This window comes from Micromonospora sp. NPDC023633 (genome assembly GCF_040640035.1).
GTDB lineage: Bacteria > Actinomycetota > Actinomycetes > Mycobacteriales > Micromonosporaceae > Micromonospora.
Genome location: NZ_JBFABB010000006.1, coordinates 54,150 through 108,388, shown reverse-complemented (window position 1 = coordinate 108,388; position 54,239 = coordinate 54,150). Strand labels below are relative to the sequence as shown.

General features: G+C 74.3%; 56 protein-coding genes (1 of these 56 only partly in view). 33 read left to right on the top strand and 23 right to left on the bottom strand.

The features are described 5' to 3' along the window. Positions 1-170: 170 nt before the first annotated feature. A complete protein-coding gene (locus AB0G13_RS03585) occupies positions 171-1,103 on the bottom strand; it encodes an AAA family ATPase (protein ID WP_357868310.1) in 933 nt (310 codons plus the stop codon). A gap of 221 nt (positions 1,104-1,324) precedes the next feature. Here AB0G13_RS03585 and AB0G13_RS03580 point away from each other — a divergent pair, with 221 nt between their 5' ends. The 5 genes from AB0G13_RS03580 to AB0G13_RS03560 are packed head-to-tail and all read left to right on the top strand — an operon-like array spanning position 1,325 to position 5,307. Continuing rightward, positions 1,325-2,968: an AAA family ATPase gene (locus tag AB0G13_RS03580; RefSeq protein WP_357868308.1), complete on the top strand. Its 1,644-nt coding sequence runs from the start codon at positions 1,325-1,327 to the stop codon at positions 2,966-2,968. 31 nt (positions 2,969-2,999) lie between these two features. Further along, the gene (locus tag AB0G13_RS03575) at positions 3,000-3,452 is read left to right on the top strand and encodes a hypothetical protein (RefSeq protein WP_357868305.1); all 453 of its coding nucleotides are present in this window, start codon (positions 3,000-3,002) and stop codon (positions 3,450-3,452) included. Next, complete coding sequence (locus AB0G13_RS03570; protein ID WP_357868302.1) at positions 3,452-3,664, top strand: DUF2997 domain-containing protein; 213 nt, start codon at positions 3,452-3,454, stop codon at positions 3,662-3,664. Before AB0G13_RS03575 ends, AB0G13_RS03570 begins: the two co-directional genes overlap by 1 nt. Further along, a complete protein-coding gene (locus tag AB0G13_RS03565; RefSeq protein WP_357868300.1) occupies positions 3,645-4,631 on the top strand; it encodes a helix-hairpin-helix domain-containing protein in 987 nt (328 codons plus the stop codon). Before AB0G13_RS03570 ends, AB0G13_RS03565 begins: the two co-directional genes overlap by 20 nt. Next, positions 4,624-5,307 (top strand): 4Fe-4S single cluster domain-containing protein, encoded by a 684-nt coding sequence (locus tag AB0G13_RS03560; RefSeq protein WP_357868297.1) that lies wholly within the window; start codon positions 4,624-4,626, stop codon positions 5,305-5,307. Before AB0G13_RS03565 ends, AB0G13_RS03560 begins: the two co-directional genes overlap by 8 nt. Before the next feature lie 123 nt (positions 5,308-5,430). Here the strand turns inward: AB0G13_RS03560 and AB0G13_RS03555 are convergent, their stop codons facing one another. From AB0G13_RS03555 to AB0G13_RS03535, 5 genes are all read right to left on the bottom strand, one after another. After that, positions 5,431-6,852 (bottom strand): amino acid permease, encoded by a 1,422-nt coding sequence (locus tag AB0G13_RS03555; RefSeq protein ID WP_357868294.1) that lies wholly within the window; start codon positions 6,850-6,852, stop codon positions 5,431-5,433. Positions 6,853-6,979: 127 nt separating this feature from the next. Next, complete coding sequence (locus tag AB0G13_RS03550; protein ID WP_357868292.1) at positions 6,980-7,522, bottom strand: heme-binding protein; 543 nt, start codon at positions 7,520-7,522, stop codon at positions 6,980-6,982. 39 nt (positions 7,523-7,561) lie between these two features. Continuing rightward, a complete protein-coding gene (locus AB0G13_RS03545) occupies positions 7,562-7,753 on the bottom strand; it encodes a hypothetical protein (protein WP_357868290.1) in 192 nt (63 codons plus the stop codon). A gap of 153 nt (positions 7,754-7,906) precedes the next feature. Further along, the gene (locus tag AB0G13_RS03540; RefSeq protein ID WP_357868287.1) at positions 7,907-8,704 is read right to left on the bottom strand and encodes an ABC transporter permease; all 798 of its coding nucleotides are present in this window, start codon (positions 8,702-8,704) and stop codon (positions 7,907-7,909) included. Beyond that, positions 8,701-9,597, bottom strand: a complete 897-nt coding sequence (locus AB0G13_RS03535; RefSeq protein WP_357868284.1) for an ATP-binding cassette domain-containing protein — start codon at positions 9,595-9,597, stop codon at positions 8,701-8,703. The genes AB0G13_RS03540 and AB0G13_RS03535 overlap by 4 nt, the downstream gene beginning before the upstream one ends. A 134-nt stretch (positions 9,598-9,731) precedes the next feature. Here AB0G13_RS03535 and AB0G13_RS03530 point away from each other — a divergent pair, with 134 nt between their 5' ends. After that, positions 9,732-10,985, top strand: a complete 1,254-nt coding sequence (locus AB0G13_RS03530; protein WP_357868282.1) for a histidine kinase — start codon at positions 9,732-9,734, stop codon at positions 10,983-10,985. Then, positions 10,964-11,719: a response regulator transcription factor gene (locus AB0G13_RS03525; RefSeq protein ID WP_357868320.1), complete on the top strand. Its 756-nt coding sequence runs from the start codon at positions 10,964-10,966 to the stop codon at positions 11,717-11,719. The genes AB0G13_RS03530 and AB0G13_RS03525 overlap by 22 nt, the downstream gene beginning before the upstream one ends. A 180-nt stretch (positions 11,720-11,899) precedes the next feature. Here the strand turns inward: AB0G13_RS03525 and AB0G13_RS03520 are convergent, their stop codons facing one another. After that, a complete protein-coding gene (locus AB0G13_RS03520) occupies positions 11,900-12,688 on the bottom strand; it encodes a D-Ala-D-Ala carboxypeptidase family metallohydrolase (RefSeq protein WP_357868279.1) in 789 nt (262 codons plus the stop codon). Positions 12,689-12,993: 305 nt separating this feature from the next. Here AB0G13_RS03520 and AB0G13_RS03515 point away from each other — a divergent pair, with 305 nt between their 5' ends. Continuing rightward, positions 12,994-13,635, top strand: coding sequence for a hypothetical protein (locus tag AB0G13_RS03515; RefSeq protein ID WP_357868276.1), 642 nt, complete (start codon positions 12,994-12,996; stop codon positions 13,633-13,635). A gap of 95 nt (positions 13,636-13,730) precedes the next feature. Further along, a complete protein-coding gene (locus AB0G13_RS03510; RefSeq protein ID WP_357868273.1) occupies positions 13,731-14,195 on the top strand; it encodes a PPOX class F420-dependent oxidoreductase in 465 nt (154 codons plus the stop codon). Positions 14,196-14,291: 96 nt separating this feature from the next. Here the strand turns inward: AB0G13_RS03510 and AB0G13_RS03505 are convergent, their stop codons facing one another. Next, positions 14,292-14,933 (bottom strand): NAD(P)H-binding protein, encoded by a 642-nt coding sequence (locus AB0G13_RS03505; RefSeq protein ID WP_357868270.1) that lies wholly within the window; start codon positions 14,931-14,933, stop codon positions 14,292-14,294. Positions 14,934-15,162: 229 nt separating this feature from the next. Then, positions 15,163-16,395 carry a serine hydrolase domain-containing protein gene (locus tag AB0G13_RS03500; RefSeq protein ID WP_357868268.1) on the bottom strand — a complete coding sequence of 411 codons (1,233 nt, stop codon included), beginning with the start codon at positions 16,393-16,395 and terminating at the stop codon, positions 15,163-15,165. Positions 16,396-16,472: 77 nt separating this feature from the next. Between AB0G13_RS03500 and AB0G13_RS03495 the strand changes: the two genes are divergently transcribed. The 5 genes from AB0G13_RS03495 (at position 16,473) to AB0G13_RS03475 (ending at position 18,865) form a co-directional block, all read left to right on the top strand. Then, complete coding sequence (locus tag AB0G13_RS03495; RefSeq protein WP_357868266.1) at positions 16,473-17,066, top strand: pentapeptide repeat-containing protein; 594 nt, start codon at positions 16,473-16,475, stop codon at positions 17,064-17,066. A 46-nt stretch (positions 17,067-17,112) separates the two neighbouring features. Further along, positions 17,113-17,562 carry a pyridoxamine 5'-phosphate oxidase family protein gene (locus AB0G13_RS03490; RefSeq protein ID WP_357868263.1) on the top strand — a complete coding sequence of 150 codons (450 nt, stop codon included), beginning with the start codon at positions 17,113-17,115 and terminating at the stop codon, positions 17,560-17,562. A gap of 267 nt (positions 17,563-17,829) precedes the next feature. Beyond that, positions 17,830-18,261: a nitroreductase family deazaflavin-dependent oxidoreductase gene (locus AB0G13_RS03485; protein ID WP_357868261.1), complete on the top strand. Its 432-nt coding sequence runs from the start codon at positions 17,830-17,832 to the stop codon at positions 18,259-18,261. Between the two features lie 34 nt (positions 18,262-18,295). Then, positions 18,296-18,496 (top strand): DUF1330 domain-containing protein, encoded by a 201-nt coding sequence (locus AB0G13_RS03480; protein WP_357868258.1) that lies wholly within the window; start codon positions 18,296-18,298, stop codon positions 18,494-18,496. A gap of 45 nt (positions 18,497-18,541) precedes the next feature. After that, entirely contained in the window at positions 18,542-18,865 is a 324-nt protein-coding gene (locus tag AB0G13_RS03475) for a hypothetical protein (protein ID WP_357868256.1), read from the top strand. Between the two features lie 38 nt (positions 18,866-18,903). Here AB0G13_RS03475 and dacB read toward each other — a convergent pair whose 3' ends face one another. Continuing rightward, complete coding sequence (dacB, locus tag AB0G13_RS03470) at positions 18,904-20,487, bottom strand: D-alanyl-D-alanine carboxypeptidase/D-alanyl-D-alanine-endopeptidase (RefSeq protein WP_357868253.1); 1,584 nt, start codon at positions 20,485-20,487, stop codon at positions 18,904-18,906. Positions 20,488-20,706: 219 nt separating this feature from the next. Between dacB and AB0G13_RS03465 the strand changes: the two genes are divergently transcribed. Then, positions 20,707-21,795, top strand: a complete 1,089-nt coding sequence (locus tag AB0G13_RS03465) for an NAD(P)-binding domain-containing protein (RefSeq protein ID WP_357868251.1) — start codon at positions 20,707-20,709, stop codon at positions 21,793-21,795. Positions 21,796-21,961: 166 nt separating this feature from the next. Beyond that, positions 21,962-22,243: an adhesin gene (locus tag AB0G13_RS03460; protein WP_357868248.1), complete on the top strand. Its 282-nt coding sequence runs from the start codon at positions 21,962-21,964 to the stop codon at positions 22,241-22,243. 44 nt (positions 22,244-22,287) lie between these two features. On the opposite strand, the gene AB0G13_RS03455 is transcribed toward AB0G13_RS03460, so the two are convergent. The 4 genes from AB0G13_RS03455 to AB0G13_RS03440 form a co-directional block, all read right to left on the bottom strand. Then, complete coding sequence (locus tag AB0G13_RS03455) at positions 22,288-23,391, bottom strand: hypothetical protein (RefSeq protein ID WP_357868245.1); 1,104 nt, start codon at positions 23,389-23,391, stop codon at positions 22,288-22,290. 183 nt (positions 23,392-23,574) lie between these two features. Beyond that, on the bottom strand, positions 23,575-24,102 hold the full coding sequence (locus AB0G13_RS03450) for a PepSY domain-containing protein (protein ID WP_357868242.1): 528 nt from the start codon (positions 24,100-24,102) through the stop codon (positions 23,575-23,577). Between the two features lie 115 nt (positions 24,103-24,217). Continuing rightward, entirely contained in the window at positions 24,218-25,492 is a 1,275-nt protein-coding gene (locus tag AB0G13_RS03445) for a HAMP domain-containing sensor histidine kinase (protein ID WP_357868239.1), read from the bottom strand. Then, on the bottom strand, positions 25,489-26,184 hold the full coding sequence (locus tag AB0G13_RS03440) for a response regulator transcription factor (RefSeq protein WP_357868237.1): 696 nt from the start codon (positions 26,182-26,184) through the stop codon (positions 25,489-25,491). Before AB0G13_RS03440 ends, AB0G13_RS03445 begins: the two co-directional genes overlap by 4 nt. A 102-nt stretch (positions 26,185-26,286) precedes the next feature. Here AB0G13_RS03440 and AB0G13_RS03435 point away from each other — a divergent pair, with 102 nt between their 5' ends. The 3 genes from AB0G13_RS03435 to AB0G13_RS03425 all read left to right on the top strand — a co-directional run bounded on the left by AB0G13_RS03435 (position 26,287) and on the right by AB0G13_RS03425 (position 29,337). Then, entirely contained in the window at positions 26,287-26,769 is a 483-nt protein-coding gene (locus AB0G13_RS03435) for a septum formation initiator (protein WP_357868234.1), read from the top strand. A 324-nt stretch (positions 26,770-27,093) separates the two neighbouring features. Then, the gene (locus tag AB0G13_RS03430) at positions 27,094-27,486 is read left to right on the top strand and encodes a cupin domain-containing protein (RefSeq protein WP_089001794.1); all 393 of its coding nucleotides are present in this window, start codon (positions 27,094-27,096) and stop codon (positions 27,484-27,486) included. Between the two features lie 54 nt (positions 27,487-27,540). Next, on the top strand, positions 27,541-29,337 hold the full coding sequence (locus AB0G13_RS03425; protein ID WP_357868232.1) for a glycoside hydrolase family 15 protein: 1,797 nt from the start codon (positions 27,541-27,543) through the stop codon (positions 29,335-29,337). Positions 29,338-29,361: 24 nt separating this feature from the next. Here AB0G13_RS03425 and AB0G13_RS03420 read toward each other — a convergent pair whose 3' ends face one another. Together AB0G13_RS03420 and AB0G13_RS03415 are read right to left on the bottom strand one after the other, a co-directional pair. Further along, positions 29,362-30,555 carry a threonine synthase gene (locus AB0G13_RS03420; protein WP_357868228.1) on the bottom strand — a complete coding sequence of 398 codons (1,194 nt, stop codon included), beginning with the start codon at positions 30,553-30,555 and terminating at the stop codon, positions 29,362-29,364. A gap of 16 nt (positions 30,556-30,571) precedes the next feature. Beyond that, positions 30,572-31,633, bottom strand: coding sequence for a DNA polymerase ligase N-terminal domain-containing protein (locus AB0G13_RS03415; RefSeq protein WP_357868226.1), 1,062 nt, complete (start codon positions 31,631-31,633; stop codon positions 30,572-30,574). Positions 31,634-31,726: 93 nt separating this feature from the next. Here AB0G13_RS03415 and AB0G13_RS03410 point away from each other — a divergent pair, with 93 nt between their 5' ends. From AB0G13_RS03410 to AB0G13_RS03400, 3 genes are all read left to right on the top strand, one after another. Next, on the top strand, positions 31,727-32,515 hold the full coding sequence (locus tag AB0G13_RS03410; protein WP_357868223.1) for an aldo/keto reductase: 789 nt from the start codon (positions 31,727-31,729) through the stop codon (positions 32,513-32,515). 176 nt (positions 32,516-32,691) lie between these two features. Continuing rightward, positions 32,692-32,856, top strand: a complete 165-nt coding sequence (locus AB0G13_RS03405) for a hypothetical protein (protein WP_165947736.1) — start codon at positions 32,692-32,694, stop codon at positions 32,854-32,856. Continuing rightward, positions 32,856-33,818: an N-acetylmuramoyl-L-alanine amidase gene (locus AB0G13_RS03400; RefSeq protein WP_357868219.1), complete on the top strand. Its 963-nt coding sequence runs from the start codon at positions 32,856-32,858 to the stop codon at positions 33,816-33,818. Before AB0G13_RS03405 ends, AB0G13_RS03400 begins: the two co-directional genes overlap by 1 nt. A gap of 70 nt (positions 33,819-33,888) precedes the next feature. Here the strand turns inward: AB0G13_RS03400 and AB0G13_RS03395 are convergent, their stop codons facing one another. Then, positions 33,889-35,037 (bottom strand): cellulose binding domain-containing protein, encoded by a 1,149-nt coding sequence (locus tag AB0G13_RS03395; protein WP_357868217.1) that lies wholly within the window; start codon positions 35,035-35,037, stop codon positions 33,889-33,891. A 303-nt stretch (positions 35,038-35,340) separates the two neighbouring features. Here AB0G13_RS03395 and AB0G13_RS03390 point away from each other — a divergent pair, with 303 nt between their 5' ends. Then, the gene (locus tag AB0G13_RS03390) at positions 35,341-36,450 is read left to right on the top strand and encodes an FAD-dependent monooxygenase (RefSeq protein WP_357868214.1); all 1,110 of its coding nucleotides are present in this window, start codon (positions 35,341-35,343) and stop codon (positions 36,448-36,450) included. Between the two features lie 154 nt (positions 36,451-36,604). Next, a complete protein-coding gene (gene ctaD / locus AB0G13_RS03385; RefSeq protein ID WP_357868212.1) occupies positions 36,605-38,365 on the top strand; it encodes a cytochrome c oxidase subunit I in 1,761 nt (586 codons plus the stop codon). A 184-nt stretch (positions 38,366-38,549) separates the two neighbouring features. Here the strand turns inward: ctaD and AB0G13_RS03380 are convergent, their stop codons facing one another. The 6 genes from AB0G13_RS03380 to AB0G13_RS03355 form a co-directional block, all read right to left on the bottom strand. Then, positions 38,550-39,986, bottom strand: coding sequence for an ATP-binding protein (locus tag AB0G13_RS03380; protein WP_357868209.1), 1,437 nt, complete (start codon positions 39,984-39,986; stop codon positions 38,550-38,552). Further along, positions 39,983-41,641: an FAD-dependent oxidoreductase gene (locus AB0G13_RS03375; RefSeq protein WP_357868206.1), complete on the bottom strand. Its 1,659-nt coding sequence runs from the start codon at positions 41,639-41,641 to the stop codon at positions 39,983-39,985. Before AB0G13_RS03375 ends, AB0G13_RS03380 begins: the two co-directional genes overlap by 4 nt. Before the next feature lie 56 nt (positions 41,642-41,697). Then, the gene (locus AB0G13_RS03370) at positions 41,698-42,912 is read right to left on the bottom strand and encodes an MFS transporter (protein WP_357868202.1); all 1,215 of its coding nucleotides are present in this window, start codon (positions 42,910-42,912) and stop codon (positions 41,698-41,700) included. 66 nt (positions 42,913-42,978) lie between these two features. Then, positions 42,979-43,560: an isochorismatase family protein gene (locus AB0G13_RS03365; protein WP_357868199.1), complete on the bottom strand. Its 582-nt coding sequence runs from the start codon at positions 43,558-43,560 to the stop codon at positions 42,979-42,981. 12 nt (positions 43,561-43,572) lie between these two features. Further along, positions 43,573-44,859, bottom strand: coding sequence for a nicotinate phosphoribosyltransferase (locus AB0G13_RS03360; protein ID WP_357868196.1), 1,287 nt, complete (start codon positions 44,857-44,859; stop codon positions 43,573-43,575). A 16-nt stretch (positions 44,860-44,875) separates the two neighbouring features. After that, positions 44,876-47,551, bottom strand: coding sequence for a LuxR C-terminal-related transcriptional regulator (locus AB0G13_RS03355; RefSeq protein WP_357868193.1), 2,676 nt, complete (start codon positions 47,549-47,551; stop codon positions 44,876-44,878). A gap of 202 nt (positions 47,552-47,753) precedes the next feature. On the opposite strand from AB0G13_RS03355, the gene AB0G13_RS03350 reads away from it, so the two are divergent. From AB0G13_RS03350 to rdgB, 9 genes are all read left to right on the top strand, one after another. Continuing rightward, complete coding sequence (locus AB0G13_RS03350) at positions 47,754-49,295, top strand: hypothetical protein (RefSeq protein ID WP_357868190.1); 1,542 nt, start codon at positions 47,754-47,756, stop codon at positions 49,293-49,295. 145 nt (positions 49,296-49,440) lie between these two features. Further along, complete coding sequence (gene clpS, locus AB0G13_RS03345; protein ID WP_089001780.1) at positions 49,441-49,731, top strand: ATP-dependent Clp protease adapter ClpS; 291 nt, start codon at positions 49,441-49,443, stop codon at positions 49,729-49,731. Between the two features lie 2 nt (positions 49,732-49,733). After that, positions 49,734-50,228, top strand: coding sequence for a DUF2017 domain-containing protein (locus tag AB0G13_RS03340; RefSeq protein ID WP_357868318.1), 495 nt, complete (start codon positions 49,734-49,736; stop codon positions 50,226-50,228). Between the two features lie 53 nt (positions 50,229-50,281). Next, positions 50,282-50,770 (top strand): M67 family metallopeptidase, encoded by a 489-nt coding sequence (locus AB0G13_RS03335; protein WP_357868187.1) that lies wholly within the window; start codon positions 50,282-50,284, stop codon positions 50,768-50,770. 73 nt (positions 50,771-50,843) lie between these two features. Next, entirely contained in the window at positions 50,844-51,194 is a 351-nt protein-coding gene (locus AB0G13_RS03330; RefSeq protein ID WP_357868184.1) for a MoaD family protein, read from the top strand. Positions 51,195-51,208: 14 nt separating this feature from the next. After that, the gene (locus AB0G13_RS03325) at positions 51,209-52,174 is read left to right on the top strand and encodes a pyridoxal-phosphate dependent enzyme (protein ID WP_357868181.1); all 966 of its coding nucleotides are present in this window, start codon (positions 51,209-51,211) and stop codon (positions 52,172-52,174) included. A 296-nt stretch (positions 52,175-52,470) separates the two neighbouring features. Further along, positions 52,471-53,217, top strand: a complete 747-nt coding sequence (locus AB0G13_RS03320; protein WP_357868179.1) for an MBL fold metallo-hydrolase — start codon at positions 52,471-52,473, stop codon at positions 53,215-53,217. Between the two features lie 66 nt (positions 53,218-53,283). Continuing rightward, positions 53,284-54,015 (top strand): ribonuclease PH, encoded by a 732-nt coding sequence (gene rph / locus AB0G13_RS03315; protein ID WP_357868177.1) that lies wholly within the window; start codon positions 53,284-53,286, stop codon positions 54,013-54,015. Positions 54,016-54,067: 52 nt separating this feature from the next. After that, positions 54,068-54,239, top strand: partial view of an RdgB/HAM1 family non-canonical purine NTP pyrophosphatase gene (rdgB, locus tag AB0G13_RS03310; protein ID WP_357868174.1) — the beginning only. 446 nt of this gene lie beyond the right edge of the window; the window shows 172 of its 618 coding nt (coding positions 1-172); its start codon is at positions 54,068-54,070; its stop codon lies beyond the right edge, outside the window.

Sequence of the window (54,239 nt, the reverse complement as noted above, 5' to 3'; positions counted from 1 at the left end):
GGCCGGGCCCGCCGGGGAGGCGACTCGGTCGGCGGGCGGGCCGGACGGGGGCGCGTCGACCGGCACCACCGCGAGCCGGGCCCGCCCCTCCGCCAGGGCGGCGAGGTCGGCGGCGGGCAGCCCCCGCAGCAGCGCGGTCACCAGGTCGGCGACGTCGCGGGCCGGGTCGGTCACGCCCCGGCCCGCTCGGGCTGGAGGTGGTCGAGGAACTCGGTGGCGAGCTGGCGCAGCTCGTCGCGGACCGCCGGGGTGGCGATCCGGTCGCGGAGCACCACCGGCACGCCGCGCGGGGTGTTCGTGGCGAACGCGGTGACGTTCTCGCGCAGGGGCGTGGGAAAGACCGGCAGGCCGAGCGCCCGGACCTGGTCCATGTAGCCCTGGTGGGCGGCGATCGGCCGCTGCGCCATGAGCTGGATCATCGTGAATACCACGCCGGCGACGTCGGGGGCGACCTTGTGGTGCCGGCGGGTGGTGGCGAACCGGCGGGCGTCGGCGTTGTACTGGTCGACCAGCTCCCGGACGTTGCCGTGCAGGTAGTCGATGCCCAACGTGGACAGGTAGTCGGCCTTCGCCGGGATGAGCAGGTGGTCGCTGGCGATGATGGCCGACTGGGTGACCACGTTGAAGTTCGGCGGGCAGTCGATGAGCACCATGTCGTAGCCGCCGAGCGCGTCGTCGTGCAGCCCTTCGGCCAGGGAGCCGCGCACCCGGAACAGCTCGGCGTCGTACTCGTCGCCGTCGGCCACGGCCCGGGCCAGCGCGAGGTCGATGTCGACGAGCTGAAGATGGGAGGCGATCAGGTCGAGCCGGCCCGCGCCGCTCAGTCGCGCGTTCGCCGGGCCGGGGGAGACGACCAACTCGCCGAGGCTCGTCGCGGGGGTGTCCCCGCGCAGGCCGTCGTACCAGCGCTTCACCGTACGGCCGTCGCGCAGCCGGTCCCGCCAGTCGTCGGGGTCGTAGAAGCCGAACGTGAGGCTGGCCTGCGGATCGAGGTCGATGAGCAGCACCTTCATCCCCCGGTTGGCCAGCTCGGCACCGAGGTTGGCGGTCACGGTGGTCTTGCCGACCCCACCCTTGTAGTTGATCACGGACACGACGTACACCGGCACCTCCCCAGACCGGGAACGGTAGCGGGCCGACGATTCGGTGCGGCACCCGCTCCGGGGCCCGCCCCCCACCCCCGGTGACGACGCGTCGATCATGAGGTTGGCGGGAGGAAACGCCGGAGTCCCGCGCCGCCAACCTCAAGATCGACGCCGAGGGCGGGCGTGGGTGGGGCTGTTAGAGTCTGCGCTGCTCTTCGGTCGGGTGGGAGGGGGCGACGGTGGTGGTGCCGTTCCGCGATGCGCTGTCGCAGATGCTCAAGGCGCGTTTCCCGGTCCTCTACGTCGAGTCGTCCGAGGAGCAGCGGGTGGTCGCCGAGGTCTGCGCCGTCGCCCACGACGCCACCCTCGTCCGTACGCCCCGGGCGGTGTGGACCTGGTCGCTGACCACGGGGCTCGTGCAGCCCGACGGCGTCGCCCGCAAGGGCACCACCGACCCGGACGACGCGCTGGCCGCGGCGCTGCGCGTCGACCACCCCAGCGTGCTGATCTTCAAGGACCTGCACCCGGCGCACGGCAGCGGCGACCGGCCGGGCACCCCCGGCGTGGTCCGCCGGCTGCGGGACGTGGTGGCGGCCTTCAAGGCCGGCCCGGTGCCACGCACCCTCGTCCTGGTCTCGCCGGTGCTGCACATCCCGGTGGAGCTCGAGAAGGACGTGACGATCGTCGACTTCCCGCTGCCCACCGAGACGGAGATCCGGCGGGTGCTGGACGGCATGATCGCCGCCAACTCCGCCAGCGGCCGGATCCGGATCGCGCTGGACGACCTCGGTCGGGAACGGCTCGCCAAGGCGGCTCTCGGGCTCACGCTGCACGAGGCGGAGAACGCGTTCGCCCGCGCCATGGTCAACGACGGCGTGCTCGACGGCAGCGACCTCGCGGTCGTGCACGAGGAGAAGCGGCAGACCGTACGCAAGTCGGGGCTGCTGGAGTTCGTCGACGCCGCGGTCGACCTCGTCGACGTCGGCGGGCTGGAGAACCTGAAGCGGTGGCTGGCCAAGCGGGACGGTTCCTGGCTGGCCGAGGCGGCGGCGTACGGGCTGCCCGCGCCCCGGGGTGTGCTGATCACCGGCGTGCCCGGCTGCGGCAAGTCGCTGACCGCCAAGGCGATCGCCTCCGCCTGGGGCCTGCCGCTGCTGCGGCTGGACGTCGGCCGGGTCTTCGCCGGGCTCGTCGGGTCGAGCGAGCAGAACATGCGCACCGCCATCCGGACCGCCGAGGCGACCGCCCCCTGCGTGCTGTGGGTCGACGAGATCGAGAAGGGCTTCGTCGGCGGGGCCGGCGACTCCGGCACCTCCGCCCGGGTCTTCGGCTCCTTCCTGACGTGGATGCAGGAGAAGGCCAAGCCCGTCTTCGTCATCGCGACCGCCAACGACTTCGAGCGGCTGCCCCCGGAACTGCTCCGCAAGGGACGCTTCGACGAGATCTTCTTCGTCGACCTGCCGACCCGCGCGGAACGGGCGTCGATCTGGCGGGTCCACCTCGCCCGGCGGCTGCGCAACCCGGCCGTCGCCGGTGCCCTGACGCCCGACGACGCCCTGCTCGGCGAACTCGCCGGGCTCAGCGAGGGCTACTCGGGGGCCGAGATCGAGCAGGCCGTCGTCGGCGGGCTCTTCGACGCCTTCGCCGAACGGCGTCCGCTGCGCCGCGACGACCTGGTGCGGGCCCTGGTCAGCATGGTGCCGTTGAGCGTCACCCAGGCGGAACGCATCGACGCCGTACGCTCCTGGGCCGACGCCCGCGCCGTCGCCGCCACCGCCGCCGAGGACTGGGACCTCGGCGGTCGTCCCAACGGCCCGGGCGGCTCCCGGCCCGGCGGCCCGGGGCAGCAACGGGGACAGGGCGGGCGAGCGGTCGAGTTCTAGTCTGTGGGTCGACACCGAGGGAAGGGCCCCGATGAGCGTCTCACTGATACTCCTGCCGCTGGCCGTCGCCGCCGTCGCCGCGACCCACGCCGCCACCGCCGGGCGGGACGGGGAGGGTCGCGTCGTCTGCGAGGTGCAGACCCGGATGCGGGACGAGACGCTGCTCGTCGCCGCGCTGCGCGACACCGGAGCGGCGGTCGCCGCCGAGCCGGACGCGATCATCGCGGACTGGGCCGACGTGCGGGCCGGCTTCCGGCGCGGCGAGGACGGCATCTGGTCGGCGCACTTCACGGGCGAGGTCGACGAGCAGCGGGCCGTCGAGGCGGTCCGGGCCATCGACGCCGCGTACGGGCGGCAGGTCCAGCGGGCGGTGCTGGAGCGGCTGCGCGAGCAGGCCCCCGCCGCCGGGCTGCGGCTGGAGTCCGAACAGGTCACCGAGGACGCGAGCGTGCGCCTAGTGTTCGCCGTCGAGGGCAGGTCGTGATGGGCGGGCAGCCGCGGATCGTGGTCACCGTGACCAGCGAGGGCGTGGTGAGCGCCGAGACCAGGGACGTGCTCGGCGACGGCTGCCTCGACTACATCGCCGTGCTGGAGGACCTGCTGGCGGCCCGCACGGTGCGCAGCGCGTACACCGCCGACCACGATCGCGCGGCCGTGCCCGCACGGCAGGAGCAACGTGACGTCGAACGCGCCTAGCCCCGGCTGGCCGCCCCCGGCCGCCCCCCGGCCGAGCGCGATGTGGCACGTGCTGCAGAGCTGGTGGCTGCTGCTGCCCGTCCTCGGGTGCAGCTGCCTCGGCGGCTTCGGGTTCATCTACGTGGGCCTGCGGGCCCGCCGCGCGGCGTGGTGGGTCCCCGGCATCGTCTACGCCGTGGTGGGCTGGACGGCGTTCATGCTCGTAGGCGAGTCGGACAAGGAGAGCGCCGTCAGCGACTGGGCGGTGGGCGTGCTCCTGGCCGTCTGGGTGTCCAGCATCCTGCACGCCGCGCTGATCAACCCGGCGTGGTTGCGCTGGCTCACGCACCGCCGCGCCAGGTCGGCGGCGGCGTGGCCGGGTGGGGCGTACCCGCTGGCCCCACTGCCCCGGGCGGCTCCCGTCGGCCCGGTGCCCGGCCCCTACCCGGGCATGACGCTGACGTATCCGCCCAGTTCACCGGCCGCCTACCCGCCCTCGTACCCGTCGGCCGCCTATCCGCCCCCGTCGGCCGGGCACCCCCAAGCCACTTCGGCGTACCCGCCGCAGTCGTTCGGGCCGGCGGCCCAGCCGCCCGGGTCGCCGGTGGGACAGCCGCCCGCGCCGGCCGGGTATCCGCCGCCGGCGGCCGATCCGACGATGGCGCCGCACCAGCCGGTCGACCCCTTCGGGCCCGAGCCGCTCGCGCCGCCGTCGGACCCATGGGCCGACGGGGAGTCCGGGACGGTCGACGTCAACACGGCCGGGCCGGAGGCCCTCGCGTCGCTGCCCGGCTTCGACCCGCAGCGCGCCCGGCAGGTGCTGGCCGAGCGGGAGCGGCGCGGGTCCTTCGGCAGCCTGGCCGAGTTCGCGGCCGCCGCCAACCTGGCCCCCCACGAGTACGCGCGCCTGCGCGACGCCGTGGCCTGCGTCCCGCCCGCCGGGCCGGCGCCCGGGCAGCCGCCACCCGGCCGGGTCCTCGATGTCTGACGACGGTCCCGGGCCCCGCCCGACGGCCGGGGCGGAGTCGGTGTCGGTGGCCCGGTTCCTGGCGGCCACCCGCGCCGAGGGGCCGGGCGAGCGGACGGCCGTCTGGGTGCAGGGCTGCGCCATCCGCTGCCCCGGCTGCTTCAACCCGCACCTGTGGAGCTTCCGGGGTGGGGAACGGGTCGCCCCCGCCGACCTGGTGCGCCGGGTGCTCGACGCCGGCACCGAGGGGCTGACGCTGCTGGGCGGCGAGCCCTTCGACCAGGCCGCCCCGCTGGCGGCCGTCGCCGCCGGGGTACGCGCCGCCGGCCGCTCGGTGATGACCTTCACCGGCTACACCACGGCGCAGCTGCACCGGGCGGTCGACGCCGGCCGGGACGACGTCGCGGCGCTGCTCGCGACGACGGACCTCCTCGTCGCCGGGCCGTTCCTGGCCGACCGGATCGACACCCGGCGGCCCTGGGTGGGTTCCACCAACCAGGAGTTCGTGCTGCTCGACGACCGCTTCCCGGGCCTGCTCGACGAGGTGTCGCTCAGCCCGGACCGGGTCGAGGTGACCGTCGACGCCGCCGGCGGCGTCGCGGTGAACGGCTGGGCCGAGGTCGACGCCCTCGACGAGTTGCTGGCGTCGGTGACCCGCCCCCAGCCCCGGCGGGCGGGCGTGCCCGGGCGCGGCTGACCGCCCCCGGTCCCGGGCCGGGCGCGCCGCCGCCCACCCTCGGCCCGACGCCCGACGCCCGACGCCCGACGGCCTTACGGCCCGATGCTCCGGCGGCCCGGTGCCGGGTGCGCGGGCCCGACCTCAGTCCCGGCGGGCCAGCGCCGAGCGCCGGTAGCCGTAGAGGGCGTAGATCACCGCGCCGAGCAGGAACCAGACGGCGAAACGCAGCCACGTCTCGGGAGCCAGGTAGGTGATCAGCCAGAGGGAGAACGCCGCGCCCAGCGCCGGCACCACCGGCATGCCCGGCAACCGGAAGGTGCGCGGCGCGTCCGGACGGCGGTAGCGCAGCACGATCACCGCGACGCAGACCACCACGAAGGCCAGCAGGATGCCGATGTTGGTCAGCTCGGCCGCCTCCCGGATCGGCAGGAAGCCGGCGATCAGGGCCGAGCCCACGCCGACGATCCAGGTGACCCGGCTCGGCACCCGGCGGACCGGGTGCAGCTTGGCGAACCACCCCGGCAGCAGCCCGTCGCGGCTCATCGAGAACCACACCCGCGTCACGCCGAGCATGAAGGTGAACATCACGGTCAGGATGCCGATGATCGCCCCGACCGCGATGACGCTGGCCAGGCCGGAGAGCCCGACCGAGGCGAACGCGGAGGAGAAGCCGCTCTCCGGGTCGATGTCGCGGTAGTTCTGCATGCCGGTCAGCACCAGGGTGGCCAGCACGTAGAGGACCATCGAGATCGCCAGCGAGTAGACGATCGCCTTGGGCATGTGCCGGCGGGCGTCCTTCGACTCCTCGGCGGCGGTGCTCATCGCGTCGTAGCCGAACACGGCGAAGAAGACCGTGGCCGCGCCGGTCAACGCCCCGCCCAACCCGAAGGGGAAGAACGGCGAGTAGTTCGCCGTGCGGATGTGGAAGAAGCCGACCACGACGACCAGCAGCACCACGGCGATCTTCAGCCCGACGACGATCGTCTCGAAGCGCGCCGCGGACTTGATCCCGAGGTTCAGCAGGAACGCGATGAACAGACAGAGGACCACCGCGAACAGGTCGACCACCCGTCCCTCGCCGGTGCCCGGCGCGCCGAGCATCCAGGCCGGCAGGTCCGCCCCCAGCTCGCCCACCAGGAACGAGAAGTAGCCGGAGATGCCGATCGCCACCACGGCCACGATCGCGGTGTACTCCAGCAGCAGGTCCCAGCCGATGAACCAGCCCACCGCCTCGCCGAGCACCGCGTACCCGTAGGTGTAGGCCGAGCCGGCCTTCGGGATCATGCCGGCGAACTCGGCGTACGACAGGGCCGCCGCCGCGCTGGCGAGCCCGGCGATCAGGAACGAGACCAGCACGGCCGGGCCGGCGGTCTCGCTCGCCACGGCGCCGGCCAGCGCGAAGATGCCCGCGCCGATGATGCCGCCCACCCCGATGGCGGTGAGCTGCCAGAGCCCGAGGGAGCGCGCCAGCCCGTCGCCGGTCTCGTCGGCGATCTCCTCGACCGGCTTGCGGCGGAAGATCCCCGTGCCGCCGCCGCCCGTCGTCCGTCCCGTGGAGGTCATCGTCGTCCCCCTTCCCGACCCGACCGGCGTGGCCGAATCCGCCGGCTGCGCTGCCCGTGCGGGTACCCGCGAACGACGCCGGTAAATCTCCAACGAGGACACCCGTGCCGGGATGCGGCACGCGGGCTCACTCGACGACCGGCAGCACGACCTCGTTGTGGCGCAGGAACCACGGCTTCCACGGCGGGTCGAAGCGCGCGTAGCGGACCGCGCCGGTGGGGCTCAGCCCGGCCGCGGTGACCGCGCGGCCCAGCGCGGTCGCCCGCCGGTCGAACGCCCGCGCCGTCCAGCGGCCCGCGAAGCGCGTCGCGGCGGCGAGCTGTTCGGGGACCACCCGGGTGTGCACCCGGGGGTCCGCCGGCTCGGGCAGCGTGTCGGGGGTGAGGTCCGCCGGCATCACGAGCCACACCAGCCAGTGGCCCGGCCGGTCCCCCTCCTCCTGCACGAACGGCACCGTCATGGCGACCGTCTCCGGGCCCGTCTCCCGCGCGGTCGCCCGCCGGGAGCGGTTGGCGCCGCGCAGGTACGCGCCCAGCTGCCGGAAGGCGTCCCGGGCGGCCTGCTCGAACGTACCCTCCACCCGCACCTCGACGACCAGGTGCGGCGGGTAGCGGCGCAGCTCGAAGCCGGGGTGCCGCGCCACCACCCGGTACGGCTGCTGCTCGGTCATCGCGCGCTCCCCGTGCCCCGGGCCCCGTCGGGATCAACGCTACCGGCCGTCGACCTCCGGCTCAGCCGAAGTCGCGTCCTCCGGCCGGGGACGCGGGGCGGACCGGGCCAGCCGCCAGTACTGCCGCCGGCCGTCGTCGCGGATCACCACCCCGGTGCGGCCGAGCTCGCCGCGCAGCTCCCGGGCCTCGCCGCCCCGGTCGGCGTCGAGCGCCCGCTGCCGGGCCCGCAACAGCGCGTCCGCGGGACAGCCCGGCGACCCACCCCGCGCCCGTGGCGAGCAGCCACCCGCCGCCCGCGCCGAGCGCCGGGAGGCCGCCCCAGAGGAGCGCCAGTTCCGCCGCGCCGCCGTCGACGACGGTGGGGGCCCCGTAGCCGTCCACCGTCAGGACACCTCGCGCCGCAGCGTGCGGACCAGCCCCGCGACCAGCGGCACGGCCAGCCAGACCAGCAGCGACACGGCGAACCGCCCCCACTGTCCGGCGGTCACGTCCGGCGTGAGCAGCGGCTCCATCGTCCGGCCCGTGTCGAGCCAGCCCGCCGGGCCGCGCAGCGGCCGGATCATCTCGCCGAGGATGGACCAGAGGGTCGGCAGCAGCAGGTAGCCGACGATCGCCAGCGGGGTGTTGAGCAGCAGCAGGCCGAAGCCGGCCCCCATCAGCACGTTCGCAACCTGGAGCACCACCGCGTGCAGCACCAGGGCCCCCTCCATGCGCCAGGCGCCGGCTCCGCCGGTGGCCCCGGCGACCAGCGTGCCGGCGGCGGCCACACCGAGGCTCACCAGCACCGACGCCAGCGCCGCCAGCACCATCGCGGCCAGCTTCGCGACGATCACCCGGCCCCGCCGGGGCACCAGGGCGAACGTGGTCAGCGCCGTGCGCTGCGACCACTCCCCGGTGATCGACAGGATGCCCAGCACGGGCAGCAGCAGCCCGATTGGCAGCATCGAGGGGACGAAGAAGTTGCCGAAGGTCTGCTCGGCGTCGTCCGCCCAGATCAGCTGGACCACCACGAGGGCGGCGGCGAGCAGCCCGATGGTGATCAGCAGCCAGAGCCCGGCCCGGGTGTCGACGAGCTTGCGCAGCTCCACCCCGGTGAGCCGGAGCAGCGACGGCCGGCGTACGCCGGGGTGGCGCGCGGCAGCGTCGGCGGTGGGCGGGCTGGCGGTGGTGGCGGTGGTCATCGGACGGCCTCCTGGGTCGACGCGCCGGCGGTCAGGGTGAGGAAGAGCTGTTCCAGGCCGCCGCTGCCGGCCGCCCGCAGTTCGGTGAGGGCGACGCCGGCGTCGGCGGCGGCCTGCCCGACCGCCTCGGCGTCGGCGTGGACCAGCAGCCCCTCGGTGCCCTCGGTGGCGGCCAGCCCGGCCCGGTCCAGCGCGCCGCGCAGCGCCCCTGCGTCCCGGGCCCGGACCAGCGTCCCGCCGCCGGCCAGCAGCTCGGCCTTGTCGCCCTGGGCCACGATCCGGCCGCCCCCGATGACCACCAGCCGGTCCGCGACCGCCTCCACCTCGCGCAGCAGGTGGGAGGAGAGCAGCACGGTGCCGCCCCGGTCGGCGAAGTCGCGCAGCAGGCCGCGCATCCAGAAGATCCCCTCCGGGTCCAGGCCGTTGGCCGGCTCGTCGAGGATCAGCACCCGGGGGTCGCCCAGCAGCGCGTGCGCCAGGCCGAGCCGCTGCCGCATCCCCAGCGAGTACGCCCGGAGGCGGCGCCCGGCCGCGACCTCGTTCAGCCCGACCAGGTTGAGCTTGGCGGCGACCTGCCGGCGGTCCACGCCCATGGTCGCCGCGGCCACGGTCAGCGCCTCCCGCCCGGTGCGGCCGGCGTGCTGGGCCGAGGCGTCCAGCAGCACGCCCACCTCGCGCCCGGGGTTGGGCAGCTCCCGGTAGGGCCGGCCGCCGACCGTGGCGCCGCCGCCGCTGGGCGGCGTGAGCCCGCAGATCATCCGCATGGTGGTGGACTTGCCGGCGCCGTTCGGCCCCAGGAACCCGGTGACGGTGCCCGGCTCGCAGCGGAAGGACACGTCGTCGACGGCGGTGTGCCGCCCGTACCGTTTGGTGAGGTGTTCCACGCTGATCATGCCGGTCACGCTGCCGGAGCCACCCGGCGGCGCGCTGCGGCCGACGGTCTCGTCCGGCGGCTACCTTGGTCGACGCCGAGGTCTCGACTTTGGTAGCTGGTCGGCCCGTCGCGCGGCTGCCTAGCATGGGTCGCGTGACCAGTGCCGCCGTACCGGAGCACCCCTGGCTGCTGCCGGGGGCGCTGGGCGTCGACCCGGCGGCCCGGGTGGGGCGTGGTCCGCGTCGCACCACCCGCGACTGGCTGGTGGACGGCCTCTGCTTCCTGCTCTCCCTCGGCTGGGTCCTGCTCGCCACGGTCGACGCGGCCGCGTCCGACCCCGACTTCTCCACCCCGCTGCCACAGCGCTGGATGGTCCCGGTCGACGCGCTGTTCGGGCTCGTCTGCTGCGCGCTGCTCTGGGTGCGACGCCGGTGGCCGCTGGGACTGTCGGTGGTGACCCTGCCGCTTACCGTGTTCTCGATGGCGTCGGCGGTCCCGCTGCTGATCCTCTACTTCACCGTCGTGGTGCACCGCCGCACGGCCGTCGCGCTGGCGGTGACCGCCGCCGGTCTGGTCACCAACTTCGCCTTCAGCTACCTGCGCCCGGATCCCCACATGCCGTACTGGGTGACGACCGTCTGGGGGGTGGTGCTCAGCCTCTCCGTGCTGGCGTGGGGGATGTTCGTCCGGGCGCGGCGGCAGCTCGTCGTGTCGCTGCGCGAGCGCGCCGAGCGGGCCGAGGCGGAGCAGCAGTTGCGGGTGGCGCAGGCCCGGCACCTGGAGCGCACCCGGATAGCCCGGGAGATGCACGATGTGCTGGCGCACCGGATCTCGCTGCTCAGCCTGCACGCCGGCGCGCTCGAGTTCCGGCCGGACGCGCCGCCGGAGGAGGTGGCGCGGGCGGCCGGGGTGATCCGGGGCAGCGCCCACGCCGCGTTGCAGGACCTGCGCGAGGTGATCGGGGTGCTCCGCGCGGAGACCGTCGCCGACGGTGACCCGGAACGCCCGCAGCCCACCCTGGGCGACCTGCCCGCGCTCGTCGAGGAGTCGCGGGCCGCCGGGGTCCGGGTCGGCGTCCGCGACGTGGTCACGGCGGGGGAGCAGGTGCCCACGGCGGTGGGGCGCAGCGTCTACCGGATCGTGCAGGAGGGGCTGACCAACGCCCGCAAGCACGCCGTCGGCGCGGCGGTCACCGTCGACGTGGCCGGTGCCCCCGGCGACGGGCTGACCGTGGAGGTCCGCAACCGGTGGCCGGTCGGCGCCGTCGCCGGCCCGGAGATTCCCGGCACCGGCACGGGCCTGGTCGGCATCGCCGAGCGGGTCAGCCTGGCCGGCGGGCGGCTGGAGTACGGGCGGGACGACTCGGGCGACTTCCGGCTGGCCGCCTGGCTGCCGTGGCCGGCGTGACGGGGCCGGCGGCGGGCGGGCCGGCGACGGGTGGCCCGGCGGCGGGCGGGTCGGGGCCCACCCCCGACCGGCCGGTGCGGGTGCTGATCGTCGACGACGACGCCCTGGTCCGGGCCGGCCTGTCGATGATCCTCGGCGGGGTGCCGGACCTGCTCGTGGTCGGGGAGGCCGCGGACGGCAGCGAGGTGCCCGCCGCCGTGGCCGCCTGCGCGCCGGACGTGGTGCTGATGGACATCCGGATGCCCCGGCTCGACGGGCTCGCGGCCACCGAGGCGCTGCGCGCGTCGCCCGACCCGCCGGAGGTGCTGGTGCTGACCACCTTCGACGCCGACGAGCAGGTGCTCCGGGCGCTGCGGGCCGGGGCCGGTGGCTTCCTGCTCAAGGACACCCCGCCGGCCGAGATCGTGCGGGCGGTGCGCCGGGTGGCGGCGGGGGAGGCGACGCTCTCCCCGGTGGTGACCCGCCGGCTGATCGACCACGTGACCGCGCCGGGCGCGGCGGGCGGGCCGGACCCGCGCCGGGAGCGGGCGCTGCGGCAGCTCGCCGGGCTCCGCGAGCGGGAGCGCGAGGTCGCGGTCGGGCTCGGGCGGGGCCGGACGAACGCGGAGATCGCCGCCGAGCTGTTCATGAGCGTCGCGACCGTGAAGGCGTACGTGTCGCGGCTGCTGGTGAAGCTCGGCCTGAACAACCGGGTCCAGGTCGCCCTGCTGGTCCACGACGCCGGCATCGTCTGAGGCGGGATTGAACCTTGAGCGACCGGGGCACGACGCCGGCCCGGGACGCGGGTCCCCACCCGCGCCCGGGCCGGCGCCGCCGTCCGACCGGCTCGGCGTGGCCGTCCGACCGGCTCGGCGTGGCCGTCCGACCGGCTCGGCGTGGCCGTCCGACCGGCTCGGCGTGGCCGTCCGACCGGCTCAGTCGTTGCCGGCGCCGATCCCGCAGTCCGGCGCGGACCAACTGGTGGTGTTCGGGGTGTCGTCGCTGTTGTTCTCCCGCCGCGAGTCCACGTGCACGTGGTCGTCGTGGTCCGGGTAGCCCGGCCCGTAGATCCCGCTGAAGCCCCGGCTGCGGGCGTCCCGGGCGATCTGGCACAGCGAACTGGTGCGCGACACCACGTCGGCGGCGTTGCCGTAGAGGTGCTGGCTGTCCGGCGCCCCGCCGACCTGGTCGTTGCAGGCGCGGCTGCGGAAGCCGCTGCTGATGCGCAGCGGCTCGTCGCCGAGGCTGCGCCGCATCGCCTCCAGCTTCCACATCGTGCGCAGCGCGTTCTGCCTGGTCTGCGCGGGGGAGAGCGGGCCGCCGTTCCAACCCCCGCGACCGCAGCCGTCGTCCATCTCGGTGAAGCTGAAGTGCCGTGGCGTGCAGTCTTCGTCCTGGAGGGCGTAGAGCTTGCCGTACGTCTGCGGTCCGGCGACGCCGTCGGCGCGCAGCCCGTACGCGGCCTGGAACCGCCTGACCGCGGCGGCGGTCTTCGGTCCGTAGCGACCGTCGTTCTCCACGATGTCCCGGTTGCCGGCCCACCCGGCGACCCGGATCTGCAACTGGCGGACGTCGTCGCCGGAGCGCCCCTGGTAGAGGTTGCGCTTCCACGTGTAGCAGCCGTCGGCATGGGCCGCTGGCGCGGCGACCACCGTGGCGACAGCGGCTGCCGGCAACGCCAGGGCGAATGCGACAGCCGCCCGTTTCAGGGTGTTGACGCGCACAGAAGTCCTCCCGACAGGAGTGCGAATGGGGTGGCGATCCGGGACATCGGCCTGGCCGTCCCGCGTTTCCACCCTGGCAGGCCGTCGGGCGGTTCGCGGCAATTAACGAGAATTGTCCTCACGATTCGTCGTTCCTGGGCGTTGCCTGGGCATTACGCGAATTGCGAAACGCCCATTGCTCCGCAACGGGCGACAGGAAAGCGTGAACGGCGCGCAAAGCCGCAGCTCAGCCCTCGGAGGGTGATGTTCTCCGGTCGGTCGGACCCGGTAACGTCAGCGCCGGCGGGACCGGGGGAGGGGGCGGCGTGGCACGTGGTGGCGTCTTCTGCATCGAGGGCCAGTGGCACCGTGACCTCAACGAGCGCGGCTCCGTTCTGCCCACGCTGGAACTGCTCGAACGGCTCGGGAAGATCCGCTTCATCCACAAGGACGCGGCCACCCGCGACGAGCTCTTCTACTTCGTCGACCGCTGGCTGCTCAAGCAGTACGCCGACCACCGGGTCGGCTTCTTCGCGATGCACGGCGAGCCGAGCCGGCTCTGCCTGACCGACTGGGAATCGGTGGCGCTCGCGGACGTCGCCGAGCTGATGGCGGGTCGCTGCGACGGCCGACGGCTCTATTTCGGCAGCTGTTCGGTGCTGCGCGCCTCCGACGCCGTGCTGCGGGGCTTCCTCGACGCCACCGGAGCGGCACTGATCTGCGGATACACCCGCGAGGTGGACTGGGTCGAGTCGGCCGCCTTCGAAACCGTCCTGCTCGACGTGCTGGCCAACGGCCAGCGCCACAACGCCGCCGAGCTGCGGATGGGCTCCGCGCACTGGGCGCCGCTCGCCTCGTACCTCGGGTTCCGGGTGATCTACGCCAACGGCCGCGCCTGGCGGCCCTCGGTCCGCCCCCGGGTGCCGGCCCAGCCCGCCGCCGGCCGCGCCGCCCCGCGACCCCGGTGAGCCCGCGCGCGCCGACGCGCGACCTGGTGAGCGGGCGCCGCGCCCGTTCGACCGGTCCGGTCGCCGTGCGACGGGCGCCCTGGTAGGAACGAATGATGGCACGCGGCATCGCGACGAACACCCGGGTCGACCGGGCCGAGCTGACCGAGTTCCTCCGGCCCCGGCACCGGGTGGTGCTGATGACCAACCGCACCGACGGTCGGCCGCAGTCGTCCCCGGTCACCGCCGGGGTGGACGGCGAGGGACGGCTGGTGATCTCCACCTATCCCGAGCGGGCGAAGGTCGCCAACATCCGCCGCGACCCACGGGTGTCCGCGTGCGTGCTCTCCGACGACTGGAACGGCCCGTGGGTGCACCTCGACGGCACCGCCGAGGTGCTGGACCTGCCGGAGGCGCTGGAGCCACTCGTGGAGTACTTCCGCCGCATCTCCGGTGAGCACCCGGACTGGGACGAGTACCGGGCGGCGATGGTCCGTCAGGGCAAGTCCCTGATCCGGGTCACCATCGACGCCTGGGGCCCGATCGCCACCGGCGGCTTCCCCGCCCGCCTCGCCGACTGACGCGCCCGGTCGCACACGCGGGGCAGCCCGACAGCGCCCGCGCCACCCCCTGCGGCTGACAGTCCACGCCACCACGGCGGCTGACCGGGCCCGCCCTCAGTACGCGGCGGTGAAGCGGGCGTTCTCGTGGCGCGGCTGCTCGATCTCGTCCACGATCGCCACCGCCAGGTCCTCGTAGCTGAGCACCGAGCGGCCCTCGTGGTCGGTCACCGGCTGGTCGCCGCCGGTGCGGTAGTGCCCGGTGCGCTCGCCCGGGTGGAACTCCAGCGGCGGCGGGGAGACGTAGGTCCAGGTCACCCCGTCCGCCGAGGAGCGGTAGAAGTCCAGGGCGTCGGCCTGCCCCAGGGCCGCGTCGCGGTACTCCTGGGGGAAGTCCGGCTCGTCGAGGTAGCGGGTGCCCTTCCGGGTGAGCAGGGTCGAACCGCCGCCCACGTGGATGATCCGGGGCGCGGCCGGCAGTCCGCGCAGCGCGCCGACCAGGTTCCGCGCCGCGTCGAGCCAGAGGTCGCGTTCGCCGCCGCCGATCGCCACCACCATGACGTCCGTGTCGGGCGCCAGTTCCCGTACGCTCCGCTCGCTGGTGGCGTCCCCGGTGACCACCGTGACCGCCGGCGGCAGGTACGAGGTGGCCTCCGGCCGGCGTACCGCCGCGGTGACCCGGTGCCCCCGGCCGACCGCCTCGGCGGTGATCCGCGACCCCGCGGTGCCACCCGCGCCGAACACGACGATGTTGCTCATACCGCCTCCCGCCCGGCCCGTCCGGCCCGGCGGACGTAGCGCGTCTCCAGGCTATTGACCGGCGCCGCCGCGCGCTGGCGGACCGGAGATCCCGGTCGGCCCGGCAGCGCCGGTCGGCACGGCTGCGGGCGCTGCTGCGCCGGCTCTCACCCGCCGGCCCGCCCGCAACCGGCGCCCCGAGCCGGCCCGCGCCGCCGGTCGCCCCTCGCCGGCGCGGTCCGGAGCCGGCTCAGTCGACCAGGGCGGAGTAGACGAGCTGCCGTAGCTGCGGCCGGATCGGATAGGTGCTCGACGGCATGAGCTGGGTGAAGAACAGGGCCGTGACCTCCTCGGCCGGGTCGACCCAGAACGCCGTGCTCGCCACGCCGCCCCAGTAGTACTCGCCGGCGCTGCTCGGCACCCGGCTCGGCACGGGGTCCTCGACCACGGCGAAGCCGAGCCCGAAGCCGATCCCGTCGAGGGTGGTCTCGGCGAAGCCACCCGTGGAGAGCGTGCCCAGGTCCTCGCCGCCGGGCAGGTGGTTGCGGGTCATGAAGCGCACCGTGCGCGGCCCCAGCACGCGCGCCCCGTCCAGCTCGCCGCCGCGCAGCAGCATCTGGGTGAACCGGTGGTAGTCGGCGGCGCTGGAGATCAGGCCGCCGCCGCCGGAGAGCAGCAGCGGCTTCTCGTACGCCAGGGTGCCCAGCTTGTCGTAGCGGAACGCGCGGCCGGTGCGCGGCTCGGGCGCGTAGAGGGCGGCGAGTCGATCGGCGGTGTCGCCCTCCGCCCACCAGTGCGTGTCGGTCATGCCCAGCGGGCGGAAGATCCGGTCGGCGAAGAAGGCGTCCAGGCTCTGCCCGGAGACCACCTCGACCAGCCGGCCGAGCACGTCGGTGGCGACCGAGTAGCCCCACGCGGTGCCGGGCTGGAACAGCAGGGGCAGCTCGCCGAACGCCTGGCAGGCCGTCGCCAGGTCGACGTCCGCCGGCGGGTACAGGTCGTAGCCGGCGGCCCGGTAGATGCCGTCGACCACCGAGGTCTGCATGAAGCCGTACGTCAGGCCGGCGGTGTGGGTGAGCAGGTGCCAGACCCGGATCGGTTCGATCGCCGGCACCGTGAACGGCTTGAGGGCCGAGCCCTTGGAGTAGACCCGCAGGTCGGCGAACTCGGGCAGCCACCGGCTGATCTCGTCGGTCAGCTCGAAGCGGCCCTCCTCCCACAGGATCATCGCGGCGACGGAGGTGACGGGCTTGGTCATCGAGTAGATGCGCCAGAGCGTGTCCGCCTCGACGGGCCTGCCCGCCTCCGCGTCGCGCAGCCCGTACGTCGACGAGTGGGCGATCTCGCCGCGGCGGGTGACCAGCACCTGCCAGCCGGCGAGGCGGCCCTCGTCGACGTACCTGCCGAAGTGCTCGTCGATGCGCGCCAACCGCGCCGGGTCGAAGCCGATCTGGTCCGGGTCGATGCTGCGTGCCACACTCACCTCGCCGAAACTACTAGCCGGTACGCCCCGGTGGAAGGGCCGCGACGGTTGTCCCACCCCCTCGGTAGCCTGGTCCGATGCCCGAGCTGACCGAGGACGCGACCTTCCGCGACGAGGACTGGTACGGCGAGGAACTGGTGGACCGGCACTTCGTCCGCTGCGAGTTCTTCCACGTCGACCTGACCGAGGCGGTGAGCCGGGGCGCGGTCTTCGACGGCTGCACGTTCGGCAACGTGAGGTTCAACGCCTCCCGGCACACCGACTCGGCCTTCACCCGCTGCACCTTCCAGCGGTGCAACTTCTTCGAGGCGGAGTTCACCGGCTGCAAGCTCGTGGGCAGCACCTTCGCGCAGTGCGACCTCCGACCGCTGACGGTCGCCGGCGGCGACTGGTCGTTCGTCGGGCTGCCCGGCGCCGACCTGCGCGGAGTCCGCATCACCGACGCCCGGATGCGCGAGGTGGATCTCACCGGAGCCAACCTGACCGGGGCCACCGTCACCGGCGTCGACCTCTCCGCCGCGCAGCTGCACAGCTCCCGGCTGTCCGGGGCCGACCTGCGCGGCAGCGACCTGACCGCGCTCGACCCGACGGTGGTGGAGCGGGCCGGGGCGATCGTCGACCCCGCGCAGACCGTGGTGATCGCGCAGGCGCTCGGCTTCGAGATCCGCTGAGAAAAGCCGACGCGGGTTGTCCGGATTGCCTGCCAGGCTGGGTCGCATGACATGGTGGTCCGATCTTGTCCGCACGGAGCCCGGGTTCGCCGAGCGCGTCCGGGCGCTCTTCGCGGTACGCAAACACGGCACGATGGCGACGCTGCGCCGGGACGGCTCTCCCCGGATCAGCGGCACCGAGTTCGACTTCGGCGCCGAGCATCTGCGGCTGGGCAGCATGGCCGGCGCGGTCAAGGCGCTCGACCTGCGCCGCGACCCACGGGTGGCGCTGCACTGCCCGACCGAGGACCCTCCGGCCGACGATCCGGGGTCCTGGGGCGGCGACGCGAAGATCGCCGGGCTGGCGCACGAGGAGCCGCCGGGCGAGGACGGCTCGCACCGGTTCCGGATCGAGCTGACCGAGGTGGTGCTGACCCGGGTGGGCGATCCGCCGGACCACCTGGTGATCGAGAGCTGGCATCCCGGTCGAGGGCTGCGCCGCCGACGACGGGACTGAGCCGGGGCGCCGCAGGACCCGCGACCATCGCCCTGATCGATGTCCGCTACGGTCCGGTGCCGAGCCGGACATGCCCGTCCGTCCGGTGTGGAGGGACGAGCCGACGGGGGCGTGGCACGCCGCAGACATACACCGACGCCTGCGGCAACGTCGGCGTCCGGGCGGTCGCGCTGAGCTGACCGGCGGCCCCGTTCGCCCGGCGACCGGCCGTGGCCCGGAGTAGCGTGGTCGCGACGACCGGGTGCGCGAGGGCGAACGGGAGGACTAATGAGCGAGCAGGTGCTGGACAGCCCGCAGGGCTGGGTGGCCGACCACATCCGGCGGTACGTCGAGACCGACGGCGCCGAGGGGCACGAGTGGCGGCCCGGGGTCTTCACCCTGCTGCTGACCACCCGGGGCAGGCGCAGCGGGAAGCTGCGGCGCACCGCGCTCATCTACGGCCGCGACGGTGACGCCTACCTGGTCGTCGCCTCGCAGGGCGGCGACCCGAAGCACCCGGCCTGGTACCTCAACCTGCTCGACGAGCCGCTCGTCGAGGTGCAGGTGGGCGCCGAGCGGTTCACCGCGCGGGCGCGTACGGCGACGGCGGAGGAGAAGCCGCGGATGTGGTCCACGATGGCCGCCATCTGGCCCGCGTACGACGACTACCAGACCAAGACCGACCGGGACATCCCCGTCGTCGTGCTCGACCGCGTCTGACCCGAACGGGTCCAGTCCACACTGGAGCCGTTCGGTGGCCGGGTTCCGGGTGCACGGCGCCGAGGTGGAGGTCAAGGAGGGCGACTGGCCGGGCATCGTGGTCGCCGTCGAGTTCCCCGACCTGGAGCGGGCGCGGGCCTGCGGGAGCGGGCCGCCCGCTGACCGACGCGGCCGCGCCACGTCGTCCCGACCGTCGGGACAGTTTGTCCGTCGCGCCGCGTCCCGCCTGTCGTAACTTTCTGCTGTCCACGTCCGACGATCCTCTGTGGAGGCTTGGCCGATGAGCAGCACCACCACCCGCACCGTCCGTCCGACCCCCCGGGGCGCCGGGGAGCCGTCCGGGGAGGTGCTCCGGGAGATCCCGCTGCCGCCGTACGTGACCGTCGAGGACGCCCAGTTCGCCGTGCGGGCGATCGTGGTGCACGCGCCCAGGCTCTGGTCCGGCGGGACGGTCTGCCGCAACGATGCCAGCCCGCACCCGTGCCGGCTGCACCGCTGGGGGACCCGCGTGCTGGCGCAGCGCGGCCTGCGTCCCGCCGAGATCGCCGCGCTGATCGAGCGCGGCGACCCGGCGGCCGAGCTTCCGCACCGTCCCGGCGCCTGAGCGCCGGCAGGGCCCTCGCACCGGGCCCCGCCGGCCCGTCAGCAGGCGTTCGGCTTCACCCAGGCGCACTCCAGGCCCTCGGGAACCCGGGGGGCGTCGGGGGCCGCCGGGGGCGCGACCCGCGCGCCGGTCACGCCCTTCCCGGTGTACGAGGCCAGGGCGATCGCGATCTGGTCCTCCAGCGTCTTCACCGAGGAGGCCAGGTAGTTGTTGAGCAGGATCGAGAACGCCAGCACCCGCCCGTCGGCGTCGGTGACGTAACCGGAGAGGCCGGAGACGCCGGTCAGGCTGCCGGTCTTGGCGTGCACGTTGCCCGCCGCCGGGGTGCCCCGCATCCGGCTGCGCAGCGTCCCGCCGACGAACCGGTCCGCCTCGCCGGCGACCGGCAGGGCCGCGTACCAGGTGTCGAACCAGGGCTCGGCGCGGACGGCGGTGAGCAGGTCCACGAACTCGTCGGCCGGGACGAGGTTGCGCCGGGAGAGCCCGGAGCCGTCCCGCTGGCGCAGCGTCCCGGTGTCCATCCCGGCGTCGGCGACGTACTCGCTGATCGCGGCCAGCCCGGCCGACCAGGTGCCGGAGCCGGAGAGCACCCGGCCGATCTCCTTGGTCAGCACCTCGGCGTGCCCGTTGTTGGACAGCTTGAGGAACGGCACCATCAGTTCGGCCAGGGGCATCGAGCGGTGCCGTCCCACCTCGGCCGCGCCCTCCGGGGTGGCCTGGCCGAGCACCGTCCGGCCGAGCACCCGCACGCCGTGCCGGCGCAGCGCCGACCGGAAGACGTCGGCGGCGTAGCCGGTGGGCTCCCAGACGCTGACCCAGTCGCTCGCCGGCGCGGCGTCGAGCGCGATCTGCCCGGTGACGACGATCGTGTTGCTCCCGTGCGCGCGCTCGAAGGAGACCGACGTCTCCCCGCCGGCGACCGTCTCGGCCCGGTTGTCGATCTTCAGGTACCGGGTGGCCGGGGTGGTGGTGACGACCGGACGCGCGCCGGCGGTCGCGCCGGGGGCGGCGTGGACGATGACGGTGCCCGCGTCGTAGTCGGTGTCCGGCGCCACGGTCAGGGCGGAGACCTGCGCGGCGTAGTAATACGGCTCGTCGTCCCAGGTCCAGTCCGGGCCGAGGCGGGTGCTGTCGTAGCGGGTGTCGTCGGCCACCAGGTTGCCGGTGACCACCCGGACGCCCGCGGCGGCGACCTGCGCGGCCAGCGCGTCGTACTCGGCGGCCAGCATGGTCGGGTCGCCCCCGCCGCGCAGGTAGAGGTTGCCGGAGACCAGGCCCGCACGGCGGGCGCCGCTGGTCCGCACCTCGGTGCTGAAGCGGTGGCCCGGCCCGAGTAGTTCCAGCGCCGCCGCCGAGGTCAGCAGCTTGGTGTTGGAGGCGGGCACCAGGCGGCGGTCGCCGTTGCGGTGGTAGACCGTCTCCCCGGTGGCCGCGTCCTTGACCACCACCGAGGCCTGCGCCCCGGCCAGCCGGCTGTCGGCGAGGATCGCGTCGATGGTGGCGTGCAGTCGGGTCGCCGCGGGGGTCGGGGACTCCGCGGTGGCGGTGGGCGCGCCCGCCGTGGCCGCGGCAGCGACCAGCGCCAGCAGCGCGAGCGTCCGGGGGAAGAGACGATGATGCATGGGGTGATGCTGCCATGCAGGTATCTGCCGGAAAAGACCGTCGATGGAAAGAAAATTTCCGTCGGTCCGGTCAGCCGTCGAACGGGGCGGCGGTGCCCTCGGTCGGTCCGTACGCCGATTCTGACTCCGGCCGGCTCGGCACGGTTCCCGGCGGCAGGCTGTGATCGGCGAGACGCCCGCGGCGGGCAGCCGGTCGGGCCCGCCGGTGTTGTACCCGGCATGGACGAGCGCTCCGTCGACGTGCTGGTGATCGGGGCCGGGCAGGCCGGCCTCTCCGCCGGCCACCACCTGGGCCGCGCCGGGTTCGCCCCGGGGGACGGCTTCGTGATCCTCGACGGGGGCGACGGGCCGGGTGGGGCGTGGCGGCACCGCTGGCCCACGCTGCGACTCGACCGGGTGCACGGCTTCCACGACCTGCCCGGCCTGCCCTTCCCGGCGGCCGGGCCCGACCGGCCGGCGGCCGAGGTGGTCAGCGCCTACTTCGCCGCGTACGAGCGCGAGTTCGACCTGCCGGTGCGGCGTCCCGTGCGGGTCCGGGAGGTCCGCGACCGGCCCGACGGCCGGCTGGCCGTGCACACCGACCACGGTTCCTGGACGACGCGCGCCCTGGTCAACGCCACCGGCACCTGGACCCGGCCGTTCTGGCCGCACTACCCCGGCCGGTCGGCCTTCCGGGGCCGGCAGTTGCACACGGCCGACTACCGTGGACCGGCGGAATTCGCCGGCCGGCGGGTCGTGGTGGTGGGCGGCGGGACGTCGGCCGTCCAACTGCTCGCCGAGGTCTCCACCGTCGCGGCCGGCACCACCTGGGTGACCCGGCGCCCGCCCGACTTCCGCGACGAGGAGTTCACCCCCGAGCGGGGGCGGGCGGCGGTGGCCCTGGTCGACGCGGCGGTCCGCGCGGGCCGGCCCCCGGACAGCGTGGTCGGGGTGACCGGGCTGCCGCTCACGCCGGAGCTGCGCCGGCTGCGCGAGGGCGGCGTGCTGGACCGGGTACCCGTCTTCGACCGGATCACGCCCGACGGGGTGGCCTGGGACGACGGGCGGTTCGTGCCCGCGGACGTGATCCTGTGGTGCACCGGCTTCCGGGCGGCGCTGGACCATCTCGCGCCGCTGCGGCTGCGCGCGCCGGGCGGCGGTATCACGATGGACGGCACCCGGGTGGTCGCCGACGAGCGGATTCACCTGATCGGGTACGGCCCGTCGGCGAGCACGATCGGCGCCAACCGGGCGGGCCGCGCGGCGGTACGCGAGATCCGGGCCCGGCTCGCCCCGGCCGGCGTCGCGCACCGATCGCGATCTATTTGACGGATCCCGCGGCAGGGGGCAACGTAGGCCGTGGAGGGGCCCTGAGCTGCCCCGAAGTGCGACGGCGATGTGCGTGTCGCCCTTCCATCGCCTCCCACGTGCGCTCGCCCGCGGGCCGAGCCCCGGTCCCGCACCGCGAATCCGAGAATCCACGAGGAGTTCCGCCATGCTCACCATGACCGACAACGCCGTGCTGGTCATCCGAGACCTCGCCAACCAGCAGGACGTCGCCGAGGACGGCGGAGTGCGGATCGCCGCCGACACCGACGCGGGTTCGCTCACCGTCGAACTGGTCGCCGAACCGGTCGAGGGCGACCACGTGGTCGACAACCAGGGCGCCCGCATCTTCCTGGACTCCGACGCCGCCGAGCTGCTCGGTGACGCGTCGGTGGACGCGAGCGTCGACGACGAGGGCATCGTGCAGTTCGGGTTCACCGAGAAGCAGTGACGGCGGGCCGCCGCCAGCGCACCGCAGCCCGGTAGGGAAGGCGCTCAGCCGGCCCGGCGGGTCTCCCCGTTGCGGTGCGGCCGGGCGGGACGGCCCCGCTCCGGCGGCGCCTGACCGGATCGCCACGGCCCCGGTCGGGGCTCCCGCTCCGGGTGCGGCAGCGCGGCCAGCACGTGCGCCAGGTGGTGCGAGGTGCTCCACGCCGCCCAGTTGCTGGCGGACCCGGCGCCGGCGCCCCTGCGGGCACGCCGCAGGATCTCGTGGTCGCCCCAGGAGAAGGCCGCACCCGTGGCCGGCCAGTGCGGGGCCGAGACGACGGTGCGGCACAGGTCCGCGAACCGGTCGTCGCCGCGTCCGCCCCGCCGCGACCAGCGGTACACCCACCAGGCGCCGTCGGCGGTGTAGCGGACGGTGGGCAGCCGGTCTCCCGACTGGTCCGCGCCGGGCACCGCGGAGCCGACGCCGTAGTCGCCGTACCCGACGTCGAGGTCGGCCAGCCGCTGCCAGAGCTGCCAGTCCCAGCGGTCGAGGCGTACCGGTTCGTCGGTGGGCAGGGCGGAAATCGCGGGGGGCATCCCGCCCGCCGCCACGCTCACCGAGCACCAGGCGTGCCGGCGGGCCCACTCCAGCAGCCGGCGGACCCGGGGCTCGGCCACCCGCACGTCGGCCCGGCAGCACACGTCGCCCGCGTCGAGGAGCAGGTCGCACTGCTCGGGCACCAGGCGGGTGAACCGCCAGACCCGCTCCGCCGCCGCCGTGGCCGCGTCCGGGCCGGCCCGGTCGTGGCCGACCCGCAGCCGGACGACCGCCCGCTGGGCGTGGGCCCGGGCCGCGGCACCGTGCGCCACCAGGCGCCGGTCACTGTCCGCGAGCCCGATCACCGGCACCAGCGGTACGCCCCAGCGGACCAGCTCGGTCTCCGGGGCGTCGGGCAGTCCGGTGACGTCGACGGCCGTGAGCAGCCCGTCGGGCAGCCGGCGGAGCACGTCCAGGGTGAACTGGTCCAGGACGGACACCTGGAGGACCGGGGCGAGCAGGGGTGCGACGACGTCGTCGAGATGACCGAGCGCCTCCAGCTCACCCCGCCGATTGGCGAGGATGGGGCGGTAGACCGGTTCCGCCGCCCGGCCCCGATGGGCGGGCACCATACCCCAATGTAGCCAGACATCGGTGTCCGTCACAGGGTCGATCGGCCCGTCCCGTCGCGTGCCCGCGCCGGGGCGTGCCGCGTGGGGGCGCGACCGGGCCGGGCCGACCCGCCGCCCGCCGCCCGCGACGGCGACGCCGCCGCCCCGCGCAAGCGGGACGGCGGCGGCGGTACCGGCAGCGGATCAGTCGTCGTCGCCGTCGTCCGAGTCGTCGTCGTCCCGGTCGTCGTCATCGTCGTCGTCGACCGGCTCCTGCTCGGCCTTGACCACCGTGCCGTCGCCCCGGTCGACGTCGATCTCGTGCTCGGTCTGCCCGGCCACGATCTCGACGCTCCACACGGCCCGGCCGTCCTCCTCCTCGCGCTCGACCTCGACGATCTTGCCGCCGCCCGCCCGGGCCAGCGCGATCTCGCCGGCCCGCTGCTCGCTCACCGCGTCGTCGCCGGTGGCCGGAGCGCCGCTGCCCGACGGGGTGCCGGGCGCCGCCGGGGTGCCGCCGGTGGTCGGCGCGCCGCCCGTCGCCGGGGCGCTGCTCCCGGTGCCGCTCGGGGTGCCCGGCGTGGCCGGGTCGGTCGGGGCGGTGGTGGCGGCGGCCAGGGTGGTCGCCCGGGCCGCGCCGTCGTCGGCCGCCGCGACGCCGAAGGTCGCGCCGGTCACGGCGAGCACCGCCGCGCCTCCGAGCGACGCCAGCATCAGGGACTTGCGCTTCATCTCGTTTCACCCTTCCTCGGTTGCTGGTTCCCAGGATCGCGCCGGCCCGGATAGCGCCACGCTGCCCGAACGCTAAGGCCGGGTTAAGCCTGTCCGGGCGCGGCCGGAGGGCGGGTCAGGGCCGGGGCGGGCCGAGTTCGAGGCGCACCTCCGCGCCCCCGGAGGGCGCGGTGTGCAGGGTGAGCCGGCCGCCGCTGGCCTGGGCCGCGCGGCGGGCGATGTCCAGGCCCAGGCCGGTCGAGCCGGCGGTGCTCGCGCCCCGGTCGATCGTGCCGGGCGGCATCCCCGGCCCCTCGTCCGCCACGGTCAGCACCGCCCGGCCCGCCTCCGTGGCCAGCCGGACGGCGAACGCCGTGCCGTCCGGGGTGTGCGCGAAGACGTTGCCGAGCAGGGCGTCCACCGCCGCCGCCAGTTCGTCGGCGGGCACGCCCACCGGCAGCGGGCCCGGGGCCAGGTCGAGCGTCACGGCCCGCCCGGTGTCCTCGGCCAGCACCGACCAGAACGCCACCCGCTCGGCCACCACGGCCGCCGCGTCGGCGCTGGCCGCGCCGGCCGTCGGCACCCGCCAACGGGCCTGTCGGATCAGGCCGGTGACCGCCCGCTCCAGCCCGTCCACGGCCGCGGTCACCCGGGCCGCGTCCTCCGGGTCGCGCAGCGACTCGGCCTCCAGGCGGAGCGCCGTCAGCGGGGTACGCAGGCGGTGCGAGAGGTCGGCGACCTCCTCCCGCTCCTGCACCAGCAGCACCTGGATCCGGCCGGCGAGGTGGTTGAGGGCGCCGGCCACCTCACGCAGCTCGGGCGGCCCGGCGGGCGTGACCCGCGCGTCCAGCTCCGCGTTCGCCAGCCGGTGCGACACCGCGGACAGCTCACCGATCGGCCGGACCAGGGTGCGGGCCAGCCGGTCGGCGACGGCCAGCCCGATCAGCACCAGCAGCACGCCGAGCAGGGCCAGGGCCAGCCAGGACCGGGTCACCCCGGCGGTCAGCTCGGCGGGCGGGACCACCGTCCGGATCACGCCGGTGCCGTCCGGGCGGCCCTGCACGGCGATCACCACCTCCCGCCCCCGCCCGGACTCGGCGGTGAGGCTCTGCCCCCGGGCCGCCAGCGCCACCGCGGGCGTACGGGGGGCCGGGGCGCCGAGCACCGTGCCGTCGGGCAGGAACACAGTGACCGACCGCTCGGACTCGGTGGCCAGCTGTTCGACGGTCAGCCGGATCGTCGTCGTGTCGGCGGTACCGACGACGGTGACGAGGCTCTGCGCGTCGGCCGTGGCCCGCACGGTGGCCCGGTCCGCCGCGACGGTACGTACCAGCAGCGCCAGCGGCACCAGGAAGGCGACCAGGGTGAGCACGCTGACCGCGGCGACCAGCAGGGCCAGCCGGGCCCTCATCCGGCGCTCCCCGGTGCCTCCAGCCGGACCCCGACGCCCCGCACGGTGTGCAGGTAGCGGGGCGTCTGCGCGCTCTCCCCGAGCTTGCGCCGCAGCCAGGACAGGTGCACGTCCACGGTCTTGTCGGCGCCGCCGTACGGGACCCGCCACACCTCGGCGAGCAGCTCCCGCTTGGTGACCACCTGGCCGGGCCGGCCCGCGAGGTGGTGCAGCAGGTCGAACTCGCGCGGGGTCAGCTCGACGGGCGCGCCGTCCAGGGTGACCTGCCGCGACCGCGGGTCGACCCGCAGTCCGCCCACGACCAGCGTCGTGTCCTCCTCCGGGCCGGACCCCGTCCCGCGCCGGAGCACCGCCCGGATCCGCGCGTCGAGCTGCGCGGCCGTGAACGGCTTCACCACGTAGTCGTCCGCCCCGGCGTCGAGCACCCGGACGATCTCGGTCTCGTCGTCGCGGGCGGTGGCGACGATGACCGGCACGGCGCTGACCGCGCGGAGCATCCGCAACAGCTCCCGGCCGTCCAGATCGGGCAGTCCCAGGTCCAGCACCACCAGGTCGGGCCGGTCGTCCAGCGCGTCGCGCAGGCCGGTCATCGCCGTCGAGGCGGCGGCCACCGCGTGCCCCCGGTCGCGCAGGGCCCGCAGCAGCGGCGTACGGATCGTCAGGTCGTCCTCGATGAGCAGCAGGCGGGCCACAGGTGGCAGGCTAGCCGCCACGGCCCGCGCCGGCCCGGACCTTAACCCTCCCTTAGCCTCGTGCAGGGCTCGTCCGAACCCCGGATCGGGGAGACTCGGGGGATGCGCCGCCGTTCGTTCCTCGCCGTCGCCGGGTGGCTGGCCACCGCCGCCGTCGCCACCCTGATCGGGGTGGCCGCGATCGAGTGGGTGGGGGAGAGCATCGCCGGCACCCCGGGCGGGGTGCTCAGCCAGGAGGAGATCGAGCGTGCCCTGGCCTCCCCCGGGCCCACCGCCCCCGGGGTCGGCGGGCCGTCGCCGACAGCGACCGGGACGGGCGGGCCGGCATCGCCGGGAGCGACCGGCTCGGCCCCGGCGGGAGCACGTCGGGCCTTCGCCACGACGGGTGGCAGCGCGGTGGCCGAGTGCGGGCCGGACGGGGTGCGGCTGGTCTCCTGGACGCCCGCGCCGGGCTACCGGGTCTCGGACGCGGAGCGGGGGCCGGACGACGACGTGGAGGTCGCCTTCGCCGGCCCGTCCGGCGAGTTCGAGCTGAGGCTGCGCTGCGTGGGTCTGGAGCCGGTGTCGGCCGAGGACGACGACTGAGCGGTCCACCGCAGGTCGGCGGGCGTGCGGTGCGGCGACTTCCCGCCGGTCCGTGCCGTCCGGCGCCCGTCCGGAGGGCCGGGGCCGGACACGAGCGCGCGGCGCCGTCCGGATCCGGGATCGGAACGTCGCCGCGCTCTGGCCGTCTCCCACCACCGCAGCCGTACGGCGGTACGCCGGCGGGGACCTGGCTCGACCGGCCACCGTGCGCCGGCTGTTCACTCGATCCCCGGCCACGGAGGATCGAAACCTCGGGGAAGTGGCGAATTCCACCATCTGCGAGTCTCGGCGTGGTGTCGGGCCGCAGCGGGTATGTGCGTCGGCATGGAACATTTCACGATCGCGACCGTCGCCGAGAAGAGCCCAGACTTCCGGCGGGTGCTGTGGACCGGTGAGCACACCCAGTTGGTGATCATGACGATTCCTCCGGGTGGCGAGATCGGCGAGGAGGTCCACGAGGGCATCGACCAGATCCTGACCTTCGTCAGCGGCACGGGCGAGGCCCGGGTGGCGGGGGAGAAGCGCGAGGTCGTGCAGGGCGACCTGGTGGTGGTGCCGGCGGGCACGAAGCACAACTTCGTCAACACCGGCCCCAACCCGCTGGTGCTCTACACCGTCTACGGCCCGCCCGAGCACGCCGACCAGGCGGTGCACCGGACCAAGGAGGAGGCCGACGCCGCGGAGGCCGCCGGCGAGGACGAGCCGCCCACCTCCTGACCGTCCGCGCCGCCGGTGCCGCCTGAGGCGGCCGGAACCGGGTACCCGCAGCGGGTGGACCAGTTGGCGATCTCCGACTACGGGTTCCTCTCCGACTGCCGTTCGGGCGCCCTGGTCGGCCGGGACGGCTCGATCGACTGGTGGTGCCCGGACCGGTTCGACTCCGCGTCGGTCTTCGGCCGCATCCTCGACCCGGAGGCCGGCCACTGGCGGCTGGCGCCCGTGGCCGCCGGGCTGCCCGGGCACCGGGTGGAGCGGGCGTACCTGGCCGACACGCTGGTGCTGCGCACGGTGCACCACACGCCGGAGGGGAGCGTCGCGGTCACCGACGCGCTCGCCGCCGAGTTCGGCGCCCGGGGCCACCAGCTGGGGATGAACTCGCCGGCGGTGCTGCTGCGGGTGGTGGAGGGACTGACCGGGCGGGTGCGGATGTCGCTCGACTTCCGCCCCCGCCCGGAGTACGGCCTGCTCACCCCGTACCTGCACGAGCAGCCCGACGGCGGGGTGCTGGCCGCGGCCGGGCCGGTGGTGCTGACCCTGCACGCCGGCGGGATCGCACCGCAGGTCGACCGCGACCGGGTCCGGCAGGAGTTCGAGGTCTGTGCCGGCGAGGTGGTCGGCTTCGACGTGGCGTACGGGCAGGCGTACGGGACGGCGCCGGCCCGGCTGGAGCCGGTGGCCGCGCTCGCCGAGACGGTGCAGGCCTGGCAGGCCTACCGGGAGTCGCACCACTACGACGGCCGCTACCCCGCGCAGGTGCGGCAGAGCGCGACCGTGCTCACCGGCCTCACGTACGCCCGCAGCGGCGCGGTGGCCGCGGCCCTCACCACGTCGCTGCCGGAGCGGATCGGCGGCGACCGCAACTACGACTACCGCTACTCGTGGCTGCGCGACTTCGCGATGACCCTGCGCGCCCTCTGGGTGGCCGCCTGCCCGTCCGAGGCGTCCCGGCTCTTCGCCTGGGCGGCCCGCTCGATCGGCCGGGTCGGCCCCGAGCCCGTGCCGGTGCTCTTCGGCCTGGAGGGGGAGCGGGACGTCTCCGAGTACGAGTGCGCCCACCTGCGCGGCTACGGCGGCAGCCTGCCGGTGCGGGTCGGCAACGACGCCTGGCGGCAGCGCCAGCTCGACGTGCCGGGCGAGGTGCTCTCGGCGGTCTGGCAGCTGCGCGACCACCTGGGGGAGGCGTTCGACCCGGAACTGCGCGAGATGGTGCTCGGCCTGGCCGAGCAGGTGGCCACCACCTGGCACCTGCCCGACCGGGGCATCTGGGAGACCCGGGACGCCGACCGGCACTACCTCACGTCGAAGGTGCTCTGCTGGGTGGCGCTGGACCGGGCGGTGACGCTCGCGCCCCGGCTCGGCGACCGGGCCGACCCCGGGCGCTGGGCGGCGATCCGCGACGAGATCCGGGCCGCCGTGCTGCGCGACGGCTGGCACGAGCGGACCGGCGCGTTCGGCGGCGCGTTCGGCTCGCCGGACCTGGACGCGTCCGTGCTGCTGCTGCCGCTGGTGGGGTTCCTGCCGGCGACCGACCCGCGGATGCGCGCCACCATCGAGGCGGTCGAGCGCGAGCTGGGCGCCGGGGAGGGTCTCGTCCGTCGCTGGGGCACCGATCCGGCGGGCTTCCTGCCCTGCTCGTTCTGGCTGGTGGAGTGCCTGGTGATGGCCGGCGAGCGGGGCCGGGCCGAGGCGCTCTTCGAGCGGTTGCTCGGGCACGCCAACGACGTCGGCCTGTTCAGCGAGCAGATCGACCCGCGCTCCGGTGCGCAGCTCGGCAACACCCCGCAGGCGCTGTCGCACATCGGCCTGGTCAGCGCCGCCTGGCGGCTGACCGACCCCGCCACGGACTGACGGCGGGGCGCAGGGGGCGGCAGGTCAGGCCGGCAGCACCGGCACGCCGGTGACGTCCACCGTCTCCGGGTACTTCACGCCGGCCCCGGTGTTGAGCACCACCACGCGTTCGCCGGCCCGGATCCAACCGCCGGCGCGCAGGTGCCGGGCGGCGGTCAGGCAGGCGGCCCCCTCCGGGCAGAGCAGCAGCCCCTCGCGGGCGGCGAAGTCCCGCAGATCGGCCAGGATCTCGGCGTCGTCCACGGCGATCGCGGTGCCGGCGCTGGCGCGCAGCGCGTCGAGGATCAGCTCGTCGCCGAGCGGGGCCGGCACGGTGATGCCGAACGCCACGGTGTGCGCGTCGGCCCAGGGCTGCGCCCGCTGCTCACCGGCGGCGAAGGCCCGGACGATCGGCGCGCAGCCCGTCGACTGCACCGCGACCAGGCGCGGCAGCTTGTCCTCGATCCAGCCCAGCTCGCGCAGCTCGTGCAGCGCCTTCTGGATGCCGATCAGGCCGACCCCGCCGCCCGTGGGATAGATGATCACGTCCGGCACCTGCCAGCCGAGCTGCTCGACGATCTCGTACCCCATCGTCTTCTTGCCCTCGAGCCGGTACGGCTCCCGCAGCGTGCCGGCGTCGAAGATCGCGCCGCCGGAGCCGGCGACCAGCCCCGCGACGTGCCGCCCGGCGTCGCTGATCAGCCCGTCGACCAGGCGCAGGTCGGCCCCGGCGGCCACGCACTCGCGCCGGCAGATGGCCGGCGCGTCCAGCGGCATGACGATGGTCGCGCCCAGCCCGGCCCGGGCGGCGTAGGTGGCCCAGGCCGCGCCCGCGTTGCCGTTGGTGGGCATGGCGATCCGCTCCACGCCCAGCTCGCGGGCCCGGCTGACGCCCACCGCCGCGCCACGCGCCTTGAACGAGCCGGTCGGGGTCAGCCCCTCGTCCTTGACCATCAGGTCCGCGATGCCGATCTCCGCGCCGTAGGTCGGGGTGCGCAGCAGCGGCGTCCACCCCTCGCCCAGCGTGGTCTCGTGCCGGGGGTCGGCCACCGGCAGCAGCTCGCGGTAGCGCCACAGGTCGGCCGGGCGCAGCGGGAAGCGCTCCGGGGTGAGCACCTTCGCCACCGCCGCCAGGTCGTAGCGGGCCAGCAGCGGGGATCCGCAGTCGCAGAGGTTGGCCAGCTTGCCGGCGTCGTGCTCCCGCCCGCAGCGCGGGCACTCCAGGTGCGTCAGGTACACGATGCTCCTCGCCGTCTCAGCTCGTGTCTCGGCTCGCGTCGATGCTCAGCCAGCGCCGGCTGCGCCGGCCCGGCTCGTAGACCGAGTCCAGCCGCTTCGCCACCACCCCGGGCAGCCCCTGCTCCCGCCCGGTCCGCAGCGCCTCCCTGCCGGCACCGGGGAACCAGGGCGGAGTCTGCCAGTGCCCGCCGGCGAGCGCCAGCCCGTCGAGCAGCTCCCGGCGCTGCGCGTACGGCAGGTCGATGCTGGTCACGCCCTCCATCCAGAGCAGATCGAAGATCAGGTACTGGGCGTCGGGGGTCCGGCGTCCGCCGCGCGCCGGCCGCACCCGGCCGGCGCGGTCGATGCGGACCAGGACGCCGTCGAACACGGCCTCCGTGGGCGCCAGCTCTTCGGCCAGCTCGCGCAGCCAGGGGTACGTCCCGGAGACGTCCTCGTCGTCCTGCGCGAGCAGCCGCAGCCGCCCCCCGGAGACGTACGCGACCGCGCGCACCCCGTCCCAGCGCAGCTCGTAGCCCCACTCCGTCTCGTCCGCCGGCAGCTTCGCCGCCCCGGTGGGGAGCATCGGGCGGACCAGTTCCGGCATGCTCGTCCAGCCCTCCGGCGGCGGGTCGGTGCGGCGGACCATCCAGTCCCGCCCGCCCTTGCCGCCGGTCGCGAAGAGGACGTACCGCCCGGAGGTGCGCTCGCCGTCGAGCACCACGACCACCTCGTCGTCGCGCCACTTCTCGCAGTGGTAGGTGCCCCGGTCGTGGACGGTCATCCGCCCGCCGCCGTACTCGCCGGCCGGGATCTCGCCGTGGAAGTCCAGGTATTCCATCGGGTGGTCCTCGGTGTGCACGGCGAGGTGGTTGCGGCCGGTGTCGCGGGGCAGCCCGCGCGGCACCGCCCAGGAGGCCAGCACCCCCTCGTGCTCCAGCCGCAGGTCCCAGTGCAGGCTCCGGGCGTGGTGCTGCTGGATGACGAACCGGGCCGTGCCGTCGGCGGATCGCTTGCGCCGCGGGGGTCGCTTCGGCACCGGCTCCGGGGTGCGCGCCGCGTCCCGTTTGCGCCGGTACTCCTCCAGCGGGTCAGCCACACCCGCATTCTCCGGCAATCCGCGCCGGCCCGCCGGTCGCCCGCGTGTCCGGTTCGGCGGCATGTCGCGGGTCATCACGGGTAGACCGGGACCATGGACCACGAGGACCAGCCCACCGTTGTGCTCCCGGGCGAGGTGCGGATGCCCCTGCTCGGCTTCGGCACCTGGCAGGCCACCGGCCAGGCCGGGTACGACGCGGTGCTCGCCGCGCTCGACGCCGGCTACCGGCACGTCGACACCGCCACGATGTACGGCAACGAGGAGGAGGTCGGGCGGGCGGTCCGGGAGAGCGGGCTGCGCCGCGAGGACGTCTTCGTCACCACCAAGCTGCCGCCGGACCGGGTCGGCCGGGAGCGGGAGACGCTCGAGGCGAGCCTGGCCGCGCTCGGCACCGACCACGTCGACCTGTGGCTGATCCACTGGCCGCCGGCGAGCCCCGCGGACAACATCCCCGTCTGGCGCGAGATGCTCGCCGCCCGGGACGAGGGGCTCGCCCGCGCGGTGGGGGTGAGCAACTACGCCACCGGCCAGATCGACGAGCTGATCCAGGCGACCGAGGAGAACCCGGCCGTCAACCAGATCCGGTGGAGCCCCTCGTTGTACGACCGGCAGCGGCACAAGGAGCACCGGGACCGGGGGGTGGTGCTGGAGGGGTACAGCCCGTTCAAGACCAGCGACCTCGCCCACCCGGTGCTGACCCGCGTCGCCGCCGCGCACGACGTCTCCCCGGCCCAGGTGGTGCTCCGCTGGCACGTCGACCACGAGATCGTGGTCATCCCCAAGTCGGTGACCCCGGAGCGGATCCGCGTCAACGCCGACATCTTCCACTTCTCGCTGACCGCCGAGGAGATGCGCGACATCGACGCCCTCGGCAACCCCTGACGGACCCCTTCCGGGCGCCCGGAAGGAGGCCCGGACCCGGACCGCCGTTGCCAATTTCCTTCAGCCTGAATAGGGGCAGTGAAGGGTATCGACATAGATGCTCGTGACGATATACGGTGCGCGTCACCAGTTCATCGATGAGTCGGAACCCCTCCGCCCTTGTCTGAAGGAGCGCCATGAACGCGTCACGACCCGCCCGCCTCCCCCGACGCGGGGTGCTGGGCATGTCGGCCCTGGTGGCCACCGCGGTGGCCGTTGCTGCCAAGCCCGCCACGGCGAGCGCCGCGCCGCTCGCCGCGCCGAAGGCCGAGTGCCTCGCCGACCTGCTCGGGGAGTCCTGATGGCCACCATTCCCTGGCTGGTGGACGTCCTGCGGGGGGCCGGCGTCCAGGTCGTCGTCGAGGGCGACTGGCTCAACCGGATGCGGCCGGGCGACTTCAACCCGATCGGTGTGCTCTGGCACCACACCGCCGCGACCTCCAGCGCCACCAACCCGCACCCGGCGCTCAACATCTGCATCAACGGCCGCTCCGACCTGCCCGGCCCGCTCTGCCAGGCGCTCGTCGACTACCACGGCGTCTTCCACGTCATCTCCGCCGGCCGCTGCAACCACGCGGGCCTCGCCCGGGCCAGCGGGCCGATCCCGGCCGGCGACGGCAACACGATGCTGATCGGCTGGGAGATCGACTACAACGGGGTCAGCCAGGAGATGACGGCGGCGCAGTACAACGCGTCGATCGCCGCCACGGCCGCCGTGCTCAAGCGGCTCGGCAGGGACGCCAGCTACGCCCGGGGCCACCGCGAGACGAGCACCACCGGCAAGATCGACCCGTCCTTCATCGACCTGAACACGATGCGCGCCGACGTCGCCGCGAAGATGGCGGGCGGCACCACCTGGACCTCCGTGGTGGACAACTCCACCGCCGGCCGCTTCACCGCCAGCGCCAGCTGGGGCACCTCGACGTACTCGACCCAGCGCTACGGGGCCGACTACCGCTTCGCGGACCCCGTCGCCGCCAGCGACGCCGCCTGGTACAAGTTCAACGTCCCGGCGACCGCCAACTACCGGGTCGACGCCTGGTGGCCGGCCAACGCCGGCTACAACGCCGCGGCCCCGTACATCGTGTCCACCACGACCGGCAACCGCACGATCATCGTCGACCAGCGGGTGACCGGCGGGCAGTGGCGCACCCTCGGCACCTTCACGCTGCCGGCCGGGGACGCCAACCGGGTCGCGGTGAGCCGGTGGAGTTCGGCCCCCGGCCTCGTCATCGCCGACGCCATCCGGCTCACCCGGCTCTGAGCCGCCGGCCCTCTCACGCGCGACGTCCGCCAGGCATCGGGGTGGCCCGGCGGACGTCGCGTCCGGCGTTTCAGGAGCGCGAGCAGGCGACCCCGTTGAGGGAGAAGCTCGTCGGGGACGAGTACGTCCCGCTCAGCGTCCCCTGGTAGCCGAAGCTCGCCGTGCCGCCCGGCGCGAGCGAGCCGTTCCAGCTGATGTTCCGCGCGGTCACCGCCGAGCCGCTCTGGCTCACCGTGGCGTTCCACGCGCTGGTGACCTGCTGCCCGGCCGGCAGGTTGTAGGTCAACGTCCAGCCGTTGACCGCGCTCGACCCGGTGTTGGTGACCTGCACGTCGGCGGTGAAGCCGTTGCCCCACGCGTTCGGCGTGTACTTCACCGCGCATCCGGCGCCCGGCGGCGGCGTGCTCGGCGGGGGAGTGCCGGGCGGCGGGGTGCTCGGCGGCGGGGTGGTCGGGTTGCCCCCGCCGTTGACCGAGGCGGAGAACGAGGTCACCGCGAGCCCGGCGCCGCCCTGCCACGGCTCGAAGCCGGCCTGGATGCTGGTCAGGTACCAGGAGCTGGTGATGGCGCCCCGGTTGCGTACGTCGTTGATGAAGTCGAGCACGCTGAAGCTCAGGCTGCCGATCGCCGACGGTGCGACGTACGAGATGACGTCGTTGGCGCCGTTGCTGCCGCGCCAGACCTCCCAGGTCCGCCCGGCCAGGGTGGTGGTGCCGACCGGGGAGCCGATGGGCTGGATCGGCCCCTGCCGGTTGAGCCAGATCATGATCTCCATCTGGTTCACCCCGTCCCGCTTGGGCGAGGGGTCCAGCCAGATGTCGTACGAGGCGTTGTAGGTGGCGCCGCTGACGTACCGGTAGGAGATGCTGCTGTTGGCGCTGCTGATCTGGCTGACCTGGATCGGCAGGTTGGTGCCGGGGGAGCAGTTGGTGTAGTGGCAGCCCAGGAAGACCGACGGGTACGCGGTCGGCGCGCCGTTGGTCGGGTTGCTGCCGTTCTGGGTGGTGATCTCGAAGCCGCTGTCGGTGACGTTGATGCACTGCTGGGCGGTGGTGCCCCAGCGATTGTTCTGCACCACGTAGCGGCCCTGGATGGTGGTGGAGCCGTACTGCTCGCAGATCTGCGTGTCGGCGTTGGCGGTGCCGCCGAGGGCCACCGCGACGATCGAGCCGGTGGCGAGCAGCGCGGCTGCCGCGAGGGCCCGGAGTGGACGTTTCATGATGCTCCTTCGGCTTCGGCGCGGGACGCCGGACGGAGTCGGTCGATGGGCGCGGGAGCGCTCCCATGTCCAGTCGACACATTTACATCTCTGAAACCGCAGCGCAACGGGCCGGGGGTATTGGCGAGGTAAGTGAGGTTTGCCACGTCCGGGCCGGTCGGTGGGCAGGTGATCCGCCGAAGCAGGGGCGAGGGCCGCCGAGGAATGTTTCATCTGGGACGATTGACTCTGGTGTGTGCCGATTGCGCCGAGTAGTGTCTTGCCTCCAACGCGTGCCGAACCCCTCCGGAGGCGTACACCACCATGGGTGGCTCTCCCCTGCGCATCCTCGTCGTCGGCGCGGGCATCGCCGGCCTGGCCGTGGCCCGGGCGCTGCGGATGGCGGGCTTCCGGCCCGACGTCACCGAGAGGCTGCCCCCGGGCGAGAACGCCGAGACCGGTCTCTTCCTGCCCGGCAACGCGGCCCGGGCGCTGTGCCGGCTCGACCTCGACGGGCCCGTCCGCCCGCTCGGGCACGTCATGCACCGGCAGCGGTTCCTCGACGCGGCCGGGGCGCCGCTCTGCGAGGTGGACCTCGACGCGCTCTGGTCCGGCGTCGGCGAGTGCCGGGCGCTGCCCCGGACGGAACTGCACCGGGTGCTGCTCACCGGCGCGGGCGGCGCCGTCCGGCACGGCATCGAGGTGCGCACCGTCGACCTGCTGCCGCACTCCGTCGGCGTCACCTTCGTCGACGGCACCACCGCCGAGTACGACCTCGTCGTCGGCGCCGACGGGCCGCGCTCCTCGATCCGGGCCCTGGCCGCGCTCGGCGGCCCGCCCCGGCCCGCCGGTCAGGTCGTCTACCGCTGCGTGGTGCGCGACGGCCCCCCGGTCGCCGAGTGGACCGCCCTGCTCGGCCAGCGCGCCGGCTTCCTGGTCATGCCGATCGGCGCCGGGCGGTTGCACTGCTACGCCGACGAGGCCGGCACCGCCGCGCCGGCCGACCCGACGGCCCGGCTGCGCGAGCTCTTCGGCGACTACGGCGGACCGGTGCCGGCCGTGCTGGAGGCGCTGGACCGGGTGCACGTCGGGATCACCGAGGAGGTGGAGCTGGGGTGCTGGTCCCGAGGGCGGGTGCTGCTCGTCGGGGACGCCGCGCATGCCACCGCGCCGACGCTGTCCCAGGGCGCGGCGATGGCGTTGGAGGACGCCGTGGTGCTCGCCGACTCCCTCCGGACGGCCGAAGGCGACGTCGAGGCGGCGCTGGCGGCGTACGAGAGTCGTCGTCGCCCGCGTACGCGATGGGTGCGGGACCGGACCCGCGACCGTAACCGGACCCGGGACGTGCCGCCGGCGCTGCGCGACCCGCTGCTGCGCGGGCGCGGCGACCGGATCTTCGGCGAGCACTACCGGCTGCTGCTCGGCCCGCTGTAGCGCCGGCGGCCGAGCGCCGTCCGCGCCGGGGCGGTGCAGGCTACCCGACCACCCCACGCGGCACACCCACCTGCCGGGGACTATCCTCCTTGCGGATGACGGCCCGCAGATAACCAGCGCGCCGAGCGGGACAACCCAGAACCGGAGGCCACTCGTGACCACCGTCGCACCCAAGCCGGTCGTGACCCGGCCCTGGCCGGTCCGAGCGCCGGTCAAGGGGTCGGCCATCGCGCGGCTGCTGCGTACCACGGACGCGAAGCAGATCGGGATCATGTACATGGTCACCGCGTTCGCGTTCTTCATGATCGGTGGCCTGATGGCCCTGATCATGCGGGCCGAGTTGGCCCGACCCGGGCTGCAGTTCCTGTCGCCCGAGCAGTACAACCAGCTGTTCACCATGCACGGCACGATCATGCTGCTGTTCTTCGCGACGCCGATCGTGTTCGCCTTCGCGAACTACGTGGTGCCGCTGCAGATCGGCGCGCCCGACGTGTCGTTCCCCCGGCTGAACAGCTTCGCCTACTGGCTGTTCCTGCTCGGCGGCTCGATGACGATGGTCGGCTTCGTCACCCCCGGTGGGGCCGCCGACTTCGGCTGGACCGCCTACACGCCGCTGAGCAACGTCGAGCACTCCCCGGGCATCGGCGGCAACCTGTGGGTCGTCGGCCTGGTCATCTCCGGTCTCGGCTCGATCCTCGGCGCGGTCAACCTGATCACCACGATCCTGACTCTGCGCGCGCCGGGCATGACGATGTTCCGGATGCCGATCTTCACCTGGAACATGCTGGTCACCAGCCTCCTGGTGATCCTGGTCTTCCCGCTGCTGGCCGCTGCGCTCATGGCGCTGGCCGCCGACCGCCTGCTGGGAGCCCACGTCTACGACCCCGCGACCGGCGGGCCGATGCTGTGGCAGCACCTCTTCTGGTTCTTCGGCCACCCCGAGGTGTACATCATCGCGCTGCCGTTCTTCGGCATCATCTCCGAGATCATCCCGGTCTTCTCCCGGAAGCCGATCTTCGGCTACAAGGGCCTGGTCGCCGCGACGATCGCCATCGCCGGCCTGTCGATGAGCGTCTGGGCGCACCACATGTTCTCCACCGGCCAGGTGCTGCTGCCGTTCTTCAGCTTCCTGAGCTACCTGATCGCCGTGCCGACCGGTATGAAGTTCTTCAACTGGATCGGCACCATGTGGCGCGGCCAGGTCAGCTTCGAGACGCCGATGCTCTTCTCGATCGGCTTCCTGGTCACGTTCCTCTTCGGTGGCCTGACCGGCGTGCTGCTGGCCAGCCCGCCGCTCGACTTCCACCTGCACGACTCGTACTTCGTGGTGGCCCACTTCCACTACGTGCTCTTCGGCACCATCGTGTTCGCCGTCTTCGCCGGCATCTACTTCTGGTTCCCGAAGATGTTCGGCCGGATGCTCGACGAGCGGCTGGGCAAGGTGCACTTCTGGCTGACCATGATCGGCTTCCACACCACGTTCCTGGTGCAGCACTGGCTGGGCAACGAGGGCATGCCGCGCCGGTACGCCGACTACCTGCCCGGCGACGGCTTCACCACGCTGAACATGGTCTCCACCATCGGCGCGTTCATCACCGGCATCTCGACCCTGCCGTTCATCTGGAACTGCTGGAAGTCGTACAAGGCCGGCCCGGTGGTCGAGGTCGACGACCCGTGGGGCCACGGCAACTCGCTGGAGTGGGCGACCACCTCCCCGCCCCCGCTGCGGAACTTCGACCGGATGCCGCGGATCCGCTCCGAGCGGCCGGCGTTCGACCTCAAGTTCCCCGAGCTGGCGGCCGGCGGCCAGAGCCTGGCCGGCCCGCCGGAGGGCGGTGCCAAGCCGCTGACCAGCGAGTCCGACGGCGGCGCGAGCTACCGCGAGGACGTCGAGAGCGACGTCGACCGGCACTGACCGGTCACCCGACACGCGCGTACGACGGGCGCCGCACCCCAGACCGGGGTGCGGCGCCCTTCGCGTAGCCGCGCGCCCCGGACCCGGCAGCGCGGTACCGGATGACGCCGGCATGACGAGGTCCGGGCCTGACCGGCCCCGGGTTCAGCCGCCAACCGCCCCGCGGCCGTCCCCGGGTGCCGGCTCAGCCGTCGGCGGTCGGTTCGGTGAGCGGCAGCAGGACCCGGAAGGTGGTCGACCCCGGCACCGACTCCACCCGGATGTCCCCGTGGTGCTTGTGCACCACGATCCGGTACGAGATGTCCAGCCCCAGGCCGGTCCCCTCGCCGACCGGCTTGGTGGTGAAGAACGGCTCGAAGATCCGGGGCCGGACGTGCTCCGGGATGCCCGGCCCGGTGTCGGCGACCTCCACCACCAGGAAGTCGGAGTCTCGAACCGTCCGGACGGTCAGCGTGCCGGAGCCGCCCAGCGCGCCCAGCGCGTTGTCGACCAGGTTCGTCCAGACCTGGTTCAGCTCCGCCGCGTACCCGGGGAGCGGGGGCAGGGTGCGGTCGTACTCCCGGACCAGCCGGACACCGGACGGGATCTTCGCCTTGAACATGACCAGGGTGGCGTCGAGCAGGTCGTGCACGTCCACCACCTGATGCGGGGCCCGGTCGAGCTGCGAGTACTGCTTGGCCGCGCCGACGAGCCCGGAGATCCGGCCGACCGCCTCGTCGATCTCCCGCATCAACAGCTCGGTGTCGACGGTGTAGGTGAGCCAGCGCAGGGCGTTCTCCAGGTTCTCCCGCCCCACCGCCGGCTCGATCCGGGCCAGCCACGCCACGTCCAGCCCACCGGCCACCAGCGTCGGCGCGAGGTCCCAGCCGGCGGTCACGTCGTGCTCGTCCAGCCAGTCGACCAGCTCGTCCTCGGCGTCGCTGGCCGCCAGCGCGGACAGCGACGGCGCGGCGGCCACCCGCTTGACCGCATCCTCCTGCAACTCGACCAGCCGGTGCAGGACCCGCGCGTCGAGCCGGCTGTCGGCGATCATCGCCAGCTTGTGCCGCATCGCCGCGACGCGTTCCCGCAGCACCGCGGTGGCCCGGACCGCAGCCCCGGCCGGATTGTTCAGCTCGTGGGTGAGCCCGGCCGACAGCGCACCCAGGGCCAGCAGCCGCTCCCGTTCGCCGACCCGGGTCTGGGTGTCCCGCATCCCGACGAACAGCCCCTCGAGCAGGTGCATCGCCATCGGGAACCAGGTCCGCACGGCGTACGCGAACGTCTCGGCGGGCAGCACCAGGAAGGTGGCGTCGCTGATCGCCCGCAGCGAGTTCAGGTACAGCTGCGACACCTGCTCGTCCAGGTACGCCTGGGTCGCGCCGCCGTACACCCCGCGCTGGCTGGTGCGAACGACCTCGACCTCGTCGCCGCGGACCCGCCGGGACATCGACACCGTCCCGTCCATCAGCACGTAGAAGCAGGTCGCCGGGTCACCCTCGGTGTAGACGGACGAGCCGGCGGCGCGGGTCTCCATTCGGCCGTGCTCGGCCAACCAGGCGAGCTGGTCGGCGTCGAGCGACTCGAACAGGAACAGCGTCCGGAGCTGGGCGATCGTCGGGCGGTCCGGGTCGGTGGTCACTGGGACTCCAGGTAGCGGTGCACCAGCGAGACGGCCATCGCGCCCTCGCCGACCGCCGAGGCGACCCGTTTGACCGATTCGGCCCGGACGTCACCGGCGGCGAAGACCCCGGGCATGCTGGTCTCCAGGTGGTACGGGTCCCGCGCGAGGGACCAGCCCGGCGGTCGGCGTCCCCCGGCGACCAGGTCCGGTCCGGTCACCACGAATCCGCGCTCGTCGCGGACCAGGACACCGTCCAGCCAGTCGGTACGGGGCTGCGCGCCGATGAAGATGAACAGCCAGGAGGCGTCCACCTCGCGGGTCTCGCCGGTGCGGGTGTCGGCCAGGGTGAGCCGCTCCAGGTGCTCCGTGCCGGCCCCGGCGGCGATGACGGTGTGCGGGTGCACCACCACCCGGTCGATCCGGTCGAGCTGGTCGATCAGGTACCGGGACATCGAGGCGGTCAGGTCGGCCCCCCGGATCAGCAGGTGCACCCGCTTGGCGTACCGGGCGAAGTGCACCGCCGCCTGCCCGGCGGAGTTCGCCCCGCCGACGATGTAGACCTCCTGGTCGACGCAGCTCGGTGCCTCGGTGGCGGTCGAGCCGTAGAAGACCCCCCGACCGGTCAGCTCGGCCAGGCCGGGCGCGTCCAGCACCCGGTACGACACACCTGTGGCGAGCACCACCGCGTGCGTGGCGATCGTGCTGCCGTCGCCGAACGTGAGCAGTCGGGCCGACCCGGCGTCGGTCAGCCCGGTCACCTCCCGGGTGGTGAGCAGCTCGGCGCCGAACTTCAACGCCTGCCGGCGGGCCCGGTCGGTGAGCTGGGCGCCGGACACCCCCTCCGGGAAGCCGAGGTAGTTCTCGATCCGGCTGCTCTGCCCGGCCTGCCCGCCGGTGGCCCGCCGCTCGACCAGCACCGTGCGCAGCCCCTCGGACGCGCCGTAGACCGCCGCGCCCAGCCCGGCGGGTCCGCCACCGATGACCACCAGGTCGTAGAAGTCCTCGGTGGGGGCCACCCGGAGGCCGACCAGCGCGGCCAGCTCGGCCTCGGTGGGCCGGGCCAGGTGTGTCCCGTCCGGGGCGATCACCACCGGCACGTCGTCGGCGGTCGCGCCGGCCGCGTTCAGCAGCCGGCCGCCCTCCGGGTCGTCGGCGAGCAACCAGCGGTACGGGACGAGGTTGCGGGCGAGGAAGTCCCGGACGGCGAAGGACGGCGCGGACCAGCGGTGCCCGACCACCCGCAGTTCCGCGGCGGCGGCCTCCGCGGTGGTCGCCCAGGCGTCGAGGAGCGTGTCCACCACCGGGTAGAGCTTCTCCTCGGGCGGGTGCCACGGCTTGAGCAGGTAGTGGTCGAGGTCGACCAGGTTGATGGCGTCGATCGCCGCGTCGGTGTCGGCGTACGCGGTGAGCAGCACCCGGCGCGCGGCGGGGAAGAGGTCCATCGCGGCCTCGAGGAACTCGATGCCGGTCATCTCGGGCATCCGGTGGTCGGCGACCAGCACCGCCACCTGCTCCCCCCGGAGCTTGAGTTCGCGCAACGTCTCCAGGGCGCTCGGGCCGGAGCCGGCGCGGATCACCCGGTAGCGGTCGCCGTAACGCCGTCGGATGTCCCGGGCCACGGCACGGGAGACGGCCGGGTCGTCGTCGATGGTGAGGATCACCGGATTCGCCACGCCCCCATCAAAGCACCCCGACCGGTGCGGACCCAAAGTGCCGGTGGCCTGCGGATTCAGTGGGCGGAGCCGACCAGTTCGACGGTCTTCGCGGCCTCCGGCGTCCGGCGTCGGTGGCGCAGCTCGATCGGGAGCACCGCCAGCGCCACCAGCGCGCCGACCGCCCCGGTGACCGTGAAGCCCCAGGCCGGCGCGGAGGCGTCGATGACGGCGCCCGCGAGGGGCGCGCCGACCGCGATGCCGACCGTGACCGCCGAGCCGTGCAGGCCCATCGCCTCGCCGCGTACGGAGGCGGGGACCAGCCGGCTGACCGCGTCCGAGGTGGCCGCGATGGTCGGCGCGCAGAGCGCCCCGGCGGGGATCAGCGCCAGGCAGAGCAGCCACCAGTGCGCCCCGCCCAGCCCGACCGGGATGGTGCAGAGGCTGAGCGCGGCCATCAGGGCCAGCGGCGGGAAGGAGCGGGTGACCGCCCCGTACGCGAAGCCGCCGACCAGCGAGGCGACCGCCCAGACGGCGAGGACGGCGCCCGTCCACCCGACGTCGCCGCTCTCCCGCAGCACGGCGACCACGGCCACGTCGGTGCCGCCGAGCACCAGCGTGCCGGCGGCGCTGACCGCCAGCACGGCGAGCAGGCGCGGGGTGAGCCACGACCGGCGGGGCACCCTCGGCTGTGGCCCGGTCGGCTCGCCGCCGCCCCGGGTGGGCGGGTCGAGCACCCAGAACGCGACGCCGGCGGCGACGATGCCGGCGCCGACCAGGTAGAGCGTGGTCCGCGCGGAGATCGCGGTGACCGCCGCCACGGCCAGCGCGGGACCGACCATGAACGACAGCTCCACCGACATGGAGTCCAGCGCGTACGCGGGGCGGCGCCGCTCCGGCGGCACCATCGCGGCGATGGACTGCCGGATCACCGAGAAGATCGGCAGGGCGAGCGAGCCGGCCAGGAACGCGGCGGGCAGCAGCACCGGGTACGGCAGCATCGGCGCGGTGGACCAGAAGACGGCTTCGGCGACGCCGGTCAGCACGAGCACCGGCCGCAGGCCGCGACGGTCGACCAGGCGGCCGAGCAGCGGGCCGCCGATCGCGGCTCCCACGGTGATCGCCGCGCCGACGAGCCCGGCCGCGCCGTAGCCGCGCCCGAGGTCGAGCACGACGTAGAACGTCAGGGTCACCCCGGTGGCGGTGAGCGGGACGCGGGCGAGCACCGACACCAGCAGCAGCGACCGGAGACCGGGCAGGGCGAGCGCCTCCCGGTAAGGCTTCATGTTCATGTCGGTGCGTACCTCCGCCCGACATCCTCGGCCGGGAGGCACGGCACCCGCCAACGAATTACCGCCTCATGCGGCCCTGACCACAGGCTTCCCGCGCAGGGTGACCCCGGCGCCCTCCAGGGCGCGCAGCGCCACGTCGGTGGTGTCCGGGGCGACCCCGGCGGTCAGGTCCAGCAGCACGGTGGTGGCGAAGCCCTCGCGGGCGGCGTCCAGGGCGGTCGCCCGTACGCAGTGGTCGGTGGCGATCCCGACGACGTCGACCCGGTCCACCCCGTGCCGGCGCAGCCAGTCGGCCAGGCCCTCGCCGTCGTCGGCGTGCCCCTCGAAGCCGGAGTACGCGGCCGCGTGCTCGCCCTTGTGGAAGATCGCCTCGATCCGGTCGGTGGCCAGGTCGGGGTGGAACTCCGAGCCCGGGGTGCCCACCACGCAGTGCCGCGGCCAGGAGTCCACGAAGTCCGGCGGGTCGCCGAAGTGGGCGCCCGGGTCGACGTGGTAGTCCTTCGTCGCGACGACGTGGTCCCAGCGGTCGGGCTCGGCGGCGAGCAGCCGGGTGACCCCGGCCGCCACGCCGGCCCCGCCGCCCACGGCCAGCGAGCCGCCCTCGCAGAAGTCGTTCTGCACGTCCACGACGATCAGCGCGTTGCTCACCTGGTGCTCCTTTCAGTCGGCCGGGACGACCGTGACCGGGATGGCCGGGTCGCCCGCGGAGAGCTTCAGCCCCTCCCAGGGGATGGAGATCAGGCACTGCCGCAGGTGCTCCCGCGACTCGTCCAGACTCGGCCGCTCGACCGGCTCGCCGCCGGCCAGGAACGTGTGCTGGAGCAGCCGGTCGTTGGGCCGGGGGTCGGGCACGCCCTGCGGCACGACGATCTCCTCGGTGGCGGTGCCGGTCGGCTTGTGCCGGCGTACGGCGACCTTCCGGCCGCCGATGGTGGCCTTGTGCTCGGAGCGCTTGACCACCGGGCGGCCCTCGACCTCGACGAGCTTGTAGACCAGCCCGGCGGTGGGGGCGCCGGAGCCGGTGACCACGGCGGTGCCCGCGCCGTACATGTCGACCGGCTCGGCGGCGAGCGAGGCGATGGCGTGCTCGTCGAGGTCGCCGGAGACGATGATCTTGGTTTCGGTGGCGCCCAGCGAGTCGAGCAGCTCGCGGGACTGCTGGGCGATGACCGCCAGGTCGCCCGAGTCGATCCGCACCGCCCGCAGGTCCGGCCCGGCCACCGCGATGGCGTTGCGGATGCCCTGGCTGATGTCGTACGTGTCGACCAGCAGCGTGGTGTCCTTGCCCAGCGTGGCGACCTGCGAGGCGAACGCGGCCCGCTCGTCGGTGTGCAGCAGGGTGAACGCGTGCGCGGCCGTGCCGGCGGTCGGGATGCCGTAGCGCCGCCCGGCGGCGAGGTTCGAGGTGAATCGGAAGCCGGCCAGGTACGCGGCCCGCGCCGCGGCCACCGCCGCCTCCTCGTGCGCGCGTCGGGAGCCCATCTCGATCAGGGCCCGCCCCCGGGCCGCGGTGACCATCCGCGCGGCGGCGGCCGCGACGGCGCTGTCGTGGTTGAGCACCGAGAGCACGAGCGTCTCCAGCACCACGCACTCGGCGAAGCCGCCGGAGACGGTGAGGATCGGCGAGTTGGGGAAGAACAGCTCACCCTCGGCGTAGCCCTCGACGTCCCCGGTGAAGCGGTAGTCGCGCAGCCAGGCGGCGGCCTGCTCGTCGACCACCCCGGTGCGCCGCAGGAAGTCGATCTCGTCGGCGTCGAAGCGGAAGTCGCGGATCAGCTCGATCAGCCGGCCGGTGCCGGCGACCACGCCGTAGCGGCGACCGGCGGGCAGCCGGCGGCTGAACACCTCGAAGACGCAGGGGCGGTCGGCGGTGCCGTCGCGCAGGGCGGCACTGACCATGGTCAGCTCGTAGTGGTCGGTCAGCAGCGCGGGGCGAAGGGTGCTCACCGCCCCAGCCTAGGGTTCACCCGTTTTCGCCGCCGTCGTGGCCCGGGATCGCCTGCAGGGCGGCCCGCAGCTCCGCCCGGCCCGCGACGCCGAGCTTGCCGTAGATCCGCTGGAGGTGGTTCTCGACGGTGCGGGCGGAGAGGTAGAGCCGCTCGGCGATGGCCCGGCTGGTCACGCCGTCGGCGGCGAGCCGGGCCACCTGCCACTCGCGTTCGCTCAGCGCCGGGGAGCCGGCCTGCAACGCCGGGGTGCGGATCAGGTCGCAGCGGCCGAGCAGGGCGGCGAGGCGTTCCCGGGCCGTGGCCGCCGCCGGGGACCGCTGCCGGCGCAACCGGTCCAGGGCGGTGGCGGTGGCCTCCGCCGCGTAGACGGCCAGGTCCAGCGCGTCGAAGCCGTCGGCGACCGCCAGCAGTTCGTCGGCGGAGCCGCCCGCGGCGGCCCGGGCGTGCCGGGCGAGCAGCGGCGGCAGCACCCCGTCGACCCGTTCGGAGAGCTCGGCGAGCCGCTGCGCGACCGTGCGCCGGCTGCCGTCGGAGCAGGTCGGGCCGAGCGGCGCGGTCGCCTGGTCCAGCCGGACCAGGTCGTGCAGCACGTGCACCTCGTGCCCGGCGAAGCCGTCCGCGCGCAGCCGGTCGGCCAGCCCGGTCAGGTGTTTGACGGCGCCGGACACGTCGCCGCCGGCGGCGAGCACCGCGCCCCGGGCCTGCTCCAGCCACGGGTACAGCACGACCATGCCGGGGGCGTGGGTGCGGTCGGCCTCCGCCATCGCCTCCGCCGCCTGCGCGGCGTCGCCCCGCAGCGCCGCCGCCTGGGCCCGTTCGGCCTGGGCCAGTCCCGCGTAGACCCGGCTGGTGGCGAGCACCGCGCAGGCGCCGAGGCTGGTCCGCAGCGCCGCGTCGCTCTGGCCGCGCAGCCGGGCCGCGTACGCCTGGAGGATGGCCAGGTAGCCGGTGCCGAGCCGGAAGTCCCCGGCGCCGGCCAGGTCGGCGAACTCGTCGGCCACGATCGCGTCGATGCCGGCCAGGTCGCCCGCGAGCGCCAGCCGGGTACCGCGGGCCAGCTCCAGGGCCAGTTGCAGGTACGGCATGTCCGCCCGCCACCGGCCCGCCTCGGCCTGCACCTGGTTGATCGCGGTGGCGCTGCGGTGCAGTTGCCCCTGCGCCGCCTGTAGGTGGGCGATCGTGCTGCGGGCCAGCTCCCGGGCGGCGACGCTCGCGGCCGGCCGGTCCAGCACCGTCTGCGCGAGCCGCAACGCGATGCCGGTGTCCAGCCGGTGCAGCCGCATGATGCCCTCGAAGGCCAGCACCCTCGCCTGGTCGGCGGAATCCCGCAGGGTCGACCCGCGGGCCGCGATCTCCTCCACCGTGGACTGCCGGCTCAGGCCCCAGTAGCTGACCATGCCCCGCACCGTCAGCCAGCGGCTCAGCCGCCGCTCGCCCTCGATGTCGGCGGAGACCGCGTCGAGCACCCCGATCGCCTCGTCCGGCCGGTCGGCGAACATCAGGATGGTGGCCAGCAGCTCCGCCGCGTCGAAGCCGCCGCCCGCGTCGAGCGCCGCGCGGGCCAGCCGGGTCGCCAGCGGTACGTCGTAGCGGGCGAACGCCTGCCCGGCCGCGTCGAGCAGCAGGGCCGGATCCTGCGCGGTGCCCGAGTCGAGCCGCCAGACGGCCACCCGGAGCAGGTCGTCGCGGCGTCGCTTGCCGACCAGCTCCAGCAGCTCGGCGAGGCGGGCCTGCAACCGCCGCGTCCGGCTGACGGGGCAGCGGCGGCGCATCACCTCGCCGTAGAGGGGGTGGGCCAGCCGCACGTTCGCCCGCCGGTCGTCGTGTTCCACGGCGATCAGCCCGCGCTCCTCGGCGGTCTCCACGTCCACCGGGTCGGCGGCCTGGTTGAGCAGGTGCAGGCCGAGCGGTTCGCCGAAGGCGACCAGCTCCACCACCCCGCGTACGCCCGAGGTGAGCTGGCCGATCCGGATGTCGATCAGGTCGGTCAGGTTGGGGGCCAGCTCCAGCCGGCCGGTCCACTTCCAGATCCCGTACGTGCGGGTCAGCTCCCCGCGGTCGGCGGCGAACACCAGCTCCCGCAGCAGCAGCGGGTTGCCCTCGGAGAGCCGGCCGAGCCGGTCGGCGGAGGTGGCGTCGACCGGTCCGTTCAGGATCTCGGAGAGCAGCCGCGTGGTCTCGGCCGGCGGCAGCGGCTTCAGCTCGACGTGGTCGACCAGGCCGTCGGTCCACAGGGCCCGGATCGGCAGCGGGAGCTGCTCGCCGTCGCGCGACGTGCCGATGACCGTGGCGTTGTCGGCCCGGGCGACCAGGTGCACCAGCGCCGCCGAGGGCGGGTCGAGCAGGTGCGCGTCGTCGACCGCGAGCACGATCCGGCGGCCGGCCGCCTGCTGTTGCAACACGTCCACCGCCCAGCGCAGGATGCCGGCGGGAGAGAGGCCCTGCGGCTGCTCGGTCGGGAGCACCTGGACGAGACCGCCGAAGGGGAGCGCGGCGGTGGTGGCGCTGGCCGCGATCGACCAGACGGCGTACCCGTCGCGGGGGAGGGCCGCCACTCCCTCGCGCAGCAGCCGGCTCTTGCCGATGCCCGCGTTGCCGCTGAAGAAGAGGCCCCGCCCCTCCGCGCCGGTCACCGCCGACAGCAGACGGTTGAGCTCATCCGTTCGGCCGACGAAACTCCACCGACTCATCGGGGCAGCATATCGACCGGAATCCGTCCGCGTGCACATCGTCACGCACCGAAGTTGAGTAGTCTCGTAGTTACCCCTGAGTATTCGGAGTGTTCGGTTCGGGGGCCCGGCCGCCCGTACTCTTCCGGCATCCGGGTGCCGTCACCGGACGATTCCACGCGGCCGGCCGCTGCCGGTCGCCTGCCACGGGAGGCCGCTTTCGATGAAGCCCGGTCCTCTCCCCGCCGTCGAGGTGCCCGACGGCACGGCCGCCGCCGCGGAGCTGCCCCGCCGGGGGCGGCTGCCCGTCAGGCTGGGGGTGACCGAGCCCCGCCCGGAGGAGCCGCTGGCCGTGCTCGGCGTCGGCCCGGCCGGCGCGGGGCGTTCCGAGGTGCTCGCCCGCCTGCTCCAGCTCGATCCCACCATGCTCGCCGTGCCCGCCGGCAGCTGGCTCGTGGTCAACCACTCCCGGGTGCCGACGCGGGCCGCCTACGTGCCCGGCTACCGCCAGCCCCACTCCTACGGCGCCGACCGGCTGGCCGCCGGGCCGGCGCTCGCGCGCCCGCCGCGCCGGGTCGAGCTGAGCCTGCCCGAGCCCCTGCTGCGGCACTTCAGCCTCGTCGACACGCCGGACACCGACGCCCTCGGGGTGGCCGGCGGCCAGCTGCTGCTCGACGCCGCCGGCCGGGCCGGGGCGGTGCTCTTCGTGATCGGCGCCGACCAGGTCTTCACCGCCGTCGAACTCCACCTGCTCGCCGACCTGGCCCGCGCCGGCGTCGAGGTCGTCTTCGCGGTCACCCCGGGCGCGGGCGGCTGGGCCCCGGTGCCGGAGGGCGCGACGACGACGGAGGGCACGGGGGCGTCCCTCGGGTCGGCTCCCGCGCCGGTGGACCCGGTCGCGGTCACCGTCGAGGCGCACCGGGCGGCCCTGCTGGCCGCCGTTCCCGGGCTCGCCGACGCCCGCTGGTTCCCGCTCGACGCCGCGGGTGACGGGGCGGACCTGCGCCGGGCCCTGGTCGGCTGGGCCGCCGACGAGGGGCTGCGGCGGGCGAGCGCCGAGCCGCCGGTGCTGCCCGGGTCGCAGGGCCGGGTGCCGGTGCTGGCCGACCCGGGCGACTGGTCGGAGCAGCTCGACCGGCAGGCCCGGTCCTCCGCCCGGCGCATCCGCCAACACCTCGCCCTGGAGTTGGCGAACATCCACCTCCGCGTGGTGCAGGAGATCGTCTTCGGGGTCGGCTGCGCCGGCCTGCCGCAGCTGCTCGACCGGGAGATGGAGGCGCTGTCGCTGCTGGCCACCGCGCAGTGCGACGAGGCGGTGCGCGGGCTCTTCGAGGAGGCCGCCGGCCGGGTCTTCGGCACGCCGCTGCCGGTGGGCGTCCGCCGGCGCCTCCACGCCCCGGTGCGCTGGGGCCTGACTGACCACCGGGGCGAGCACGAGCTGGACCGCGTGCTGCTGGTCACCAGCACCGGCGGCGTGGCGGGGCTGACCGGAACCGGCGCGACCGACGCGCTGGCGAGCTACCCGGGCGTCGAGCGCGTGGAGGTGCTCCCGCCGGTGGCCGTGGCCCTCTCGGGCGGCTGCTGGCAGCACTGGCGCAGCCCCGGCAACCACGACCCCAACGCCGCCCGGGCCTGGGCGCAGCGCGCGCTGCGCGAGGTCGAACTGGAGCTGTCCCGGGAGGTGTCCCGGCGGTTCGAGGTGGTCCGCCTCTCGCTGGACGGGGTGCTCTCCGATGCTGTCGACCACGGCATCCTGCTCGCCTGAGGGCGGCCGGGCCGCTCGCGGCGTCGGCACCGTGCCGAGGTCGTACGGTGCCGCGGACGCCCCTGACCAGGCCGGACGCGGCGATCCGCGCCGGGCCGGCGTTCCGGTTCCTCGGTTCGCCGAATCCGGTGGCACGATGGGGGGCATGGCGGCTCCACAGGTTGCACCTGTCGAGACGCCGGACACCGACGAGGTGCCGGCGTCCGACCGGCCGTGGGTCACGATCGTGTGGGACGACCCGGTCAACCTCATGACGTACGTGACCTGGGTCTTTCAGAAGCTCTTCGGCTACAGCCGGGAGAAGGCGGAACAGCTCATGCTCGACGTGCACCACAAGGGCCGCGCCGTGGTCTCCAGCGGCGCCCGGGAACGGATGGAGCACGACGCGTCGCAGTTGCACGCGTACGGGCTGTGGGCGACGGTGGACCGGTCGTGAGCATGTTCCGTCGCCAGGGCGACCGCTACGTCGCCACCTTCGCCGTCGACGAGGTGCGGGTGCTGCGGAAGGTGGCCTCCGAGGTGGTCGGGCTGCTCACCGACGGCTTCGACCACACCGACCCGGTGGTGGGCCGGCTCTTCCCCGAGGTCTACCCGGAGGACCCGTCCGGCACGGCCGAGTTCCGCCGCTACACCGAGGGCGACCTCAAGACCGCCAAGATCGACCAGGCCGGCGCGATCCTCGCCTCGCTGCCCGACGAGGCCGGCGGCGAGGTGCGCCTCGACGCGGAGGCGGCCGAGGCGTGGCTGCGGGCGCTCAACGACGCCCGGCTGGCGATGGGCGTCCGGCTGGAGATCAAGGACGGCACCGACCTCGGCGAGGAGCTCGACGACGCGGTCGCCGAGGATCCGACCTCCAGCCGGGTGTTCCAACTGTCGGTCTACGCGTACCTCGGCTATCTCCAGGAATCCCTGCTCAACGCCTTGATCGACTAGGCGTGACCGCCGACACCTTAAGGTCGCGGCAGGTACGCGTTAGGCTGGAGCACGTGCTGAGCATCGACCGGTCGATCGTCGACGCGATCGTCGCCCACGCTCGTCGGGACCACCCCGACGAGGCGTGCGGCGTGGTCGCCGGCCCCGCCGGCAGCGACACCCCCACCCGGCACATCCCGATGGACAACGCGGCCCGTTCCATGACGTTCTACGAGTTCGACTCGATGGAGCAGCTGCGGGTGTGGCGTGAGATGGACGACCGGGACGAGGAGCCCGTCGTCATCTACCACTCGCACACCGCCACGGAGGCCTACCCGTCCCGCACGGACATCTCCTTCGCCGGGGAGCCCGGCGCGCACTACCTGCTGGTCTCCACCCGCGACCCCGGCACGGAGGAGATCCGCTCCTTCCGGATCGTCGACGGCGTGGTGACCGAGGAGCCGGTCCGGATCGTGGACGCGGGGGTGGACCCGCACGCCGTGCAGTCCTACATGTTCGGGCAGAGCCCGGCGACGGTCGACTACGAGTGTTCCGGCCGCTGATCCAGCGCCGCCACACCCGTCCACGTCCCGTCACCTTCCGGCACGCCCGACCATCATCGAGGAGCACGACATCATGGCCATCGAGGTTCGCATCCCCACCATCCTGCGCAGCTACACCGGCGGCGCGAAGGTCGTCGAGGGCGCCGGCGACACGCTGGGCGACCTGCTCGCCGACCTGGACTCCCGGCACGCCGGCCTGAAGGCCCGGCTGGTCACCGACGCCGGCGCGCTGCACCGCTTCGTCAACGTCTACGTCAACGACGAGGACGTCCGCTTCCTCGGCGCGCTGGACGCCAAGCTCAACGACGGCGACAGCGTGACCATCCTGCCGGCCGTCGCCGGTGGCGCGTTCGGCTTCGCCGCGGCCGCCGCGATCGCCCAGCACGGCGCCGCCGTCGCCGCGCGGCCGGCCGCCGTCCGCTGACGGCGGCGGTCGCCATGGCGCGGTACGACAGCCTCCTCGACGCCTGCGGGGGGACGCCCCTGGTGGGGCTGCCCCGGCTCTCCCCGACGGTGTCGGACGGGTCGCCGCCGGTGCGGCTCTGGGCGAAGCTGGAGGACCGGAACCCGACCGGCAGCATCAAGGACCGGGCGGCCCTGTTCATGGTCCGGGCGGCCGAGGAGTCCGGCCGGCTCCGGCCGGGCGACACCATCCTCGAGCCGACCAGCGGCAACACCGGCATCTCGCTGGCCATGGTGGCCAAGCTGCGTGGCTACCGGCTGGTCTGCGTGATGCCGGAGAACGTCTCGACCGAGCGGGTGCAGCTGCTCCGGATGTACGGTGCGGAGATCATCTTCTCGCCGGCGGCGGGCGGCTCCAACCAGGCGGTGGCGACCGCCAAGCAGATCTCGGTCGAGCACCCCGACTGGGTCATGCTCTTCCAGTACGGCAACGAGGCGAACGCCCGGGCGCACTACGAGACCACCGGCCCGGAGCTGCTGCACGACCTGCCCACGATCACGCACTTCGTGGCGGGTCTCGGCACCACCGGGACGCTGATGGGCACCGGGCGCTACCTGCGGGAGAAGGTCGACGGCATCCAGGTCGTCGCGGCCGAGCCGCGCTACGGCGAGCTGGTCTACGGGCTGCGCAACATCGACGAGGGGTACGTCCCCGAGCTCTACGACGCGTCGGTGCTGTCCCGGCGCTTCTCCGTCGGCACCCGGGACGCGGTGCTGCGCACCCGGCAGCTCGTCGAGGTGGAGGGCATCTTCGCCGGGTTCTCCACGGGCGCGATCCTGCACGCCGCCCTGGCGGTGGCGCACGAGGCCGTCCGCGCCGGCCAGCGGGCCGACGTGGCCTTCGTGGTCTGTGACGGCGGCTGGAAGTACCTCTCCACCGGGGCGTACGGCGGCACCCTCGCCGACGCGGAGGAAGCCCTGGAGGGCCAGCTCTGGGCGTGACGTCGAGCGGCCGGGCCGCCGACCCGCGTCGGCGGCCCGGCCGCGCGTCACCGCCCCTGGGCGCGGCCGATCCGTTCACCCAGCGCTACCGGCGGACGCCGTCTCGTCACGGTGCCCCGGTGGGCGGCGCGGCGGGGCTCAGGTGGGGTGTCACGTTGATGACAACTTCCAGTGGATGACTCTTGTCGCCGCGCGGGCGCGCGTAGGCTGCCCTGCGTGGCGTACGCGTCGGTAGAGATCATCCACAGAGGGACCGTCGGCGCGGAAACTACGCATCGTGATAGTGAGACAACTCGATGCGACTGACCGTCCTGGGCTGCGCGGGCAGTTTTCCCGGTCCCGAGTCCCCCTGCTCGGCCTACCTCGTCGAGGCGGACGGTTTCCGGCTGCTGGTCGACTTCGGCTCCGGGTCGCTGTCCAACCTCCAGCGCTACGCGGGGCTGCACGCTCCGGACGCCATCATCCTCACCCACCTGCACTGCGACCACATCCTCGACGCGGCCTCCTACGTGGTGGTCCGCCGCTACGCCCCCGACGGGCCCTACCCGTCGCTGCCGGTCTACGCCCCCTCCGGCGCGCCGGACCGGCTGGCCGCCGCGTACGGGCAGGAGGACAGCACGGTCGAGGACGTCTACCAGTTCTACGCCCTCGAACCCGGCACCTTCCCGATCGGCCCCTTCGCGGTCACCGTCGACCGGGTGAACCACCCCGTCGAGACGTACGGCGTCCGGCTGGAGCACGACGGCCGGGTGCTCTGCTACTCCTCGGACACCGCGCCCTGCGACGCGCTGCTGCGACTGGCCCAGGACGCCGACACGTTCCTCTGCGAGGCGAGCTACCTCGACGGCGTGGAGAACCCGCCGGACCTGCACCTGACCGGCCGGGAGGCCGGCGAGGCGGCGACCAAGGCGGGGGTGGGCCGGCTGCTGCTCACCCACCTGGTGGCCGCCTGGGGCAGCGAGGCGCACACCGTGGAGTCGGCCGGCGCCGCCTACGACGGGCCGCTCGAGGTGGTCCGGCCCGGCGCCAGCTACGAGATCTGACCGGCCGGCGCCCCGGGGCGGGGCACCCCGGGGCGAACCGATCGCGGCACCGCATAGGGTGCAGGGATGGCACGACCTGACGGGCGGCGACCCGACGAACTCCGACCTGTGACGTTGACCCGGGGCTGGAGCACCCATCCGGAGGGCTCGGTGCTCGTGGAGTTCGGCGGCACCCGGGTGCTCTGCACCGCCAGCGTGACCGAGGGCGTGCCCCGCTGGCGCAAGGGCTCCGGGCTCGGCTGGGTCACCGCCGAGTACGCGATGCTGCCGCGGGCCACCAACACCCGCTCCGACCGGGAAAGCGTGAAGGGCCGCGTCGGCGGCCGTACGCACGAGATCTCCCGGCTGATCGGCCGGAGCCTGCGGGCGTCCATCGACCTGAAGGCCCTCGGCGAGAACTCGATCGTGCTCGACTGCGACGTGCTCCAGGCCGACGGCGGCACCCGAACCGCCGCGATCACCGGCGCGTACGTGGCGCTGCACGACGCGGTGACCTGGCTGGCCGGGCGCAAGTCGCTGGTCGGCAAGCCGGAGAAGGTGATGCACCGCTCGGTGGCCGCGATCAGCGTCGGGATCATCGGCGGCGAGCCGCGGCTGGACCTCGACTACACCGAGGACGTGGCCGCCGAGGTCGACATGAACGTGGTGTGCACCGGCGCCGGCGAGTTCGTCGAGGTGCAGGGCACCGGGGAGGCGGGCGTGTTCGCCCGCGAGCAGCTCGACGCCCTGCTCGACCTGGCCGTCGCCGGCTGCGTGGAACTGGCCGAAGCCCAGCGGAAGGCGCTCCTCCTCCCGTGAGCGCGAGGAGTGAGCCTGCGAGCCCCGCAGTCGCGAACAAAGGTGGATTCTGATGAACAAGGTGCTGCTCGCCACCCGTAACCGCAAGAAGCTCGTCGAGCTCCAGCGGATCCTCGACGGCGCGCTCGGCGCGCACCGCGTCGCCCTGATCGGGCTGGACGACGTCGAGGAATACCCGGAGCTGCCCGAGAGCGGCCTGACCTTCGGCGAGAACGCGCTGATCA

Bases quoted from the DNA above. Each gene is read 5' to 3' on its own strand.
- AB0G13_RS03575 (WP_357868305.1), top strand. From the start codon at position 3,000: ATGAGCGTCTCACTGATACTCCTGCCGCTGGCCGTCGCCGCCGTCGCC.
- AB0G13_RS03570 (WP_357868302.1), top strand. From the start codon at position 3,452: ATGGGCGGGCAGCCGCGGATCGTGGTCACCGTGACCAGCGAGGGCGTG.
- AB0G13_RS03560 (WP_357868297.1), top strand. From the start codon at position 4,624: ATGTCTGACGACGGTCCCGGGCCCCGCCCGACGGCCGGGGCGGAGTCG.
- AB0G13_RS03555 (WP_357868294.1), bottom strand. From the start codon at position 6,852: ATGACCTCCACGGGACGGACGACGGGCGGCGGCGGCACGGGGATCTTC.
- AB0G13_RS03550 (WP_357868292.1), bottom strand. From the start codon at position 7,522: ATGACCGAGCAGCAGCCGTACCGGGTGGTGGCGCGGCACCCCGGCTTC.
- AB0G13_RS03540 (WP_357868287.1), bottom strand. From the start codon at position 8,704: ATGACCACCGCCACCACCGCCAGCCCGCCCACCGCCGACGCTGCCGCG.
- AB0G13_RS03535 (WP_357868284.1), bottom strand. From the start codon at position 9,597: ATGATCAGCGTGGAACACCTCACCAAACGGTACGGGCGGCACACCGCC.
- AB0G13_RS03510 (WP_357868273.1), top strand. From the start codon at position 13,731: ATGGCACGCGGCATCGCGACGAACACCCGGGTCGACCGGGCCGAGCTG.
- AB0G13_RS03505 (WP_357868270.1), bottom strand. From the start codon at position 14,933: ATGAGCAACATCGTCGTGTTCGGCGCGGGTGGCACCGCGGGGTCGCGG.
- AB0G13_RS03495 (WP_357868266.1), top strand. From the start codon at position 16,473: ATGCCCGAGCTGACCGAGGACGCGACCTTCCGCGACGAGGACTGGTAC.
- AB0G13_RS03490 (WP_357868263.1), top strand. From the start codon at position 17,113: ATGACATGGTGGTCCGATCTTGTCCGCACGGAGCCCGGGTTCGCCGAG.
- AB0G13_RS03485 (WP_357868261.1), top strand. From the start codon at position 17,830: ATGAGCGAGCAGGTGCTGGACAGCCCGCAGGGCTGGGTGGCCGACCAC.
- AB0G13_RS03475 (WP_357868256.1), top strand. From the start codon at position 18,542: ATGAGCAGCACCACCACCCGCACCGTCCGTCCGACCCCCCGGGGCGCC.
- dacB (WP_357868253.1), bottom strand. From the start codon at position 20,487: ATGCATCATCGTCTCTTCCCCCGGACGCTCGCGCTGCTGGCGCTGGTC.
- AB0G13_RS03465 (WP_357868251.1), top strand. From the start codon at position 20,707: ATGGACGAGCGCTCCGTCGACGTGCTGGTGATCGGGGCCGGGCAGGCC.
- AB0G13_RS03460 (WP_357868248.1), top strand. From the start codon at position 21,962: ATGCTCACCATGACCGACAACGCCGTGCTGGTCATCCGAGACCTCGCC.
- AB0G13_RS03455 (WP_357868245.1), bottom strand. From the start codon at position 23,391: ATGGTGCCCGCCCATCGGGGCCGGGCGGCGGAACCGGTCTACCGCCCC.
- AB0G13_RS03450 (WP_357868242.1), bottom strand. From the start codon at position 24,102: ATGAAGCGCAAGTCCCTGATGCTGGCGTCGCTCGGAGGCGCGGCGGTG.
- AB0G13_RS03445 (WP_357868239.1), bottom strand. From the start codon at position 25,492: ATGAGGGCCCGGCTGGCCCTGCTGGTCGCCGCGGTCAGCGTGCTCACC.
- AB0G13_RS03435 (WP_357868234.1), top strand. From the start codon at position 26,287: ATGCGCCGCCGTTCGTTCCTCGCCGTCGCCGGGTGGCTGGCCACCGCC.
- AB0G13_RS03430 (WP_089001794.1), top strand. From the start codon at position 27,094: ATGGAACATTTCACGATCGCGACCGTCGCCGAGAAGAGCCCAGACTTC.
- AB0G13_RS03410 (WP_357868223.1), top strand. From the start codon at position 31,727: ATGGACCACGAGGACCAGCCCACCGTTGTGCTCCCGGGCGAGGTGCGG.
- AB0G13_RS03405 (WP_165947736.1), top strand. From the start codon at position 32,692: ATGAACGCGTCACGACCCGCCCGCCTCCCCCGACGCGGGGTGCTGGGC.
- AB0G13_RS03400 (WP_357868219.1), top strand. From the start codon at position 32,856: ATGGCCACCATTCCCTGGCTGGTGGACGTCCTGCGGGGGGCCGGCGTC.
- AB0G13_RS03395 (WP_357868217.1), bottom strand. From the start codon at position 35,037: ATGAAACGTCCACTCCGGGCCCTCGCGGCAGCCGCGCTGCTCGCCACC.
- AB0G13_RS03390 (WP_357868214.1), top strand. From the start codon at position 35,341: ATGGGTGGCTCTCCCCTGCGCATCCTCGTCGTCGGCGCGGGCATCGCC.
- AB0G13_RS03370 (WP_357868202.1), bottom strand. From the start codon at position 42,912: ATGAACATGAAGCCTTACCGGGAGGCGCTCGCCCTGCCCGGTCTCCGG.
- AB0G13_RS03355 (WP_357868193.1), bottom strand. From the start codon at position 47,551: ATGAGTCGGTGGAGTTTCGTCGGCCGAACGGATGAGCTCAACCGTCTG.
- AB0G13_RS03350 (WP_357868190.1), top strand. From the start codon at position 47,754: ATGAAGCCCGGTCCTCTCCCCGCCGTCGAGGTGCCCGACGGCACGGCC.
- clpS (WP_089001780.1), top strand. From the start codon at position 49,441: ATGGCGGCTCCACAGGTTGCACCTGTCGAGACGCCGGACACCGACGAG.
- AB0G13_RS03340 (WP_357868318.1), top strand. From the start codon at position 49,734: ATGTTCCGTCGCCAGGGCGACCGCTACGTCGCCACCTTCGCCGTCGAC.
- AB0G13_RS03330 (WP_357868184.1), top strand. From the start codon at position 50,844: ATGGCCATCGAGGTTCGCATCCCCACCATCCTGCGCAGCTACACCGGC.
- AB0G13_RS03325 (WP_357868181.1), top strand. From the start codon at position 51,209: ATGGCGCGGTACGACAGCCTCCTCGACGCCTGCGGGGGGACGCCCCTG.
- AB0G13_RS03320 (WP_357868179.1), top strand. From the start codon at position 52,471: ATGCGACTGACCGTCCTGGGCTGCGCGGGCAGTTTTCCCGGTCCCGAG.
- rph (WP_357868177.1), top strand. From the start codon at position 53,284: ATGGCACGACCTGACGGGCGGCGACCCGACGAACTCCGACCTGTGACG.